The following is a 56224-nucleotide window of genomic DNA, read 5'->3' as shown; positions in this document are numbered from 1 at the left end:
CTGAGGACCGCTCATTGCCGCGCATCCGCGACGTTACCAATCCGACCGAAAGTAGGCGGACACGGTCCGCGGCCGACCTGCTCGTAGACACCCGTTTCCGCCGTGGCTGCCGTCGGATTGGTAACGAACGGCACAGCACAAGAACATTCTCCCGCAATAACGATGTGGTTGCCCTACCGGAGGTTTCGTGACGGCCGTACTTCCCACGCGGCTCCGCCTGCCCGCTTTGGGTATTTCGCTCACCGCGACCACATTGGCGACGATCGCGAACAACGTGGTGAACGTCCCGCTCCCGGAGATCACCGGCGATTTCGGGGTCCCGCTTCCGTCGGGCGTGCTCGCGGTCACCGCGTTCGTCCTCGTGCTCGCGGCGACGATCCCCCTGGCGGGCTGGGTGGGCGACCGGTTCGGGCGGCGGCGCGTGCTCACCGCCGCCTTGACGCTCATGACCGCGGGGCTCCTCGGCGCCGCGCTGGCGCCCACCTTCGCGGTGCTGGTGGCCTGCCGCGCGGTGCAGGGACTGGCCTGCGCGGCGGTCCCGGCCACGGTGATGGGCACGCTCGCCAACGGGCGGGCCGGCGCGATGGGCGCATGGGCCGCCGCGAACGGGATCGGTCAGGCCGCCGGCCCGCCGCTCGGCGGGCTGGTCAGCGAACTGCTGGGCTGGCGGGCGATCTTCTGGCTGCTCGCCGCGGTCACCGCGCTGGCCGCGGCCGGCACCGGGTTCCTCCTGCCCGCCGGGACCCCGAAACGGGATCCGCTGCACTGGCCCGGCGCGCTCTTGCTCACCACCGGCGCCGCGCTGGTCATGCTCGCGCCCCAGATCCCGGCCGGCTGGGCGGCGGCCGTGCTGGGCGCCGTGTTCCTGACCGTCTTCGTGCTGGTCTCGAACCGGTCCTCCCATCCGCTGGTGGCACCGAAAACCCTGGCCGAGCCGCGATTCCTGCGCAGCGCGTTCGCCGTGTTCGCGCAGATGTTCTGCCTCGGCGCGGTTCTCGTCGCCGTGCCGCTGTATGTGACCGGCTCGCTCGGCTACTCCACGGGCCTCACCGGGCTGATCGTGTTCGCCCTACCCGCTTCGCTGGCGGTTTCGGCGCCGCTCGTGGGCCTGCTCAGCGATCGCACGAGCCCACGCCGGCTGCTTCGCGCGGGCCTGCTCGCGCTCGCGTGTGTCATGGTCGGAGTCGGCGCCTACCTCCAGGCGAGCGGGCAAAGCCTGGTGGTGCTGGCGATGCTCGGCGTGCTGACCGGTGCGGGGATCGCGCTGGTGCAGACGACTTCGGCGACGGGCGCGACGAGGTCACCCGCCGGGCGAGCCGGGGCCGCGCTCGGGCTGTTCAACCTCGTGCGGTTCGCCGGTTCCGCGTTCGGCGCCGCCTGGGTCGCGGCGAGCTACCCGGACGGTGTGCTGCTGTTCGGCGGCTGCGCGGTGGTCGCGCTGTGCGGGCTCGGGCTGTCCTTCGCCGGCCCGGACCCGGCGCTCAGGTAGGCAGCACGTCCCGGTCGACGGTCGCGATCGTGTCCGCGAGCAGGTCGAGCTTCCCGGCGAGCCACAGCGCGCACTGGTGCTCGGCCTGCCGCAGGTCCAGCCGCAGCGCCCGCGACGCGCGGTCCAGTTTGTACAGCATCGTGTTGCGGTGGATGTGCAGTTCGCGCGCGGCCGCGTTGACGTTGCCGCCGCACGAGACGTAGGTGAACACGGCCTGTTCGAGATCGGCCCCGCCCGAACGCAGCGGCGCCAGCATCTCGCGCGCGAACGCCTTGCCCTGCTCCCCCGTCGCGAGATCGGCGAGCACGGCGAACACCCGCAGATCCTCGAAGCCACGAGCGGTGCCGTTGCCGAGCCGTTGCCGGAGCTTGAGCGTGATCCGGGCTTCGCGATAGCTGTCGATGATCCGGCGGGCCCCGGTGACGCTCCGTCCGAACGCGACGATCGCGGGCTTCGGCACCCGCCGCGCGAACTCGTGCTCCAGCACCGTCGCGTACTCGGCGAGATCGTCGTCGGAGACCTCGCGGATCACCGCGAGCACGTCCCCGACCACCGTGGCGAGCGTGTGCCGGTCCTGGCTGGACGGCAGGCGCGTGATCTCCCGCGCGAGCTGGAACAACGTGTTCGGCGAGTCGGCTTCGTCCGGGGCGCCGAGCCCGCCTACCACGACGACGCCGAAGGTGCCTTCCGTCGGGAAGCCGTAGTGCGCGGCGCGGGCTTCGAGATCGCGCAGGTTCGAGAACCGCGCGTGTAGTAAGGCATGCACGAAATCGCCGCGAGCGCGCTCCTCCGCCTGTTCGACACTGCGCATCCGGAGCATCTCGGTGCCGACGATCGTGACCGCCTGCTCGACCACGACGCGATGTTCGGCGAGGTCGTGCGGATGCGGCGGCTCGGCGGTCTCCAGCACCGCGACCCAGCCGTCATGCCGCCCGCCGAGCATGATCGGGCTGACCATGCACGTCGTCCCGTCGAGCGTCATCGTGCGCGGTTCGTGGCCGTGCCAGCCGTCGATTGTGGCGGGCAGCCCGTCGTGCAGGGTCGCGAGGACGGTTTCGCGGTCGAGTTCGCCCGGCTCGCACGCCAGCGGACGGCGCTGCCGGTCGAGGATCGCGACCGGGCAGCGCGAAAGGCGGCCGAGCTGATGGCACAGCGCAGCGAGCCCGGCGCCGCGGTAGAGCAGTTCGGCCAGCGAACGGTGCACGGTGAGCCCGTAGCGCAGCACATGGGTCTCCCTAGCCAGCGCCAGCTCCGCGACGAGCCTGCCCACCTCGCGGTAGGTGATCCGCTCGGGCACGATCGCCACCGGCACGTCGAGCTCGGGGACCTCGGTCGCGCCGGCGACGATCAGCGCGACCACCCCGCGCTTGCGCACGGCCGCCGGGTCCAGCTGACCGGCGTGCGCGTAGACGAGCACGTCCTCGAGCGGGCCGTCGATCTCGTCCCAGGCCAGGCACCAGGTGATCGGCCGGTCGGTGTCCCCGGCCACGACGGCGTCTCTGAAGAGCCGCTCCTGTAGCAGGCGCGCGAAGGTCAACGGCGAGTGCTCGGCCGGCAACATGATCGCTCCTTTGGACAGGCTGCACAGGGATCCCGGGGGTTCCTGGGACAAGGTGACCGTAGCCGCTCGCGGGCCCCGGAAGGCAGATTCGTTACCGAGACGCCGGTTTCTACGAAGGAGGCATACCGTGCATCAGGTCTACCGGATCACGCTCGACGACGCGCTGCCCATGCTCGCGGCCGCCCGCGCGAAGGCGGAGGAACTCGGCGTGAAGCAGACGATCTGCGTGTGTGATGACGGCGGCCACGTGCTCGCCCTGCACCGGCTGCCCGGCTCCCGCCTGACCGGGGTCGAGATCGCGATGGCCAAGGCGTTCACCGCGGCCGGGCACGAGCGGGCGACGCACAAGTTCAACGAACCACCCAACGGGCCCGCGCTGCCGGGCAACGAGGCGTTCGGGATCAGCCATATGCTGCCCGGCAAGTTCGCGATCTTCGTCGGGGGTTTCCCGATCGAGTTCGACGGCCAGATCGTCGGCGCGGTCGGGGTGAGCGGGGGCAACGGCGACCAGGACAAGGCCGTCGGTGCCGCCGCGCTCCAGGCGTTCGAGGAGCTCACTCTCGCACTGCGGCGGTGAGCTCCACCTCGACCGGGGCGCCCGAGGGCAGGGACCGCACGCCGATGGCGCTGCGGACCGCCTGCCCCCGGTCGCCCAGCCAAGCCCGCAGGGCGACCGAGGCGCCGTCGGCGACCCGCGAATGCGCCGTGAACCCGGGCACGCACGCCAGGTACACCGTCATCCGCAGGCACCGTTCGATCGCGTCGAGGCCCCCGGCGGCCTCAGCGATCGCACGCAGGGCGTTGGAGGCGGCCATCCCCGCGGCCCGGCGCGCCTCCTCTTCGCCGAGGTCCGCTCCGATCACACCGCGGACCGCGAGCCGCCCGCCGACCCGCGGTGTCATCCCGGCGCTGAACGCGAGTCCGTTGTGGATGATCGCCGGGACGTAGTCGCCTTGCGGCGGAACGGTCGCGGGCTCAGCGGGTTTCATGCTGCAACGGCTTCCTGCGCCGAGGGCCACCGGCCTTGACGTCCTCTCCGGTGATGCCGACGAAGATCTCGCCGTCCTCTTCACGGACCGGGTACGTGGCGATCGGCTCGGTGGCCGGCGGGGCCACCGGATCCCCCGTCTCCAGGTCGAACACGCTGCCGTGACACGAGCAGCCGATGCCCTCGTCGACGAGCTTTCCGGACGAGAGCAGGCAGTCCAGGTGCGTGCAGTAGTTCGACGTCGCGTAGACGGTGCCGCGCAACCGCGCGAGAGCTATTTCCAGCTCACCGGCGTAGAACCGGCGGACGTAGCCGTCGGGCACCTGGCCCGATCTGGCGACACGATGGTATTCCACGGGATTCTCCTATGGGGTGAGATAGACGGTCTTGTCGACGGTGTAGAAGCGCATCATCGTCTCCCCCGCCTGTTCCTTGAAGGTCTGCGTGCTGGAGCGCTTCACACCACCGAAGGGCGCGTTCCCGGCCATTCCCGACGTCGGCTGGTTGACCTTGATCAGTCCACTGTGGACCTGCCGGGAGAACGCCAGCGCCCTGGCGATGTCCCTCGTCACGATCCCGGCCGAGAGCCCGTAGTCGGTGTCGTTCGCGACCTCGACCGCCTCCTCGAAGGAGCCGGCGCGCAGGAAGCCCAGCACCGGGCCGAACACCTCCTCCCGCGCCAGCCGGGACTCGCGATCGACGCCGGTGAACACCGCGGGCCGGGCGAAGAAGCCGAACTCGCTGTCCGGCAAGGGTTCCTGGCCGGTGCGCAACTTCGCGCCGTCCGCCTCACCGATTTCGAGGTACTGGCGGGTTTTGCGCCACTGAGCCTCGGTCGCCAGCGGTCCCATCCGGACGCCGTCGGTGAGCCCGTTGCCGATGCGCCAGTCCTTGACCCGCGTGAGCACCCGGTCCAGCAGCGCGTCGTGCACCGCGTCGTGCACGATGACGCGACTGGTACCCGTGCACGCCTGGCCCGAGAGACTGAAGGCGCCCCGCACGATGATGTCGCAGGCGCGGTCCAGATCTGCGTCTTCGAGGACCACCACGGGATTCTTGCCGCCCATCTCCAGCTGGCAGCGGCGGCTCGCGCCGACCGAGGCGTGGATCTTCTCGCCGACGGCCGTGGATCCGGTGAACGTCACCGCCCCGACCCGTTCGTCGGCGACCAGCGCGGCGCCGACCGAGCCGTCACCGTGCACGAGCGCGATCGCTCCGGCCGGAAGTCCCGCTTCCAGCAGGGCTTCCACCATGCGCTGACCCATCAGCGGGGTGACCTCGCTCGGTTTGAACACGACGCCGTTTCCGGCCGCGAGCGCGGGGCCGAGCTTGCGGGACGGCAGGTTGAGCGGGAAGTTCCACGGTGTGATCGCCGCCACCACGCCGACAGGTTCGCGCGAGGTGTAGACGAGACTGCCGTCTCCGGTCGGGTAGGTTTCGCCGGCGAGCCGCAGTGCCTCGCCCGCGTAGAACCGCAGGTTCTGCGGGGTCCGGTTGACCTCGTTCCGCGCCTCGGCGAGGGTCTTGCCCTCTTCGCGGACCAGTTCCCTGGCCAGCCCGTCGGGATCGGATTCCAGGACCGCGGCCGCCTTTTCCAGCACTCGCGCCCGGAACTCGGGACCCTTGTCCGACCATTCCGGGTAACCGGCCGCGACGGCGCCGACGGCGGTCGCGACCTCGTCCGAAGTGGACTGTGGGGCGCGCGAAACGATCTCGCGCGGGTCGGCGGGGTTGACGCGTTCGAACCAGGCGCCGGAACCGCCCCATTCGCCGCCGATGAAGTTGCCTTTCATAGCTGCTCCTCGAGATCGACGTCCTCGTCCTTGAGCACATGCACCGGCACCCGCCGCCCGATCAACTGCCGCGCGGCGGTGATCTCGCCGCCACGGTCGATGCCGAACGCCGCACGCAGCACGCCGTCCCGCAGGAAGAAGGCGACGAAGTCGTGGTCGGCGGTACTGCCCCGCACGACCACCTCGTCCCAGCTGGCGGCGTGCCCGGTGTAGTGCAGCGTGTGGTCGTACTGGTCGGACCAGCACCAGTGCGGTTCGTCGTAGGCGCGGCCGCGCCCGAGCATGGCGTTCGCCGCCGCGGCGGCCTGTTTGGAGGCGTTGTCGAAATGTTCGACGCGGACGCGGTGCCCGTAGGCCGGGTGGAAGTGGTTGGCGACGTCCCCGGCGGCGAACACGTCCGGCATGCTCGTGCGGCAGTATTCGTCGACCAGGATCCCGTTGTCCACGGCGATTCCCGAGCGTTCGGCGACGCCGGTGTTCGCCACCATCCCGATACCGACGACGACCGCGTCGCCTTCGAACCGGTGCGTGGCGGTCGTGACGACGACACCGTCCGCTGCGTCATCGATGGATTCGACCTGTTCGCCGAGATGCACCTCGACCCCCTCGGATCGGTACAGTTCGGCGCAGACCGCGCCGATGTCCGCGCCGACGACCCGCGCCAGCGGAGCGTTGAGCGCTTCGATGAGCACGGCCTCGGCGCCCTTCGCGCGCGCGGCCGCGGCGACCTCGGAACCGAGGAATCCCCCGCCGATCACGAGAATCCGGGCGCCGGGGCGCAACAGCGGGCGGAGGCGTTCGCTGTCGTCGAGAGTGCGCAGGTAGTGGATGCGCTCGCCGGTCACGCCCGGCAGGCGGCGCGGGGCTCCGCCCGTCGCGATGAGCACACGGTCGGCGGCGACCTCCTCGCCGCCGGCCAGTTCGACGCGGCCGGGACGGACCGCGGCCACGGGGCTGCCCAGCCTGAGGTGGACGTCGTTGCGCTCGCACCAGTGTTCGGGGAGCAGGAACAGCCCGTCCTCGTCACCGCCGGTCAGGTACTCCTTGGTCAGCGGCGGGCGCTGGTAGGGCCGGTGCGGTTCGTCGCCGATGATGTCGATCCGGCCGTCGAACCCGCGCCGGCGCAGGGTACGCGCCGCGACGGCGGCGACCTGCCCGGCGCCGACCACGGCGATCGCGGTGATCATGTCGCCTCGCTCGTGACGCGCTGGACAGGATCGACGAAGACCTTCCCGTCGCGGACCTCGACGGCGTAGGTCGGCTGGCAGGCGTCCTGATCCTCGGCCCGGCCGGTCTCCGGGTCGAACGCCCACTGGTGCCCGGGGCAGATCACGCTGGCCCGCCACAGGGTGCCGCGGCTGAGTGACCGTCCCTTGTGGACGCAGACGTCGGCCAGCGCGTAGACCTCGCCGTCGACGAGGAAGAGCGCGACCGCGTCCTCGCCGATGGTGACCCGTTTCTTCTTGCGCCGCGCCAGTTCGGCCAGTTCGGCCGCATAGACCCACATCGCGTACTCCTATGAGAGGGGCGGGCCGCCCCGAAGCGACCCGCCCAGCGTGAGTGTGTGCTGCTTGTCGAGCGCCGGAGCCGCTTTCACCACGCTGTCAACTTGCGCCGCCGCGGGTTCTGAGGTGGTTCCTCGCGAGGACAGCTCGAACGTGGTGAATCGGCATTCATGAGTTCGAGATCCCGGAGTGAGGGGCCGCCTCAGGTTCCGCTACCGGCACCGCCACGCAAGCCGCCTCCAGCATCTTCTTTCAGGCCGCGACCAGGTCCTCGGCGACGTAGGTGTCGTAGAGCGCTTTCGTGTAGGAGAAGCGCATTTCCGCGCCCCAGCGGACGAACTGGAGGCTGCGCTGCTGCAACTCGACGGTGTTGGCGTGGTCGAGCACGATCTGGTAGCCGCGCTCGCCGTGCACCTCGTCGGAGGTGATGTGCAGGTCGAAGAACTCGATCTCGTCCTCGGTGAAACCGTAGCTCTCCCGCAGCGGCACGATCTGCTTCTTGTAGATGCTCGGCACCTGCGACTCCAGGCCCACCACGAGCGCCGCGGTCGCGACCGCGAAATGCTCGCGCATCGCCGTGGTGTAGCACCAGGCCTGCAGTCCGCGGGTGACCGCGTTCATGTTCGCCGGGTCCTCGATCCGCTCGCGCGTCGTGCCGCATGCCTCGGCGAAGCGGATCAGCAGATCCGTGTGGCGGATGTCGGCCAGTTCCTCCTCGTACATGTTCTGCAGCAGGAAGTCCTTGGCGTCGGTGCACGTGTCCGGCGTGTTGCCGTAGATGTAGCCGAGGTAGTCGGCGAACGGGCCGACGTAGTGGTAGTGGTTCTCGGCCCAGCGTGCGAAGTGGTTCCGCTGCAGCTTGCCTTCGGCCCAGGCCTTGCTGAACGAGGCGTTCTTGGCCTCGCGGCCCTTGATCGCTTCCTCCAGTTCGGCGCGGAAGTCCTCCCGGGAAAGAAGTTCCGTCATGTGCCCACCTTCCGGGTGCGTGAATCACGACTGACGGATCTCACGGTATTGAGCACCCGGGCCCCGACCCCACGGTCATGCTGCACAGGCTTGCCCGCTGATTCCTGTGCAGCATGGCCGAGCGCGGTGGCTATTGCGTGATCCAGTACCCGAAGGAGGTGTAGTCGGGGTACGGGCCGAGCGGCGGCTGTAGCTGCCGCAGTTCGATGTGGACCGCCGAATCGGTGATCACCGAACCGGGAATCGTGAACGTGGAGTAGTCCCAAGGGCCTTCGGTGTCTTCACGGGTCCAGGTGCCCACCAGGCTGCCGTTGACCAGCACGCGCATGCCGGCGTCGCCGTGCATCGCGGTCCGTGCGGTGAGGATGGCGTCGTGGCCGGGGGTCAGGCCGCTCATCGTGAACGCCTCACCGCCGATGATGGCGCGCCCGCTGTCGATCACGTCGTCTTCGCGGGCGAGGAGCGTCCATGGCTGGATAGCGGTCTGGGCAGGCAGGTACTGGTAGCCGTGCGCCTTCTCCGCGTCGAGGTAGGCGACGTTGAGGTAGTCCCGCACGTCACCGGACAGCTTGTCGGCGTTGTCGGCGAGGCTCCAGTCGGCGCGCGCGACGGTGAACTCCTTGAACGGAACGGAGACGATACCGCGCAGGTCGGGCGGGGTCACGACCTCGAACGTCGCGACCGCGGGCTGTTCGAGGACGCCGACGTCCCGCAGCGGCGCCATCGTCGGCCCGGGCCCGGTGTCGTAGGTCGCGAAGTAGCCGGGGCGGGCGGGCAGGTGCCGCACCGCCTCGTAGAGCGAACCGATCCCGTTGTTGACCGGTTCGGCGAGCCCGTTCGTGCCCAGGCCCAGCAGGTCCACGATCCGGTGCCCGCTGAAGTACGCGACCGCGCCGACGTCCTTGACCGCGACCGTGGCCCCGGCCGGGAGGTTGTCCTTCATCCACACCGCGTACGACACGTCGGTCTCGCGGATCCCGGCGGCCGCCCGCGCGTACCGCACCCCCCACATCGGCACCGCGATGAGCGAGAACGCCAGCGCGACGGCGAGACCACCGTGCAGCGCGAAACGGCGGGCACGCGGCTGCGACAGCATCCGGGCCAGCCCGTAGATCCCGGACACCACCAGCAGCAGGAACACCGGCACGAACGGCTGGTAGTACCGCAACTCGTGATACAGCGCGGTATCCAGCGTCGACAGCGACAGCACCGCCGCGCCCAGCCCGGCGAGCACCGCGATCACCAGCGGGCGACGGGACCGCTCCAGTAGCAGGTACGCCGCGCCGACACCGGCGATCAGCAACGCGCCCGGGAAGGCGAAGTCCTGGCTGGTGTACCCGAGGAACGTGCCCGCCAGCGACCGCAGGGTCGCGGTCAGCCGGTCGGCGAACTCGCCCAGATAGAACACGGGCGCGTCATACAACATCGACTTGGCCTGGACCCCGTTCGCCGACGTGGTACCGGTAGCCAAGCGGTAGAACAGCAGTTGCCCGGCCCCGACCGCCAGCGGCAACAGGCTCCACAGCGCCCAGCCGAGCATCGTGCGGCGGCGCCGCGTCCACAGTGTCCACAGCACGGCGCACGTGATCGCGGCCGCGAAGATCAGGCCCTCCGGGCGGACGAGCGCGAGCAACGCGGCCACGACCGGCGTGCCGCGAAACCGGGCGGCGACCTGCTCCCGGACGAACGTGTACAGCAGGCCGGTCACCAGCAGCATGACCAGCCCGACCTCCATCCCGCTGGCCGCTCCCCACAGCAGCGGACCGCTCAGCGCGACGAGCACCCCCGCCCACACCCCCACCGTCCGGTTGACCAGGCGAGCGCCCAACAAGCAGGTCAGCGCCGCGCTGACGGCGAAGCAGCCGACGTTGAACGCGACGGCGAAGGCGAGGAAAAACCCACCGTGCGCGCCCGCCGCATACGCGGCGCCGAGAATGAACGAGTACAGCATGCTGCTGGCCCCGGCACTGATTTCGTCACCGGTGTTGAACTGGAAGAAATACCCAGAACCGAGCTGACGGCCGTACTGCAGGTGGATATACACGTCGTCAAGCGGCGCGAACAGCTTCCCGCTGTTCCAGATCACCGATCCGATGACGAAGGCCAACCCGGCGACGAACGCGAGCGCGCCGACCCACCACGCCGCGTTCCACCGCGACCATCTTCGCCTTGCCACGGACGGTTCGGCCACACCCAACCCGTCCGGTGAAACATCCACAAGCTGCGCCACGCCACGATTCCTTCCTCCCAGAGAAACCGCACCAATCGATCACGTGGCACGGCGCGCTCACTTTAGCGATCGGCAGGGGAAGGCCTTTACCGGGATTTGAAGTGCGGGTGACTTCCGGGCGCTAGCTGCCGGATGTCTCACCGGCCGAGCCGGCGTGCGCCCGCTCCCCGTCCTGATCGAACATGGTGAGGATCTCGACCGGCCCGCCGAGTGCGCCGACGGAATGCGGGATCATGGTGGAGAATTCCGCGGCCTCGCCCGTGCCGACCGTCATCCGCCGCTCGCCGAGATGGAGCACCGCGGTGCCGTCGAGCACGGTGAACCATTCCCAGCCGGGGTGCACGGCCAGATGCCCGGGCCCGGTGCGCCGTTCGGGCGTGATCCGCATCTTGGCGACCAGGCGGCCGCCCTGCCGGGCCGCGTCGCGCGAAAGCACCCACGTGGTCAGGCCGGCCTCCTGATGCCGCACCGGCCGGATGATCACGTCGGCGTCGTCGACCGGTTCGACCAGGTGATCGATCGTGGTACCCAGCGCCTGGGCGAGCGCGACGAGCTGGTCGAGGTCGATACGCCGGTTACCCGTCTCCAGCCGGCTCAGCGTGGACGGGCTGAGGTGGCATCGAGCGGCCAGCGAGTCGAGGCTCCATCCGCGCGCCTGCCGCAGCCCGCGAATGCGCCGGCGAACGACTTCGGACAGATCGACCGGGGGCACAGTGGCCATGCTAAGCGCCTTCTTGCGGCAATCGCAAAGCCTCGTGCCAAATCCGGTGGGCGTTCACACCTTTGGTGACCAGTACTCCAGCCGTAGATCGTTATGTTTCCCGGTCTTCGGCTGTTTGCCGCTGGTAGTGGCAGGTCCGGGCGCGGTGCTGGTGGCGGCGTCGACAGCGTGACCAGCGCATCGGGTGCGAGGTGTCGTGCGCGGGCTGGATGGTCAGGCCGGCGAGGAGATGCGCGATCTCGTTGTGGGTCAGCGGGATCTGGTCTGCCGGGCAGGACCCGTGCGTGTGCTCGAGGGCGGCGGCGATGGTGAGAGGCGCAGCGGCGAGCATGGCGAGTGTGACCCACCGGTACCAGGAGGTCCACCGCTGCCAGGCCCGGCGGGGCAGCCGGGCAGCCAGCTGATCGGCGCGGGGGGTGCGCCCGGCCTGGCAGGTACCCGTTGGTCGCAGGCGACCGCGAGCACGTAGGCGATGCGCCGGGTCTCCAGCCAGGTGCGCAACGGCCCGTTACCGCCGTAGACCTCGTCGCCTGCTACCCAGGCGAACGGCTCCGTCGCGGCCACGGCTCGCTCGATCATCTGCCAGGCGAGCTGCGGCCTGGTCGCCAACTTCACGTCCGCGAGGATCCCGGCCGCCGCGCAGCGGCCGTCATCTGCGGTCCGCGACTTCGGCAGGCGCAGCTCCCGGTCTATCAGCGTGTGCCCGTGCACGGCGATCGTCCAGCAGTTCTTGCGCGGCAACTCCGCCAGCAGGCCCAGCACGAACGCCCGAGCCCGCCGCCGCGGCTCCACCCGGCGGAAACGCCCTCCGATCCGGGTCATCAGCTCGTCAAGTACGCCCAGCCAGCGGCCGGTGTCTACGCTGGGGCCAGCGGCCACCAGATGGTCTTCACGTGTCGTCACAAACCGGGATGAGCAGCCGGTGGCCGCCCCGTCTCCAGCACCGGCAAGCCCAAGATCATGCTCTACGGCCGCAGTACCAGGAGGACACATGCGACGAGGCGAGGTCTGGTGGGCCGACTTCGATGAGCGCCGGCCTGTCGTGCTGCTCTCCGAAGAAGATCCATCCGGGTTCCGGGCGATGCAGGTGGTCGCCCCAGCCCATACCGACATCTCCGGCCTGGGAATCGAAGTCGCAGTCGGCGCCCAGGAAGGACTGCCCTTTGACGGCGTGCTGCGGTTCGGGTTCCCATGGCCGGGCGTCACCCCGTGTACCTGGCTGACCACCTTGAGCCGGAAAGACCTGACCGAGCGGGCAGGCGCGGTGTCTGCCGCCAAGCTCAGCGAGATCGACCACGCTCTGCGCGCCAGTGAGCAACCGGCGGAGTGGACCCCGGCCGCAGCGGCCAGGCTCAGCGAGATCAAGGATTCCCTCCGCCGGCGGACTCAGCCAGACGGGAAAGGAACGGACACCCACACCGGCGAAGGCCGATCCCGTCCGCACCATCAGCGGTCCGTGGCACCTCAACAAGATCACAAACTGCGGCTGGAGTAACTTGGGCGCCCCGGGGAGCCGGGCGAACCGGTGGTCAGACGCTGCGCAGCACCGAAACGACGACGCCCAGGATCACCGCACGGTCGCCGTCGATGACCTCGTACGCCGGGTTGCGCGGTTCGAGACAGACGTGCCCGTTGCGGCGGCGGTACACCTTCACGGTCGCCTCGTCGTCGATCATCGCGGCCACGATCTGGCCGGAATGCGCCTCGGGTTGCCGCCGCACGACGACGATGTCCCCGTCGCAGATCGCGGCGTCGATCATCGAGTCCCCGCGCACGCGAAGGCCGAAAACGGTGCCGCGCCCGGTCAGTTCGCGGGGCAGCTTCAGCAGATCGTCCAGGTGCTCTTCCGCGGAGATCGGCGTCCCGGCGGCGATGTCCCCGACCACGGGCACGGCCACCGAATCATCCGATGATTCGCGCGGTTCGGACGAGCGGAGGAACATCCGGACGTCGATCGGGCGGGACATCGCGGCGCCACGGCGGAGGAAACCCTTCTCCTCCAGTGCGGCCAGGTGTTTCGACACCGAGGACGAGGACCGCAGGCCGACCGCGTCCCCGATCTGGCGGGTGTTCGGCGGATACCCGTGCCGGACCACCCAGTCCCGGATCGTCACCAGGATCCGCTGCTGCCGCGGTGGGAGGTTCGAGGTGTCCAGGTACTCGAAGTCGTCGTAGGCCGTCACCCCGAAACCGTAGCGTCCGCGAGCACGCCCTGCGCGCGCCCCACGAATCCTCCCACTAGCCGCGGGCCTGGATCTCTCGCCATCGTGCCGTGGCCGGCGCGCTCGGGCGGCCCTTGCGCGCGAAGTCGTACTCCAGCCATTTTCGATGTGGCGCTTCGACGATCATCTGGCCCTCCCGTGCATGCGCGGCGAGCGCGCGGACGGCCTCCTGGAACCGGCGGTCGCCCACGGCTGAGGGGTAATGCGAGAGCACGTACACGTAGTAGAAGAGGTTGTAGCGCAGGAACGGGTACTCGACACGCAGGAACCGCGAGCCGATCCCGAACGCGCATGGGCCGAGCGGTTCGCGGGTCTCCCAGTGGTGAAGGAGTGACTCCACCGCGTAGTCGAGCCGGTCACCGCCCGCATCGGGACGATGACGAAACGCGTCCAGGACATACAAGGTCGCCCCCGGATTGGCCGCGTCGGTCTCGGGCGACTTGCCGAGTTTGACCGTCGCGCAACGCCAGCCGCCGTCCTCACTCTGGTTGTCCAGCAGCCAGGAAAACGCAGCCGGGCAGCGACTGCCGTCCAGCGCCCCCAGCCGCCCGAGTCCCGCCAGGATCTGGCCGGTCATGCACGGGAACTTGCTGCTCGCGCTGGAGTACCGGAACGCACCGTCGGCCGCCTGGTAGCCGAACACAAACTCGATCGCCTCCGCGAGCCGGGGATGGCTCTCCACGGTGGCGCCCAATTCGCCGAGGACGTTCAGCACGTCGATGGTCGAGAATCCCGCCGGCGCGTGGATGTTCCCGTCCTCGCGTGACCAGAACGGGCCCCCGTTCTCGCCGGCCCTGGCGAGGACCTGCTGGATGTCCGGTTCACGGGAAACGTTCATCTAGTCCCATTCGCGATCCGCATTCCTGTTGTTACACCAGCAAAAGATCTGTGTTACGAACGCCGTCACGTGACCGCGAACGTCCTGCCGGCGGCTAGATTTTCGGCGGGACGACAGGAGGATTCGTGAACGCACCCGAGAACGCCCGTGACACTCTGGTCGACGGGCTGGGCCGCCGCAATTTCCTGCGCGCGGCCGCGGTCGTGGCCGGTGGTGGCGCCGCCGTCGCCGGCGGGACCGCGACAGCCGGGGCCGCGCCGCTGGTCACGGTGCCGCGGCAGATCCTGCAGCCGGGCACGGGCCCGGTCCACGGCCAGCACTACCTGCCCTCGCTGCCCGATCAGGTCCTCTGGGGTTACGTGCCGGCCACGGGCGCCGAACCGGTGCTGCGGATGCGTTCGGGGGAAACCGTCACCGTGGACTCCGTCTCCCACGAAGGGATCCTCGAGGACCAGGGCCGCGATCCCGTGGCATACTTCGGGAAACACGGCGTTCCGGCAGGCAACGTGCTCACCGATGCCATCGCGATCGCCGCGAACTACAGCCATACGCCCCGCGATTTCGACCGCGACGGCCCGCACGTGGTCACGGGACCGATCTATGTGGACGGTGCGGCGCCCGGCGACGTGCTGAAGATCGAGATGCTGTCGTTCCTGCCGCGCGTGCCCTACGGCGTGGTGTCCAGCCGGCACGGCAAGGGCGCGCTGGCCAGGATGCCGGACGGCTCGGCCCCGGCGGGGATCACGCTCGCGGAGGTCATGCCGCCTATCGCGACGGACGGGCGAGCCACCGGCGTGCCGACGGAGTACGGCAACGTCTCGGTGTTCACGCCGGTCGAATCGGGCGCGCACGGCGCGGTCGGGGCGATGCCACGCGGCGCCGGCAAGGACGTGCGGTTCCCGCTGCGCCCGTTCATGGGGATGACCGGGGTCGCGTTCGCGCCCGCGACGAGCCTGACCGATCCCGAGCTCAACTCCATCCCGCCGACGCTCGGCGGCGGGAACATCGACATCAACCTGCTCACCGTCGGTTCCACGTTCTACCTTCCGGTCTTCGCCGAGGGCGCGCTGTTCTACACCGGCGACCCGCATCTGGCGATGGGCAGCGGTGAGGTCTCGCTCACCGCGATGGAGGGATCGATGCGCGCGACCTTCCGCCTGACCGTGTGCAAAGCGGGCTCCGGCGACGCGCCCTCGGTCGCCTTCCACTACCCGTTCGGCGAAACGCGCGACGTGTGGATCCCCATCGGGCTGTCCGATCCGGACGCCGCGAGGGGCGGCCAGGGCAGTGATCTCAACATCGCGATGCGCCGCGCCGTCGTCAACGCGCTCGATTTCCTCCAGCACGACCTCGGCATGGACCGCGCCGTCGCCTACGCCTACCTGTCCGCGGCGGCGGACTTCGAGGTGTCCCAGGTGGTCGACCGGACCACGGGTGTGCACGGCATGATCCAGAAGTCGCATTTCGACTGAGCGCCAAGGAGAAGCGCGCCAGGCCGGGCGCTCATGTCGGTCGCGTTCGCGGTGCTCGTCGTAGCAGTGGTCGGCGCCGTCGCGTTGTCCGGCCTACTCCCTTCGAGTGGCGTCGCCGGATCTCGCTTGAGGTGAATTTCCACGAGCGGTACAACGGGAATCGATCGAGCGGAAATCGATCGGGTCGATGGGGGAGACACGTCAGGGCGTCGTATCGCCTGTTGACTTTTTGATCATCTTACTGGGGGGTTTGATGAGTTCACGTGCTTTGTTCTCGCGTGCCGGAATTGTCCTGACAACGATGGCCGCCGCGCTGGCCACGGTCTCGATGACCGAGTCGGCATCGGCGTCGCCGCTCGACGGTTCTCCGGCCGCGAATATCGCCGGAACAGCGACCAATTCCGTGGGACCGTTCGCCAGTTGCGGCGCCACGCTCAATCCGAGTACCGGCAGCGCGCACGCGCACTGGGATGTCACCTGCCGCAACGGTGAGGTGACGGTCTCCGGGTATGTGCAGCATGACGGTGGCAGCGGCTGTGCGTACGTGAAGGCGGTCTTCGAAGGGCAGATCACCGAGAAAAGCCGCCAGTCCTGCGGGTTCTGGGGTGGGTCCAAGGTGTCCTTCAAGTGGACGCACCCGGGTTCCATCGCCGACGCCTACCTGACCGAGACCTGAGCGGGGGTGCCCTCATGCGAACCGCTGCCCGGCTCATAGCCGGTATCGCGATCATGCTCGTGACCGGCGCCGGCGCGACTCAGGTCGCGACCGCGGCCGTGCCGGCGCCGACCGTGACGATCATGGCCGGCGCATCCTGTGTCGTTACCGGATACACGCTCCACGCCGAGGAGGAGATGGCGAACGACAGCATCACCTCCGATCACGTGGAAACGGTTGTGCACAACTATTGCAGTCGTGCGCGAAAGCAGAAGAACGGCAGGTACAAGTACACCGACGGCCGGATTACCGTCATCGCCGAGCGAAGCGGTTACGTGGTGACCGTCTGGCGCAACTAGTCCCGGAATATCTTCGGCAACTGGACGTCGGCCTCGAGCAGTTCGACCTCGACCAGTTCGCCCTCCGGGGAAAAGCGGAGGACGGCGACGACATTGCCGTCGCCGTCCTCCACCGGAAGCCCGCGCCTGGGGCCGCTGGATTCTCCGAGGTCAATGGACGCGGCATTGGCCGACCTGTCCCACCGTACCCTGGGGTAGTTCACGGGCCTTCACTCGCTTTCCGGATCGAATGGTCGTGCACAAATTGTGCCGCCTAGCGTTTCGTGATCTTGTTGTCTTTGCGCGCGGGTGTGTTTGTTTGCCAGGCTACCGAGTTGGCCCTTGGCGTCGCTGAGTTGGCTCGGGGCGTTATCGAGTTGGCCGGCGGCTGTCGCCGGGGGCAAAGTCAGCGACCGGACCAGCCAACTCGACACCGCAGCGGACAAACCCACCGACCCTACGGGCAAACACGGCAACGTAAACCGGACAGGATCACACGACACTAGCGGGTACCCTTGCGACCGCTGATGTCCTGGCCGCAGTTCGGCGCGCAGCAGCGCCGCGTTGCGCACGGTTCCGCCGGGCGGTGCGGTCGTGCCGCCGTCCGTCGTCACGTACAGCACGCGGCCGTGATCGCCAGGATCGCGACCCCACGCGGCGCTGGACGGTCCGATCAGAGCCTCGTCGAACGGGTCACCGGCGACGTGCCGAACCTCGCTGCCGTGCCGCGGCTCGAGCGGCACCCTGTCGAGGGTGCTGGCGCGATGCCGTGTGACGTAAGCGAATCCGGCGTCGGCGTCGACACAAAAGTCGTCGGCGTTGTCGACGGCGGCGACGAACTCGGCGCCACCGGCCGGGTCGAGCGTGTCCGGGTCGACGGGTACCCGCATGAAGACCTGCTGCGCGGTCGAGGTGTAGTAGAGATATCCGCGCCGCGCGCTGTACCGGACGCCGTTGACACCGGGCTGCGGCGGCGGCGCGACCTCGCTGTCCGGATCGTCGGCCATGGTGTCGTGCGCCAGCCAGACCCGCGCCGTCGCACTCCGCGCGCCCTCGCCCAAATCGACCCGCCAGATCAGCCCGGCGAAACAGTCGGCGACGGCCAGCACGCCGGGACCGAGCAGGCAGCTGCCGTTCAGTGCGCGGACCCGCTCGTCGTCGAACGAGAACACGGTTTCCGGGGATGCCGGGTCCCCCGGCCGCCATCCGTTGAGGTCGATCCGCACCAGATGCGATTCGTGGGTGGTGTATCCCTCGGTCACGCTGATCACGAACACATCGGGTCCGACTTCGGCAAGGCCGGTGACCGGATGGTCGAAACGGTGCACGAGAACGGGTTCCACGAGCGAGTCCGCCCTCGGCACGAGCCAGAGTTCCTGCTGCAGGACCGCGGTGACCAGCACCGAACCGTCGGCGCGGACGGCGAGGTTTTCCGGGAAGTACTCTTCGGGAAAATAGGCGACCGGGGTCAGGGTGACCTCCGGTACCGGGGCCATCGGCATGGCAACCTCCGTTTCGGTTATTGGTTGAGACCAACCGCGTTCGCGGGCACGTCGAAGGCGGAAAGGGTCAGCGACACGCTGGTGAACCACCCGATCAGCACGGTGACGTCGACGATGCCGGCCACACCGATCGTCTGCTCGGCCCGGCGGTACAAGCCCAGGGGAACCACACGCGGGCGCACCAGGGTCGACGCGAGTTCGTACACCAGTTCCTGCCGGGGATCGTCGAACGAGGTCGGGAGGCCGGCGATGAGGGCCTCGACCTGGTCCGGCGCCAGACCACCCAGCTCCACCCCGATCTTCTCGTGCTCATAGTTGGGATACGCGGCGAGCCAGCGTCCGTTGACGACATTGGTGACGATCTCGATCTCCGCCTTCGACAGCGACGAGTCCGTCTGGAAGTACGCGCCCGTCGGCACGATGGCGTTGGCCAGCTTGGGGTTCGCAAGCCAGATCTTGTGCGGACCGGGCACCAGACCTCGCAGCCGCACCGTGTACTCGTACGCGCCCCGCATTTCCGGCGTCATCTCGTCTACCGGCGTTTCCGCGTAACGACCGAACGTTCCGAAATCCGCGGGATCAGGGTTGCCATCGAACATGAAACTCTCCTTATTCCGGCGCATCGACGTCGTACGCATTGAGGACGGTGCCGAGCGCCAGGTAGTGGACGGTCACGAACACGATCGCGTCGAAGGCCTGCTGCCCCAGCTTCCCGACCGCGGCGTCGTACAACGGTCCCGGCAGCGGGCCCGGCGCGGTCAAGGTTGTCGCGACGTCGGCCGCGAGCGCCTCCTCCTCGGTGAGACCGGCCGGCCGCCCGCCCGCGCGCAGGGTCGCCACCTGATCCGGCCGCAATCCCGATCGCGCGGCCAGGCGGGCGTGCGCGTACATCTCGTAGGCCACGTTGAGGCGCGCGCCGATGGTCAGGATGACGACCTGCCTCGCACGCTCGGACAGGCCGGGCAGCCGCTGGGCGAGGTCGATGAAATGCCCGAGCGGCTGCGCCAGATCCGGGAAGTGCATCATCACGCCCCACGGTCCGATGAACGCGCCATCGGGGTCGCGCACCTCGAAGCCGCCGTACTCCTCGCCCTGCACCATCGCGTCGAAGCGGCGGTACAGGGCTCGCTGCTCGGCGGTCAGGTCCGCCGGGCCGAGCAGTGGCAATCGCATGAGCCTTCTCCTCCAAAAAAGGACGGACATCCGCTTTTCTTTTACGCTAAGCTCGTACGCGTCAGGTGTCAAGGCGAAGGAGCAGGCGAGATGCCGCGGGTGAGCGAGCAGTACAAGGACGATCAGCGCGCCGCGATCCTGGCGGCGGCCCGCCGCTGCTTCGTGCGCAACGGGTTCCATCGCACGTCCATGCAGGACGTCTTCGCCGAGGCCGGTAAGTCGGCCGGTGCCGTCTACCGTTATTTCCCCAAGAAGGAAGACATGATCGTCGGTGTCGCCACCCAGAACCTGGACGATGTCACCGAGGTGCTGCGCACGGCGCTGACCAACGGCGACGGCCAGCGCGGGGTCGGTGCGGTGATGGCGGATCTACTGGAAGCGGTCATCGAGCGACATCGCGACAAGCACCTGGCCAGCATGGCGGTGATGGTCTGGTCGGAAGCCCTGCGCGATCCGGCACTGGCCGAACGACTCGAAGCCGCGACGGTCAGCATGAGTCACGACATGGCGGGGCTCGTTCGCGAGCGGCAGCGGAGCGGCGCCTGGACCACGGCACCGGCGGAAGTCCTGGCCCGGGTGATCCTGTCGATCCTGCCCGGCTTCCTGTTCAACCTGGCCCTGCTCGGTCCGCGCGGGGTGACCGGATTCCCCGACGCCGTCCGAACGCTCTGGCCGAATTGAGCCCGCCGCGTCGAGAGGCCGGGTGACGGCGGCAAGCGACCAGCTGGGGTTGTAGATCCCGAACAGATCCACATCGGACAGTCCAGGGCGGGCAGTGCCCAGGTCGTTTGTCACCGGCCAAAATGGATGTTCGCCGAACTCGCCGCCGCCGACAGCGAACTACCCTCCGTCGCCATCCCGACACAAAAACGAGTGGGCCACTCCGGTTGGGAGTGGCCCACTCGTCCTTGATCCAGCGCGTACCCCCGATGGGATTCGAACCCACGCTACCGGCGTGAGAGGCCGGCGTCCTAGGCCGCTAGACGACGGGGGCTTACTCTTGGTTGCGGAAGGTAACCTACCAGAGCAGTTCTACTCTCCGCAGCTGGGGTACCAGGACTCGAACCTAGACTAACTGAACCAGAATCAGTCGTGCTGCCGATTACACCATACCCCAACGGTTTCGCCGTTCCGGTCGTGTTCCGGCTCAGCTCCGCCGAGAGAAAATACTAGACTATCGCCGCTCGCACCCCGCAACGGGGCCCGCGTCACCGCTGCGCCGGCACCCCGACCCGGGCGAATTCGCTGACCAGCAGCTGCGGGAGCTCGTCGAGCCCGCCGATCACATGTACGCCGTCCGGTACCTCGTCACCGGTCTCGTGCCGGTCGAGCCAGACGCCCTCCAGGCCGGCCTCGCGCGCCCCGACCGCGTCCGTCCGGAGCTTGTCGCCGACGTGCGCGGCTTCGCCGGGCTCGCAGCCGAGCTTGGCGCACACTGAGTGGAACATCACGGGATCCGGCTTCGCGACGCCCAGTTCGCCGGCGATGGCGATGTAGTCGAAGAAACGAATGAGCCCCAGGTCCGCCAGCTTCGTACGCTGGTGCTCACCTGAGGCGTTGGTCACGGCTGCCAGCAGCACGCCGGCGGCCCGGAGCCAGTCCAGGCACGGCAGCACGTCGCCGAACAGGCGCCACGACCGCCGCACCAGGTCCTTGCGTCTCGCCTCGAAGCGGAGCACGTCCTCGGCATCGACCTCCACGCCCAGCTCCCCCAGAAAACACTGGGTGCGTCTGAAATGCATCGACGCGTAGTCGACCTCGCCCGCCACGACCAGTGCCACGTGCCGATCCGTGATCCGCTCCCACGCCGGCCACATGTCCTGCCGCCCGATCAGCATCGCGAGCGCGCCGCGGCAGGCCGCGCTGAAATCGATCAGCGTGTCGTCGATGTCCAGGCACACCAGCCGCAGGCTCGGGGGGCTCCACGGGTCAGCCGGGATGCCGAGGGTGGTGACGGGGGCAGCGGAGCCAGGGCGCGCGAAATCCACCAGGTGAGGCTAGGGGACACAGCGCTTGCGCGATTCGACCGACAAGGTGATTACCTTCGTCGATTCGCGCGCCCCCCGTTCTACTCTCCGTTGTCCGGCAGCGCGCGCATGATCCGTACGAGTGAGGATTCGCGGCCGAGCAACTCCATCGACTCGTACAACGGCGGCGATACGGTGCGACCGGTGACAGCCACCCGGATCGGCGCGAAAGCCTTACGGGGCTTGAGACCCAGGCCTTCCACGAGCGCGTCCTTGAGCGCCTGTTCGATCGCCGGAGCCTCCCACGAAGGCAAACCCTCCAGTGCTTCGAGCGCGGCCCGCAGCACCGGCTCCGCATCCGGCCCGAGCGCCTTGGCCGCCGCGTCCTCCTCGGGCGCGAACTTCGCCTCGTCGATGAACAGGAAGCGCACCAGCCCGGCCGCGTCCCCGAGCACCGTCACGCGCTCCTGCACCAGCGGCGCGATCGCGCGCAGTTTGGCCAGTTGCCCGTCGCCCGGCCGCGCGGGCAGGACGCCGGCGGCGGTCAGGTACGGGATCACCCGCTCCACGAAGTCCTCGGCCGGCAGCGCCCGCACATGCGTGCCGTTGATCGCCTCGGCCTTCTTCGCGTCGAAGCGGGCCGGGTTCGCGCTGACCTTGCCGATCTCGAAGGCCTGGACCAGTTCGTCCACGCTGAACACGTCCCGGTCGTCGGCGATCGACCAGCCGAGCAGGGCCAGATAGTTCAGCAGGCCCTCGCGGATGAACCCGCGGTCGCGGTAGTTGAACAGGTTCGACTGAGGGTCGCGTTTGGACAGTTTCTTGTTGCCCTCCCCCATCACGTACGGCAGGTGGCCGAACTCAGGGGTGAAATCGGTGACACCGATCCGGCGGAGCGCGTCGTAGAGCGCCAGCTGCCGCGGGGTCGAGGGCAGCAGATCCTCGCCACGCAGCACGTGCGTGATGCGCATCAGCGCGTCGTCGACCGGGTTGGTCAGCGTGTACAGCGGATCCCCGTTCGCGCGCACCAGCACCGGGTCGGGCACGCTGCCGGCGGGGAAGCTGATCGGGCCGCGCACGAGGTCGTGCCAGCCGAGGTCCTTGTCCGGCATGCGCAACCGCAGCACCGGCGCGCGCCCCTCTTCGCGGAACGCGGCGCGCTGCTCCTCGGTGAGGCCGCGGTCGAAGTTGTCGTAGCCGAGCTTCGGGTCCTGCCCCGCGGCCTTGCGGCGCGCCTCGACCTCCTCGTTCGTCGAGAACGCCTCGTACAGCTCACCGGCCTCGAGCAGGCGGCGCGCGATGTCGGCGTAAATCTCGCGGCGCTCGCTCTGGCGGTACGGGCCGTACTCGCCGCCGGCGTCGGGACCCTCGTCCCAGTCGATGCCGAGCCACCGCAACGCTTCCAGCAGCTGCTGGTAGGACTCCTCGCTGTCACGGGCGGCGTCGGTGTCCTCGATGCGGAACACCAGCTTCCCGCCGTTGTGGCGGGCGAAGGCCCAGTTGAACAGCGCCGTGCGGATCAACCCGACGTGCGGGGTACCGGTCGGCGAAGGGCAGAAGCGTGCGCGTACCTCAGTCATAGCCCAACCAGCGTATCCGGCTTGACGAGCGGGTATCCGAGCGCCATCCTGGAGATATTCAACGAACGATGAATAAGGGGTGGAGAGCATGACCGAACGCACGACCTGCCTGGTCGCGGGCGGCGGCCCCGCGGGGATGGTGCTGGGGCTGCTCCTGGCGCGGGCCGGGGTCGACGTGACCGTGCTGGAGAAGCACGGGGACTTCTTGCGTGATTTTCGGGGCGACACCGTGCACCCGTCCACCCAGGTGCTGCTGGACGAACTGGGCCTCGGCGACAAGTTCGCGGCGCTGCCCCAGAGCCGGCTGGATCAGGTCGCGATCCCGACCGAGGGCGGTGCCACCCTGACGGTCGCCGACTTCCGGCTGCTGGACATCCCGCACCCGTACGTCGCCATGGTCCCCCAGTGGGACCTGCTCGACCTGCTCGCCGAGGCCGGGCGCGCCGAGCCGCATTTCCACCTGCTCATGGACACCGAGGTCGTCGGCCTGCGCTGGGACAAGGGCCGCGTCACCGGGGTGCGCTACCGGACCGCCGCCGGCGAGATCGGCGAGATCGCCGCGGAGCTGACCGTCGGCTGCGACGGGCGCTGGTCGGTCGTGCGCACCCTCGCCGGTCTGCGGCCGCGCGAGTTCCCGGTGCCGATGGACACCTGGTGGTTCCGGCTGCCCCGCGAAGGACAGGAGCGGGCGACCCTCGTGCCGGGCATGCGGCACGGCCATTTCGCGATCGTGATCCCGCGCGAAGGCTACTTCCAGATCGCGTACCTCGCCCGGAAGGGCCTCGACGCGCAACTGCGGGCCGAGGGCCTGGACGCGTTCCGCGCGCGGATCGCGGACGTGCTGCCGGAGTTCGCCGATCGCGCCGGCAAGCTCGAGTCGATGGACGACGTCCACCATCTCGACGTCCGGCTCAACCTGTTGCGCCGCTGGCACGCCGATGGCGTGCTGTGCATCGGCGACGCCGCGCACGCGATGTCCCCGATCGGCGGGGTCGGCATCAACCTCGCCGTCCAGGACGCCGTCGCGACCGCACGGTTGCTGGCCGGCCCGCTGCGCCGGGGCCGGGTCACCCGGTGCGACCTGGCTCGCGTGCACCGGCGCCGCCGGCTGCCGACGGTTCTGGTCCAGGCGATCCAGCGCGCCATGCACCGCGGCATCGTCCGGCCGGCGATCGAAGGCCGCCGCAGCGGCCCGCCGAAGCCGCTCGCCCGCCTGCTGCGCGTCATCCCCGGCGCGCAACGGATCCCGGCCTACCTCATCGGCGTGGGCCTGTTCCCGGAGCGGGCGCCGGAGTTCGCCCGGCGTCCTTAGGCGTTCTGGGCGGTGTTGGTGAGCGTGCCGATGCCCTCGACCGTGATCGACACGGTCTGCCCGTCGGACATCGGGCCGACACCCTCGGGGGTGCCGGTGAGGATGACGTCCCCGGGCAGCAGGGTCATCACGCCGGAGACGAACTCGACCAGCTCGGGGATCTTGTGGATCAGCTTGGAGGTCCGCGAGTCCTGCTTGACCTCGCCGTCCAGTTCGGTCCGGATCGCCAGGTCCGACGGGTCGATCGAGGTCTCGATCCAGGGGCCGAGCGGGCAGAACGTGTCGTACCCCTTCGCGCGGCCCCACTGCCCGTCGGCCTTCTGCAGGTCGCGCGCACTGACGTCGTTGGCGATCGTGTAGCCGAGGATCACGCTCGCGGCGCGCGCGGCCGGGACCTTCTTCACCGGCTGGCCGATCACGACCGCGAGCTCGCCCTCGAAATCGACCCGCTCGGACTCCGCCGGCAGCTTGATGGCCGCGTTCGGCCCGATCACGCTCGTCGAGGGCTTGAGGAAGGTCATCGGGGACGACGGCACCTCGTTGCCGAACTCGGCCGCGTGCGCCGCGTAGTTCCGCCCGACGGCGACCACCTTCGAGGGCAGGATCGGCGCGAGCAGCCGGACGTCGGCGAGCGGCCAGCGTTTGCCGGTGAAGTTGGGGTTGCCGAAAGGATGTTCGGCGATCTCGAGGACCTCGTCCCCCTCGATCGAAGCGAACGCGACACCACCGGCATGAGCAATCCGAGCTAACCGCACGCCGCCGAAGTCTACCGGCTGTGCCGTGAGGGGGTCCCTCATGCCCTGATATGCCGTGAGGGACCCCCTCACGGCACTCAGCCACGCAGGTTCTTGTGCACAAGCGCGTCGCACAGGGCGAGCCAGCTCGCCTCGACGATGTTCGGGTGCACGCCGACCGTCGTCCACTCGCGATCGCCGTCGCTGGAGGTGATGAGCACGCGGGTGGTGGCGTCCGTGCCCGGATGGCCGGCGAGGATGCGGACCTTGTAGTCAGCCAGCTCGACAGTGTCCAACCAGGACAGATACGGGCTCAGTGCCTTGCGCAGCGCGGCGTCCAGCGCGTGCACCGGGCCGTTGCCCTCGGCGGTCTCGATCACCCGCTCCCCCTTGACGTGCACCTTCACGGTGGCCTCCGAGATCACCTCACCGTCACCGCGGTGGTCGAGCACGACCCGGTAGGACTCCAAAGTGAACGGTACGTCGTCGAGGTGCTCCCCGGCTTCCCTGCGCAGCAACAACTCCAGCGAAGCGTCGGCGGCCTCGAACGACCAGCCCTCGGCCTCCAGCCGCTTCACCTTGTCGATGGCGCTGGTCAGCGCCTCCGGCCGGCCGGCAAGGTCCACCCCGAGCTCACGTCCCTTGAGCTCCAGGCTGGCCCTGCCGGCCATCTCGGTGACCAGGACCCGCATGTCGTTGCCGACAGAGAATGGATCGATGTGGTTGTACAGCAACGGATCCACCTTGATCGCGCTCGCGTGCAGCCCCGCCTTGTGGGCGAAGGCCGACGCCCCGACATAAGCCTGGTGGGTGTCGGGGGCGATGTTCGCGATTTCGGCAAGGGCATGGGAGACCCGGGTCAGCTCGGCCGCTCCCCCGGTCGGGAGGACGTCCATGCCGAGCTTGGCCACCAGGTTTCCCGTCACGGCGAACAGATCGGCGTTGCCGGCCCGTTCCCCGTAACCGTTCGCGGTGCACTGCACCTGAGTAGCGCCGGCCTGGACCGCCGCGACGCTGTTGGCCACCGCGCAGGACGTGTCGTCCTGGCAGTGGATGCCGAGCCGGAAACCGGTGCGCGCCTTGACTTCGCGCACCGTCTCAGCGAGCCCGAGCGGCAACTGGCCGCCGTTCGTGTCGCACAGCACGACCACGTCGGCCCCCGCGCTCGCGGCGGCGTCGAGTACGCGCAGCGCGGTGTCCGGGTCGTAGCCGTAACCGTCGAAGAAGTGTTCCGCGTCAAGGAAAACCCGGCGGCCTTCGCGGACGAGGAACGAGACGGTGTCGGAGACCATCGCACACGCCTCGGCCACGTCCACCCGCAGCGCGCGTTCGATGTGCCGGCGGTCGGACTTCGCGACCAGCGTGACCACCGGCGCCGCCGAGTCGAGCAGCGCCTTGACCTGCGCGTCCTTGTCCGCGGTGGTGCCCGCCTTCCGGGTGGACCCGAACGCGACGAGCGCCGCGTGCTTCAGTTCCAGTTCCCCGCGAGCCGCCCGCGCGAAGAACTCCGTGTCCTTCGGCAACGCGCCCGGCCAGCCGCCTTCGATGAACCCGACGCCCAGTTCGTCGAGCAGCCGCGCCACCGCGAGCTTGTCGGCCACGGAGTAGGAAATCCCCTCTCGCTGCGCGCCGTCGCGCAGGGTCGTGTCGTAGAGATGGAACTCATCGCCGAGCGGGGTTCCGGCGGGCTCCGTGCGGGTCACGATGGTCTCCTTAGACGGCTTGAGGGCAAAGAAAAAACCTCCCGCAAGGGTGCGAGAGGTTTGCGCGCCGGTGTCCGATGCGGACACTACCCGGCGCGCCTGCCGATAATGATCACGGCGTGAGAAGTCACGACTTCACTATGCCACATGGTCCGCCGCCGGCCAAACTCGTGGAGCGCGGCTCAGTCCCTGAGATCCCGGACTACGCGGGACAGCCGGGGACCCGGGCAAACCGAGGAGCGGGCCGCGAACGAAAGCTCAGGCCACGGGCCGCGCGTTCGACGAGACGAGCGCGGCGAGCCGGTCGCCGATCGCGTGCGTCGAACCCGGGTTGGCCTGGTCACGGGTCGCGAGGTCGAAGGCCACCGAGGCCTCGATCCGGCGCGCGGCCTCGCGGTGGCCGAGGTGGTCCAGCAACAGCGAGACCGACAGCACTGCGGCCGTCGGGTCGGCGAGACCCTGGCCGGCGATGTCCGGCGCGCTGCCGTGCACCGGCTCGAACATGCTCGGGTTGCGGCGCGTGATGTCGAGGTTCCCGCTCGCCGCCAGCCCGATACCGCCGGTCACCGCGGCGGCGAGATCGGTGATGATGTCGCCGAACAGGTTGTCGGTGACGATCACGTCGAACCGCGCCGGGTCGGTCACCAGGTGAATGGTCGCGGCGTCGACGTGCGAGTACGCGACCGTGACGTCGGGGTGCTCGAGCGAGACCTCCTCGACGATCCGCGACCACAGCGAGCCGGCGTGCAGCAGCACGTTGGTCTTGTGCACCAGCGTGAGGTGCTTGCGCGGGCGTTCCTCGGCGCGGTTGAACGCGTCGGCGACGACCCGGCGGATCCCGAACGCGGTGTTGACGCTGACCTCCGTCGCGATCTCGTGCTCGGTGTCCTTGCGCAGGAGGCCGCCGTTGCCCGCATACGGGCCCTCGGTCCCCTCGCGGACGACGAGCATGTCGATCTCTTGGGACGTGTCCGCGAGCGGGCCGCGAACCCCCGGGTACAGCCGCGCCGGCCGCAGGTTGACGTGGTGGTCGAGTTCGAACCGCAGGCGCAGCAGCAGGCCGCGCTCCAGGATGCCGCTCGGTACGCTCGGGTCGCCGACGGCGCCGAGCAGGATCGCGTCGTGCTGGCGCAGCTCACCGAGCACGGATTCGGGCAGCAGCTCCCCGGTCGAATGCCAGCGCGCGGCACCCAGGTCGTAGGTCGTGGTTTCGACGCCTGGCGTGACTTCGGCCAGTACCTTCAGCGCCTCGGTGATCACTTCGGGTCCGATCCCATCTCCTGGGATCACCGCGAGTCGCATCCAGACACCTCCGTCGACCGGTGCGGTGAGGCCTGCCGAGCCCCATTCGCACGAAAACTACTGCGACGGGGAGGTTACCGCCCGTCGTCATTCAGTCGAAGCCGCACCACCCTTATGCCGTAATTTCCCATGCCACGAGACACCCGTCAGGGTGGGTGACTGCGCGCCTGACGACACCTGGGCGCGCTGTCACCTCGCCTCAGCGGATGTTGATCACCTGAGCGCGGGACCCCGCGCCGTTGTGGTGCGCGAGGACCAGCAGGCCCTCACCGGTGTCCGCGTCCGCGGCGGCCGCATCGCGGGTGACCTCGAGCCGGGCGCCGGGCTTCGCCACGTACGCCAGCGCCGGACCGCCCGAGCCCCGAACGGAGTAGCCCGGCGCGAGCGGGTCGAACGAAAGCGGCGTGCTCACCGAGTCGATGATCGAGTTCGGGCTGCCCGGTGCCGGGTAGTACCCGGCCACGCCGACCGTGTAGGTGATCCGGTGGCTCGGGGCGGCCGGGTCGATGCCGAGCGCCGAGAGGCTGACCGGCAGCACCACGACGTTCGTGTCGAAGACGTTCGTGTCGACGTCCCCGAGTTGGCCGTTTGCCGCCGCCACGGCGACCGAAGGTTCACCGGCCGTGTTCAGGTCGACGGTGTTCACCAGCAGGACGTCCGTGCCGGTCGCCTTCGTCACGTAGCTTTCGAAGTCGGGCTTGCCGTCGCCGGTGGTGTCGATGTCCACGAACGGGATCGTGTTGCTGCCAAGGTTCGCCCAGTCGCCCCAGGTGGAGATGCCGAACGCGAGCAGCGCGTCCTGCGGGCGGCCCGCCTGCTCCGCGGCCGGGGCCGTCGAAGCCGCGCCGACGAACTGGATGTCGGCACCCTTGGCGGTGTCGTTGACCGTGCAGTCCTCGGCGAGCTTGCCGCGGCACGGCGGCAGTTTCGGCGACAACGCCTGCAGTTCGAACACGCTCACCAGCGACTGGTACCGCTGGCTGCCCTCACCCTGCTCCAGACCGGTGCCGGCCAGGGCGAACGTCGCCTGATCGCCGTCGCGGAAGTGCAGCGTGCGCGGCACGGTGATCGCGGAAACCGGCTTCGGAGCGGAGTACACCGGCACCCGCAGGGCCGCACCCGAGCCCGGGGTGAGCACGACGCGACCCGACGCGTCGGCGACGAACTGCCGCGCCAGGCCCGCCTGCGTGGTATCCATCGTCGGATCGATGATCTTGCGCAGCGCGGACGGATCGGTGATCCGGAGCGTGACCCGGACGAACGCGAGCCCCCGCGGCGGCAGCGACACCGAACTCGTGGACACCTCGTACCGCACGCCGGGCAACTGATCGACCGCCTCGTAGGCGACGCCGTACCGGGTCGGACGGGCGCCCTTGTTCACGATCTTGATCGTCTTCGTCAGCGACAGCGGGCGGCCCGCCTCGACGGTGCCGAACCCGGCGCTCACCGTCCCCGGATCGTCGGCCACGTACGCCAGCACGGACGTGTCCAGCGCGGCCTTCGCGTCGAGCCGGCCGGCGCCGACCCGCTGCGGCGCGTAGGTCTTGCCGCCGGCGACGACGTCGTGGCCCGCGGTGTTCATGATCGCGGCCTTGACCTCTTCCACCGTCCAGTCCGGATGCACCTGCCGCACCAGCGCGGTCACCCCGGCGGTATGCGGCGTGGCCATCGACGTGCCCGACAGCACCGTGCGGTCGTTGCCACTGCCGCGGAAGGCCGACGAGATGGTGTCACCCGGCGCGGCCACGTCCGGCTTGACGGCCGGGCCACGGGTACCGCGCGAGGTGAACGAGCTCGGGGTATCCACAATGGACTGATCGTAGGTCTGCAGGCTGGCCCGGCCGGCGCCGTAGAGGCGCACGTTCAGCGTGCCGGCGTCGAGCGCGGGCCGCACGGCCGTGGTGGCCGACGCGGTGAACTGGAACATCGGGATCGCCGCGTTGCCCGCGATCCCGGCCGCGAAGTGCTCCAGGCTGGACGAGAGCAGCACGCCCGTCGCCCCGGCCGCCTGCGCGTTGTTCGCCCGCACCGCCGAACCACACGCGCGCGTGGCGTCGTTGTCGTCCCATTCGAGCCACACGTACTTGCCCGACGCGGTGGCCTTGTCGGCCGCGCTGTAGGGCGCGCAGCCGTCGGCGTTGGCCGCGGACAGCTTCACCACGGCATCGGTGGCGTCGAACGTGTCGTAGCCGGTGAAGTTCTGGCTGTACTGGCCGCCCTTCTGCCCCGCGACGTCCGAGGGCGCGGTCACGTCCGCGGCGTCGCGCAGCACCGAAGCGTCGCGGCTGCTCGCGACCGTGAGCGCCTCGGGGGTGTTGCCCGGCGAACCGCCCACGTCGTAGAGGTCGCCGCCGTTGCCGGCCGCGATCACCGAGAGCACTCCGTTACGGGCGAGTTTGCGCACGAACAGCGAGTCCGGATCGTCGGGTGCACCGAAATCGCTGCCCAGCGAAAGGTTCACGATGTCGAGACGGTCGGAGAAGTCGCCGTCGCCATCGGGGTCCAGTGCCCAGTCGAGAGCCTGCGAGGTGACGTTCGTGGAGCCGGCACAGCCGAACACCTTGATCGCGTACAGCAGCGACCTCGGCGCCGTGCCCGGGCCGATCCGCATGGCGTTCAGCGTCCCGGGCGTCAACGTCGAGTAGTCACCGGTGAACGCCTTGCCGTCGGCGCCGACCCCGAACCCGCCGATCGTGCCTGCCACGTGGGTGCCGTGCTCGCCGCAGGCCAGCGGGTTGGGGTCGGGGGCGGGTTCGGGGGAACCGCTCGTGCCGCTGGCGTCGTAGTCGTCGCCGACGAAGTCGGTGCCGCCGACGACCTTCGCCGTGGGGAACAGCGAAGTCGGCTTCGCGCGGTCGATCGAGGCGTACGCCTCCCTGGTGCCGGGGCCGCCGAAATCAGCGTGTGTGTAGTCGATGCCGTCGTCGATGACGCCGACCTTCACGCCGTCCCCGTAGCGGCCGGTCTGCCGCCATGCGGTGAGGGTGTTCGTCAACTGCGCGGCGCCGGCGTTGTCCCGGGTCTTCGGCACGACGGTCCGGACGGACACGACATCCTGGCGCTGGGCGATTTCGCGGATCTTCGCCGCGTCGGCGGTGACGACCACGCCGGCGACCGCGTTGGCCGTCTGGAACAGCTTCTTGGCACTCGCGTCGAGCGACCGCAACTGGCCGAGCACCGCGTCCACCGCACCGGTGACGCCCGCCTTCGCCGCGTTCGCCGCCTGCTTCGCCTTCTCCGCACCGCTCCCCTTCGCCTGCTCGGCGTTGAAGGCGTCTACGGCCGGCTGCTGGACCAGTTCGATGAAGGCCGTGGCCTGCCCGCGCGCGTTCGCCAGCCGCGGCGAGAGCTTGCCCACGAGCCCTGCCGTGTCCACCTTCGCGGTGGGCACACCGGCCGCGAGCTCATCCGGGGAAGCCGCACTGGCCGTGCCGACCGAAGCCGTCAGCGCGATGGCGAAAACGGCCGCAGAAGACCGCCGGGCCCAGGTTCTCATGGAGTCCTCTCCTGATCTTGGCGAGGATAGAGAACTTAACCCGGAACCCGGCGGCCTTCTAGGGCGAAACGGAGGAATCCGACGTTCGTCGGGGAACGGTGTTATTCGAACGTAATCGCCCGAATCGTACGGGCCCCGACCGTCGCCGCGATCGGCTCCAGCAGGTGCGCGTCCACCTCGCGGTCCACGCGCAGCAGCATGATGGCGTCGGTGCCGTCGGTGGTCTGGCTGATCTGCGCGGCCTCGATGTTGATCGAGGCCTCCCCGAGCAGCGTGCCGACGCGGCCCATGACGCCAGGGCGGTCCGGGTACTCCAGCAGCAGCATGTGGCCCTCGGCGCGGATGTCGAAGTGCCGGCCGTTGACCTCGACCAGCTTCCCCACCTCGTCCTTGCCGGTGACCGAGCCCGCCACCGACACCGTGCTGCCGTCCTCGTGCACCGCGCGCACGGTGACCAGGCTGCGCCAGTTCGGGCTCTCGCTCTCGGTGACCAGTTCGACGCCCACGCCCAGCTCCTCGGCCAGCCGCGGCGCGTTCACGAACGTCACCTGGTCGTCGACGACGCGCGTGAACACGCCACGGAGCGCGGCGAGCTGCAGCACGTCGACGTCCTCACTGGACAGTTCACCGCTCACCGTCACGGTGACCGACGCGGGCGCCTTCTGGCTCAGCGCCGACACCACGGTGCCGACCTTCTGGGTCAGCGACAGGTACGGCCGCACCTCCTCGCCGACCGCGCCGCCGCCGGAGACGTTCACCGCGTCCGGGACGAAGTCACCGCGCAGCGCGAGGCGCACCGAATGCGCCACGTCGGTGCCCGCGCGGTCCTGCGCCTCGGCGGTGGAAGCGCCAAGGTGCGGGGTGACCACGACGTTGGGGAGCTCGAACAGCGGGCTGGACGTGGTGGGCTCGGCGGCGAACACGTCGATCCCGGCGCCGCCGACGTGACCGCTGCGGATCGCGTCCGCGAGCGCCTCCTCGTCGATGAGACCGCCGCGGGCCGCGTTCACGATGATCACGCCCTGCTTGGTGTTCTTGAGCGCTTCGGCGTCGATGAGCCCCTTGGTCTCGGGCGTCTTGGGCAGGTGGATGGAGATCGCGTCGGCGCGGGCGAGCAGCTCGTCGAGGGCCAGCAGCTCGATGCCCAGCTGCGCGGCGCGCGCGGCCGAGACGTACGGGTCGTAGGCGACGACCGACATGCCGAACGCGGCCAGCCGCTGCGAAACGAGCTGGCCGATCTTGCCGAGGCCGACCACGCCGAGCGTCTTGCCGTTGAGCTCGACACCGGTGAAGGAGCTGCGCTTCCACTCGCCGCCACGCAGGCTCTGGTCCGCGGCCGGCACCCGGCGGGCGACGGCGAGCAGCAGCGCGACGGCGTGTTCGGCGGCGGAAACGATGTTGGACGTGGGCGCGTTGACCACCAGCACGCCGCGTTCGGTCGCGGCCGGCACGTCGACGTTGTCCAGCCCGACCCCGGCCCGCGCGACGACCTTGAGGCGGTTGGTCGCGCCGAAGACCTCGGCGTCGACCCGGGTCGCGGACCGGACGAGCAGCGCGTCGGCGCCCTTCACCGCTTCCAGGAGTGCCGGGCGGTCGGTGCCGTCCACATGCTGGACGTCCACATCGTCGCCGAACACGCTGAGCACGGACGGCGCGAGCTTTTCGGCGAGGAGGACGACGGGCTTGCTGGGGTTGGTCACGATGAGACTCCCAAAGAAGACGCAGCTCGGCGGATGTCCTGGAGTCTAGTCGCGCTGTTCACACGACTGTTACCGGGCACGTCACCAGGCGAACCCACGGCTGCCGATCGAGGGCACACTCGGCCACCGGACCGGCCAACTCACCACCGCAACGGGCAAACACGCCGACCGCACGGGCAAACACGGCAACGTGAACCGGACAGGATCACGCGGCACTAGCTTTCCGGGAGGTTGAATTCGCCGTCGCGGGCGCCGGCGACGAACGCGTCCCATTCGGACTCGGTGAAGACGAGCACCGTGCCCTGGGGCTCGGTCGAGGAACGCAGCGCGGTGTACGTCCTGCCGTCCGTATGCGGGATGAACGCGAACTCGACCGCGTCGGGAATGGACTCTCCCGCGGGCTCCGCCCGCTGCCACCGCGCGCTTTCGAGATCGAGCGCGTCTCGCACGTCGGCCTTGTCGTCGACGCGAACGTGATCGTTCATGGCCACACGGTAGCTCGCGCTCCGGCGGCGCCGCCTCCACGGGTGAGCCCGCGGAGGCGGCGGACGATCAGGCGGTTTCCGTGATCGGACGGTCCACCCAGGACATCAGGCCACGCAGCTTGCGCCCGGTCTCCTCGATCGGGTGCTGCTCACCGGCCGCCTGGAGCTTGGTGAAGTTCGGCCGGCCGGCCTCGTCCTCACCGACCCACTCGCGGGCGAACGTGCCGTCCTGGATCTCGCCCAGGATCCTGCGCATGCTCTCCTTGACCTCGGGCGTGATCACGCGCGGGCCGCGGGTGAGATCGCCGTACTCGGCGGTGTCCGAGATCGAGTACCGCATGCGTGCGATCCCGCCCTCGTACATGAGGTCGACGATCAGCTTGAGCTCGTGCAGCACCTCGAAGTACGCGATCTCCGGGGCGTACCCGGCCTCGGTCAGCACCTCGAAGCCGGTCTGCACGAGCGCGGTCGTCCCACCACAGAGCACCGACTGCTCACCGAACAGGTCGGTCTCGGTCTCCTCCTTGAAGGTGGTCTTGATCACGCCCGCCCGCGCGCCGCCGATCGCCGCGGCGTACGCCAGCGCCAGCGCCTGCGCGTTGCCCGACGGGTCCTGCTCGACCGCGATCAGGCAGGGCACACCCTTGCCGTCCACGAACTGCCGCCGCACGAGGTGGCCGGGGCCTTTCGGGGCGACCATGGCGACGTCCACGTTGGCCGGCGGCTTGATCAGCTCGTAGCGGATGTTGAAGCCGTGGCCGAAGAAGATCGCGTCGCCGTCCTTCAGGTTCGGCTCGATGTCCTCGGCGTAGATGAAGCGCTGCTTGGTGTCGGGCGCGAGGATCATGATCAGGTCGGCCTCGGCCGAGGCCTCTCCCGGGCTGAGCACCCGCAGGCCCTCTTCCTCGGCCTTCGCGCGCGACTTCGACCCCTCCGGCAGACCGATGCGCACATCGACCCCGGAGTCGCGCAGGCTCAGCGCGTGCGCGTGACCCTGGCTGCCGTACCCGATCACGGCGACCTTGCGACCCTGGATGATGCTCAGATCGGCGTCGTCGTCGTAGAAGATTTCGACTGACATGAGGGGAACTTGTTCCTTCCGGTTCTTTCGTTAACGGGGCGAGGTGGCGGTGATCGAACGTGCGCCACGCCCGACGGCGACCATGCCCGACTGCACGATCTCACGCACGCCATAGGGTTCGAGCATGCGCAAGAGGGCACCGAGCTTGTCACCGGTGCCGGTGGCCTCGACGGTGAGCGCCTCGGGCGAGACGTCGACCACCTTGGCGCGGAAGAGCTGCACGGTCTCCAGCACCTGACTGCGCACCGTGGCGTCGGCGCGGACCTTGACCAGCAGCAGTTCGCGCTGCACGGACACGGCCGGCTCGAGCTCCACGATCTTGATGACGTTCACGAGCTTGTTGAGCTGCTTGGTCACCTGTTCGAGCGGTAAGTCCTCAACGGCGACCACGATCGTCATGCGGGACACCTCGGGGTTCTCCGTGGGCCCGACGGCGAGAGACTCGATGTTGAAACCACGGCGGGAGAACAGCCCGGCCACCCTGGCGAGCACCCCGGGCACATTCTCCACCAGCACGCTGAGGGTATGGGTACTCACTTCGGGGTCACCTCGTCGTCGTCGAACAGCGGCCGGATGCCCCGCGCCGCCATGATTTCGTCGTTGCCGGTGCCGGCCGCGACCATGGGCCACACCTGGGCGTCCTTGCCGACCACGAAGTCGATCACGACGGGCCGGTCGTTGATCGCCATCGCCCGTTGGATGACCTCGTCGACCTCTTCCTTCGTCTCGCACCGAAGTCCAGCACACCCGAGTGCCTCGGCCAAGAGGGTGAAATCCGGTATCCGGTGCTTGTGCGTGCCCAGATCACTGTGCGAGTACCGCTCGGCATAGAACAGGTTCTGCCACTGCCGGATCATGCCCAGGTTGCCGTTGTTGATCACCGCGACCTTGATCGGCGCGCCCTCGATCGCGCAGGTGGCCAGTTCCTGGTTGGTCATCTGGAAACAGCCGTCCCCGTCGATCGCCCAGACCTGCTTGTCCGGCATCCCGAACTTCGCGCCCATCGCGGCCGGCACGGCGAAACCCATGGTGCCCAGCCCACCGGAGTTGATCCACGTCCGCGGGTTCTCGTACTTGACGAACTGCGCCGCCCACATCTGATGCTGCCCGACACCCGCCGCGTAGACCGCGTCCGGCCCGACGATCTGCCCGATCCGCTCGATCACGTACTGCGGCGACAGCGTCCCGTCCGCGGGCCACTCGTAGCCGACCGGGAACGTGTCACGCCAGGAATCGACCTGCGTCCACCACGCCTTCAGATCCGGCTCGCCCGACCGCTCGGTCTCGGCCCCCACGGCCTCGATCAGCTCGGTGATGATCTCCGCGCAGTCCCCCACGATCGGCACGTCCGCCTTGCGGTTCTTCGAGATCTCCGCCGGATCGATATCGGCGTGCACGACCTTCGCCTCCGGCGCGAACGAACCCAGCTGCCCCGTCACCCGGTCATCGAACCGGGCGCCCAGCGCGACCAGCAGGTCCGCGCGCTGCATCGCCGCCACCGCCGCGACACTGCCATGCATCCCCGGCATCCCCAGATGCTGCCGGTGCGAGTCCGGGAACGCACCCCGCGCCATCAACGTGGTCACCACCGGAATCCCGGTCAGCTCCGCCAGCCGCATCAGCTCCTGCGAAGCCTGCGCCTTGATCACCCCGCCACCGACATACAGCACCGGACGGCGCGCCTGCCCGATCAACCGCGCCGCCTCACGCACCTGCTTACCGTGCGGGCGCAACGTCGGCCGGTAACCCGGCAACCGCATCTCCGGCGGCCACGCGAACGACGTCTGCTCCTGCAGCACGTCCTTCGGGATATCGACCAGCACCGGACCAGGACGCCCGGTCGAAGCCAGATGAAACGCCTCCGCGATCACCCGCGGGATCTCCCCCGGATCCTTCACCAGGAAGTTGTGCTTCGTGATCGGCATCGTGATCCCGCAGATATCCGCTTCCTGGAACGCGTCCGTACCGATCAACGCCCGCGTCTGCTGCCCCGTGATCGCCACCACCGGCACCGAATCCATATGCGCGTCCGCCAGCGGCGTCACCAGGTTCGTCGCACCCGGACCCGAGGTCGCCATACACACCCCCACCCGCCCAGTGGCCTGCGCATACCCCGTCGCCGCATGCCCCGCCCCCTGCTCATGACGAACCAGCACATGCCGCACCCTCGTCGAATCCAGCAACGGGTCATACGCCGGCAAGATCGTGCCACCCGGAATCCCGAACACCACCTCCACACCGACCGCCTCGAGCGCGCGCACGAGCGACTGCGCGCCCGTGACCCGTACCGGGGTGCCGGCGGGCGGGGCCGGCTTCGGGCGGTTGAGCGACGCCGGGCTGGGCGTCGGTCCGGTCTTCGCTTCCGAACGCGAGGTGGCGCTTGTCATCAGTTCTGCCTCGTGGTTTTCGTCGGTGTCACTCGTTCGGGTGGGGGTGGACAACAAAAAACCCCCGCCGACCATGGAAGGCCGCACGAGGGTCGCGCGTCGACGCAGCGGTGTTTCCCTAAGCGTCGACGCGCTTGGAAAGTACGATGCTGGTCAGGAATTTCACGTGGCCGACGTTAACGGTTCGTTGCGAGGAGTGTCAACTCTGCGGGATCGTGATCCCGGATACTGGGCGTTCCTATGGTCGGAGGCCCTGGGTTCCACGGCCCCGCGGACCGGGTGCACCATTTGACCGTGCCCGAAGTGACAGACCCACCGCAGCCGGCCAAGCGCAGGAAGGCGACGTTCCGCGTCCCGCTGATCGCCCTGCTCGCCATCTTCGGCCTGATGGTGTGCCTCGCGCCGACGGCGTTCGCCGAGGTGCCCGGGCTGTGGGCGCTGTACGCGATCCCGCTGGCGCTGATCGTCTTCGTGGTGCGGACCAAGACCGTCGCGACCCCGCAGGGCCTCGACGTGCGCACGGTGTTCGGGCACCGCGAGCTGCCGTGGGACGCGCTGAAGGGGCTGTCTATCACCAAGCGCGCCAAGGTGCGCGCGGTGCTGGCCGACGACAGCACGATCCCGCTGCCGTCGGTCCGCACGCGCCACCTTCCGGTGCTGGCGCTGGTGTCGGGCGGGCGGGTCAAGGATCCGACCGGGCTGACCGACGACCTCACGCCCGAGGCGAGCCAGCAGGAAGAGCCGCGCTGACTGGCTCGTGCAGCCGTGGCGTCGTCGAAGCGCACGCGTCTTCGAGCAGCGTCACCGCGAAGTCGCGCATGATCGCGGACCGCACGGTCGATTCGACGCAGAAGTTCGTCGCCACCCCGCACACCACGAGTTCGGTCGCGCCGAGCCCGCGCACCAGCGGCTCCAGCGAGGTCCGCTGGAACGCGTCGAACCGGCACTTGTCGACCACCAGATCGCCGGGCCGCGAGCCGAGTCCCGCCGTGAGCTCGCCGTGCCAACTGCCCGCGAGCAGCCCGCCGACGCCTCGATCGCCACCCCGCGAGAGCCGCGTTGGCGACCGCGGGACCGCCAATCAGCCGCTACTCAGGAAAGGGCCCGCCTTCTTCCCGGCACAAGCGGGATTTCGCCGTCCGGAACATCAGCTCGCCCAGTCCTTGATCCGGGCGCCGGCGCGGAAGCGCAGCGCCGGGTCCACATAGCGGGCGGCCGGGACCTCGTAGAGGGCGTCGACGGACGCGCGCTGCGTCTCGTAGGCCTTCGTGTAGGCGCTGATCTCCTTGTCGGAAGCCGGCAGCTTGGCGGCGGACAGCAGGGTCTTGAGGATGCCGGTCATGCCACTCCTTCGACGGCGGGTTCGGGGACCCGCAGGTGCCAGTCGGTGCTCTGCTGCAGGGCGTCACCGGCGCGCAGGATCGCGGCCTCGCCGAACGCCGGTCCGGCCAGGGAAAGCGAAAGCGGCAGGCCGTCGGCGGTGAAGCCCATCGGGACGGCTAGGACCGGATTGCCGACCGTGTCCCAGTACTGCGTGTGGACCGTCGAGAACAGCGCGCCGACATCCGGCTGCCCGTCCGGCCCGGCGAGGTCGTCGACCTTCGGCGCACCCGTCGAAGCGGTGGGACACGCGATCACGTCGACGGTCTCGAACAGCTCCGCGAGCGCGTCCTGCGCGACCCGCCGGACCCGTTGCGCCTGCACGTAATCCGCGCCGGTGACCATCGCGCCGGTCGCCATCATCGCCCGGGTCGCGACGAAGTAGTCGGTCCACCGGTCGGTCAGATCGGTGCGGTGGTAGGCCAGCGCCTCGCAGCCCATCGTGATCATGTCCGCGGTGATCATCTCGTGCCAGTACGGCAGTTCCGCCTCCACGAGCGTCGCGCCCTGTTCGGCGAGCACGGCGAGCGCGGCGTCGAAACTCGGGGCCAGCGCGGGGTCGCCGGCGTCCGGGAAGTGATGCTCCCGAACGACGCCGATCCGCATCCCGCTCAGATCGCCGGTGAACTCCGGCGCGGTGAACGGCGCGTCCACGCAGTCGGGATCGCTTTCGTGAAGCCCGGCGAGTACTTCGAGCACCGCGGCGCAGTCTCGCGCGCTGCGGGCGAGTGGGCCGATGTGGTCGAGGCTGTAGCCCAGCGGTACGCAGCCGGACTTCGGCACCCGCCCGAAGGTCGGCATCAGGCCGCTGACCCCGCAGAACGCCGCGGGGATGCGGATGCTGCCCCCGGTGTCCGTGCCGAGACCGGCGAGGAACAGGCCGGCCGCGACCCCGCTGCCGGTGCCGGAACTCGAACCGCCCGGCCAGGTTCGCGGGTCCCACGGGTTGCGCGGGACGGGGAACGGTTTCGTCGCGTCCGGCATCCCGCAGGCGAACTCCATGGTCGTGGTCTTGCCGGTGATGACCGCGCCCGCCGCCTTGACGCGGGACACCACCGGCGCGTCCTTCCCGGCGCCCCAGGCGCGGTCGAGGATGAGGCTCTGCGCGGTCGTCGGCCCCTCGGCCATCGCGAGGATGTCCTTGACGCCGAAGGGAATCCCGTGCAGCGGGCCGCGATCCTCGCCACGTGCGAACTCGGTGTCGGCCTGCGCCGCCCGCTCGAGCGCATACTCATCGAAACGGGCCAGGTAGGTGCCGATCGTCGCGTCGCGCGCGTCGGCCGCCGCGATCGCGGCCTCGGTCAACGCGACGGAGGTGGTGGTGCCTTCGCGCAGCGCCTTGGCCGCGTCGGTGAGTGTCCGGGGTGTCATCGCAACTCCTCGTGCCCCCGCGAGACGAACCGGAAGCGCTCGCCGCAGGTGTGGATGAAGGCCAGGTCGAACGGGCGACCGGCGAGGTCGTAGATGATCTGTTCCATCGAGATGAGCGGCGAGCCCTCGCGGACGCCGAGGACCGAAGCGAGTGGCGCGTCGGCGAGTTCGCAGTCGAAGACGAACTCCGAATCCGACAGCGGGACCCCGGCATCGTCGAGCAGCCGGTACCAGTCGGAGACGAAAGGTGTGTCGCGAAGCTTCCCGGCCTCGGGGAACAGCACGTAGTTCGTGGCCACCGCGACCGGTTCCTCGTTGTGCAGGGCCACGTACTCCAGCCGCAGGCAGGGCGTGCCGGGCGCGACGCCGAGCCGCTCGGCGACGGTCGTCGGCGCGGGCACCACGGACCGGTCGAGCTCACGCGGCCGCATCCGCTGGTTGAACATGCTGTCCCGGGCGGGCTTGATGATCCCGTGCGCTTCGGGCAGCGAAGTCTTCACCGGATTGGCGACGACGTGCGTGCCGATGCCCTGCGTCCGTTCGATCAGCCCCTCCGCGCGCAGCAGCGCCAGCGCCTCCCGCACGGTGGCGCGCGATGCCTGGTGCGAAGCCATCAGCTCCGCCTCGCTCGGTAGCTGGCCGTCCGGGTAGTGCCCGCCTTGCACGGCCCCGCGCAGCATGTCCCGCAGGCGGCGCACCTCATGCACCCGCTTCCTCATGGTTCGGGACGCTAAGTACCTGCCGTTGCCCTGGGGTCTCCGGTAGATGACCTCGCCGTTACTTGCCAGCCCGATCATGCGGCCACCGCGACCCCGGCGAATTCGGCGACCGTGGTGACGGTGGCGAACCCGCAGTCGCGCATCACCTCGACGCCGATCTCGTGCAGCCGCGGGGTCTGCGCCGCGCAACAGTCTTCGAGCAGCGTGACCTCGAAGTCGCGCATGATCGCCGAGCGCACGGTGCTCTCGACGCAGAAGTTCGTGACCACTCCGCACACCACGAGTTCCGTCGCGCCCAGCCCGCGCAGCAACGGTTCGAGCGAGGTCCACTGGAACGCGTCGAGACGGCACTTGTCGACAATCAGATCGTCTGCATTCCTGTTCAGATTGTCGACAACGTCTCCGTCCCAACTGCCGGCGAGCAGTCCGCCCACGGACGCGAGATCCTGGCTGCGCCCGGCCAGCCAAGGGCCTTCGTCGTGGTAGCCGGGGCGGTAGACGTGCCGTGTGAAGATCACCGGCAGGCCCGTTTCGCGGGCGTGCTCGACGGCGATCGCGGCATTGGCCACGGCCTCCCCGGCGCCGGACAGGGCCATCCCGAGCTTCGGCAGCGAGCCGTCCGGATGGCAGAAGCCGTTCTGCATATCGACGACGATCAGGGCCTTCATCACGCGACCTCCAGTTCCTTCTCACGGCGGAAACTCGGCATGCCCAGCGGTGTCGCGCCCTTCGGCGGCCGCCAGGCGTTCGGTTTGCAGGCGTCGTGGCACGCGCCCTCGGTCGAGCAGCACAGGGAGCAGATCGTGCCGCCGTGGTGCGGGCAGGTCGCCATGTCGACCACGTCGTAGCTGCCCTCGCACACCGAGCACGGCAGTTCGCCGTCGTTCGCCGGCAGTTCCGACAGGCGCGCGAGGTACCAGCGGCCACGGGTCGCGAGCGCGACGATCGGAGGTAGGACGACCGCGACGGCGAGCGCGATGAACGGGGACAGCGCGGCCGCGGTCACCCCGAAGGCGCCGTAGTACGCGATCATCGAGACCACCCCGGCGACGATCATCGAGCCGAAGCCGACCGGGTTGACGTGGTAGAGGTGCGCCCGGTGGAACACCAGGTCCGGCGGCGCGAGCTTGAGCCAGCGCTTGTTGATCACCAGGTCCGCGACCATCGCCCCGATCCAGGCGACGCCGACGTTCGAGTACCACGCGAGCACTTCGACGATGTGGTTGAAGATGTCGATCTCCATCAGCGCCAGGGACAGCCCGACCTGGAGGAAGACCCAGGCCGCGCGCCCGGGGTGGCGGTGCAGCAGCCGCGAGAAGAAGTTCGACCAGGACAGCGAACCCGAGTAGGTGTTCATGATGTTGATCTTGATCTGGGACAGCAGGACCAGGACCCCGGCCAGAATCAGCGCGACCGTGTGGTTGCCGGTCAGCCGTTCGTAGACGGCGGTGAACAGGTCCACCGGCACGCCGACGTGCGCCGCGTCGAGTTTCGTCGAGGCGTAGCCGACCAGCAGGGTCGAGGCGAAGAAGATGCCGACGGCGAACAGCGAGAAACCCGGCCCGCCCATGATCACCGCGAGCCGCCACCGGCTCCGGTTCTTCGCCTCCGGGTCGGGCATCAGGCGCAGGTAGTCGCCCTGCTCCCCCACCTGGGTCGCGAGCGAAAGGTTCGCGGCGGCGATGGTGAACACCGCGATCACCGTCAGTCCGGCGAGCCCGGCGGGCGAGACAGTCGCCGGATGGACCATGTTGTGCCCGGCGTCCGGCGCGGTCGCGGCGGTGGCGAGCGCGATACCGATCAGTGCGATCCAGATCGGCCACGTCCACGCCTGGAACTTCGAACTGAACGACATCCCGTACAGCGTCAGCGGGATCATCACCGCCGAGACGACGACGTAGGACAGGTGGATGTCCAAACGCGTCAGTGCGGTGACCGCCTGCGCCATGATCGCGCCCTCGTAGGCGAGGAAGATCAGCGTGTACGTCGCGTAGACCAGCGACGTGAGCGTGGAACCGAGGTAGCCGAACCCGGAACCTCGGGTGAGCAGGTCGATGTCGACGTGCTTGCGCGCGATGGCGAACGCGATCACCAGCGTCAGCGGCAACGTCACCGCGGCGGCGACGAGGAAACCGGCCAGTGCGTTCGTGAACCCGAACGCGTCCACGAACGCCGCGTCCAGCGCGTAGCCCGCCATCGCGGAAATGCCCACCAGGCAGGACAGGAAGACCATCCAGGGCGACCACTTGCGGAACGCCGCGGGTGTGTAGCGCAGCGAGTAGTCCTCCATCTGCGGATTGTCAGCGAGGCCCATTCTCGATCCCTTCGCTCGGATTCGCCGAAAGCTCTCAGCGCCGTATTGCCACCGCGTATCCGCTTTCGCTGCGCCCGGTTACGCCTCTTTCCCGTTCTCGGGTATGCGGTTCGACCTGCGCTTTCCCACATTCCGGTCGCGATTCCGCCGGGACCGGCCGCCACTCGGCCGCCTCGTGTGTGCGCTGATCAGCGCGGGCGTAACCTCGAAGCCATGCCTGCTTTGCGCTCCCGAACCACCACGCACGGCCGTAACGCCGCGGGCGCCCGTTCCCTGTGGCGGGCCACCGGCATGACCGACAGCGACTTCGGCAAGCCGATCGTGGCGATCGCCAACTCCTACACCCAGTTCGTGCCGGGCCACGTCCACCTCAAGGACCTCGGCGAGATCGTGGCCGAGGCGGTGGCCGAGGCCGGGGGTGTGGCGCGGGAGTTCCACACGATCGCGGTGGACGACGGGATCGCCATGGGCCACGGCGGCATGCTCTATTCGCTGCCCTCGCGCGAGATCATCGCCGACTCCGTCGAGTACATGGTCAACGCGCACCAGGCCGACGCGCTCGTGTGCATCTCGAACTGCGACAAGATCACCCCGGGCATGCTCAACGCCACGATGCGGCTCAACATCCCGACGGTGTTCGTCTCCGGCGGGCCGATGGAGGCCGGCAAGGCGGTCGTGCTCGACGGGGTCGCGCACCCCTCCAGCGACCTGATCACGGCGATCTCGGCTTCGGCCAGCAGTTCCGTCGACGAGGACGGTCTGTCCGCTGTGGAGCGTTCGGCCTGCCCGACCTGCGGCTCGTGCTCGGGCATGTTCACCGCGAACTCGATGAACTGCCTCACCGAGGCACTCGGGCTTTCCTTGCCGGGCAACGGTTCCACGCTCGCCACGCACGCCGCCCGGCGCGCGCTGTTCTCCGGCGCCGGCCGCACGGTCGTCGAGCTGGCGAAGCGGTGGTACGAGAAGGACGACGAAAGCGTGCTCCCCCGGTCGATCGCGACCAGGGAGGCGTTCGAGAACGCGATGGCGCTCGACATGGCGATGGGCGGCTCCACGAACACCGTGCTGCACATCCTCGCCGCCGCGCAGGAGGGCGAGGTCGACTTCACGATCGCGGACATCGACGCGATCGGCCGCCGCGTGCCGTGTGTGTCCAAGGTCGCGCCGAACTCCGACTACCATATGGAGGACGTGCACCGCGCCGGCGGCATCCCGGCGATCCTCGGCGAGCTGTACCGCGGCGGACTGCTCAACACCTCGGTGCGCTCGGTGCACTCGCCCTCGCTCGAGCAGTGGCTGTCCACCTGGGACATTCGTGCCAAGGAGCCATCGGCCGAAGCGCTCGAACTGTTCCACGCCGCGCCCGGCGGGGTCCGCACCACGGAGGCGTTCTCGACCGAGAACAGGTGGTCTTCCTTGGACGTGGATGCCGCGGCCGGATGTGTTCGAGACCTCGAGCACGCGTACACCAAGGACGGCGGGCTGGCGATCCTGCGCGGGAACCTCGCGGAGAACGGCGCGGTGATCAAGGCGGCCGGGATCGACGAGGAGCTGTGGCGTTTCGAGGGTCCGGCGCATGTGCTGGAGAGCCAGGAGGATGCCGTCTCGGCGATCCTGGGCAAGAAGATCCAGCCAGGCGAGGTCCTGGTGATCCGCTACGAAGGCCCCGCCGGCGGGCCGGGGATGCAGGAGATGCTGCACCCGACGGCGTTCCTCAAGGGCTCGGGGCTGGGCAAGAAGTGCGCGCTGATCACCGATGGCCGGTTCTCCGGTGGTTCCTCGGGGATCTCGGTCGGCCACATCTCACCGGAGGCGGCCGCGGGCGGCGTGATCGGCCTGGTCGAGAACGGTGACCGGGTCCTGATCGACGTGCACGAGCGGAAGCTCGAACTGCTGGTCGAGGACGAGGTGCTCGCCGAGCGCCGCGCGAAGATGGACGCGAGCGAGCGCCCGTGGCAGCCGGAAGCGCGGCAACGCCCGGTCACCGCCGCGCTACGCGCCTACGCCCGGATGGCCACCTCCGCCGACACCGGCGCCGTCCGCGACTACACCCGCTGACCCCTCTCGCCCCCTGTGAGCCCGGCTCACAGGGTTACCGGCGGAAGAGGAAGGTGACCGCCACGACGGCACCCGCGGCGAGTATGAGGCCGACGATGCCGAAGGGCACGGGACGGTGGCGCCACGGGGTGTTCGTGTCGATCGAAATCCCGCCGGGACCGGTGAACAGCAGGGCCAGTGCGATACCGCCGAGCACCAGGTGGTACTCGAACCCGCCGCCGCTGCCGAGGAAGAAACCCGCCTGATACTTGAGATAGACCGCGTTGGCGGTGACCGAGAGCAGCGCCGCCGCGGCGGCCGGGGTGAACAGGCCGAAGATCAGCAGCGCTCCACCGGCGATCTCGGTGACCCCGCCGACCCACGACAACACCGTGAGCTGGCTCGTGTAGCCCTGATCGCCGAGGATGCGCGAGAATTCGCTGATCCCCGGGCCACCCCACAGCCCGAACACCTTCTGCAGCCCGTGCGCACCGAGCGTGCCGCCCAGCACGAGGCGCATGATCAGCAGCCCGAAGCTCAGCCCGCCGTGCCACTGGGGCGTTCGGCCCTCGTCGTAGCCGAGGCGATCTTCGGGCTCGGACAGCGCGGTGCCCCCGTCGACCGCGTCGTGATAGCCGGAGTCCTCGAAAAGGTTGTGCCGGCCATAGTCATCGCTTTGGGTTGTCACGCCGCGCAGAGTAGAGCACTACCCCCGTTCGAGTGAACAGCTACCGCGCTCAATATTCGCCGTGCACCAGATTGTTCGGCAGTTCACCGCCCGCGTACCGGGCGATTTCCGCGGCGGCGACCGCGTACGAACGGCGCGCCGCGTCACGCACCGTGCCCGCCACATGCGGGGTCAGCAGCAGGTTGGGCGCCGTCCACAATGGATGCTCCGGGGGCAGCGGCTCGGGGTCGGTCACGTCGAGTGCCGCGCTCAGGCGGCCGGAGTTCAGTTCCGCTACCAGTGCGCCGGTATCCACGATCGGCCCGCGCGCGGCGTTCACGAGCACCGCGCCGTCGGCCATCCGAGCCAGGAACGCGGCGTCGACCATCCCGGGGGTGCGGGAGGTCAGCGGCACCACCAGCACCACGACGTCCTGGTCACGGAGCAGTCCGGGCAGCTCGTCGACCGACCGGATGTCGTCACGGGCCCGCATGCCGACCATCGTGACCACCGTGTCGAACGGCTCGAGCCGGCGGCGCAACTGGTTGCCGAGGTCGCCGGCGCCGACGATCAGCACTCGCTTGTCCTGCAACGTGTCGGTACCCCGGCGATGCCACCGTCCGGCGGCGTGATCGGCCGCGAACGAGCCCAGCTCACGATGCATCGAAAGCAGGACCGCGACCACCCATTCGGCCGTACTGCCGCCATGCGCGCCCCGGCAGGTCGACAGCAGCACGCCCTCGGGGACGAGACCGACCCACTGCTCGGCACCCGCGGACAGCAACTGGATGAGCTTGAGGTTCGGCAACTGCTCCAGCAGGCCGGCACGGGTTCCGGCCGGGTGCGCGCCCGGGATGAGGACCTCGGCCTTCGCGGCTTCCGGCGGCAGCGGTTCACCGGGGGTGTAGACGACGGGTTCGACTTCGATGAGCTCGGAGAGCGCCCGCACGCCGTCCTCGCCGGGGACCAGGACAGTGATCGTCATGCCCCGAACTTAGCCGGGCCACTCAGTCGAGACAGAACTCGTTGCCCTCGACGTCCTGCATCACGAGGCACGACTCGTTGTAGGCATCGGCGCGCAGCAGTCGCACGCGTACCGCGCCGAGCGCGACCAGTCGTGCGCACTCCGCCTCGAATGCGGCGACGCGCTCTTCACCCACGAGCCCGGTGCCGACCCGCACGTCGAGATGTACCCGATTCTTCACGACCTTGCCTTCGGGAACGCGCTGGAAGAACAGCCGCGGGCCCACGCCCGTCGGATCAACGCAGGCGAACGCCGCGCCCTGGCGGTCGGGCGGCAGCGAGCGGTCGAAATCGCCCCAGGTGGCGAACCCGTCCGGTGGCGGCGGTACGACATACCCCAGCACCTCGCACCAGAACCGGGCGACGCGCTCAGGTTCCGCGCAATCGAAGGTGACCTGGATCTGCTTGACCGCCATCGGTCCACTGTAGAGGTGGGCCGTCATCCCGAGATACGGGCGTCGATGCCGTCGAGGAGGAAATCGAGGCCGATGCGGAAGGTTTGGTCGGCGTCCAGGTGGGCCGCGTCGCGGACGACCGTGGCCAGCGCGGGGAATCGGCCGGTCGCGAAGGTCCGCTCCAGATAGGGCCCGAGCGTTTCCTGCCACTGCCGCTTGCCCATGCCGGAGGCCCGCTCGGCGCGCCGTTCGGCGATCTCCCGGCGCACCGCGCCGATGACGTAGGCGTCGACAGCTTCGACCACCGGCATGACGAGGTCCACGTCCACGCCCCCCATCGAGGCCAGCACGGCCTCTCCCCTCGCCATCGAGTGCGGCCCGAGCCGGGGCCGCCCGCCGATCAGGTCGGCGAGCCATTCGTGCTGGTGGACGGCCTGCCGGGTGGTTTCGGCAAGGGAGCGCAGTACCTCTCGCCACCCGTCTCCGGTGGGCCGGATCTCGGCGTGGACCGCATCGACCATGAGGTCGAGCAACTCGTCCTTGGTGGCGATGTAGCCGTACAGCCGCATCGGCCCGACGTCGAGCGCGGCCGCGACCTTACGCAGCGACACCGCCTCCAGGCCATCCGCGTCGGCCAGCCGGATCGCCGCCCGGACGATCCGCTCCCGGCTCAACGGGGCCGGCACCGGTCGATCCGGTGGCTCCGGCCGTTCCCACACCAACATGCCGCCGACAATACATCGTAGGGTCAGATACAGTGTATTATACCAATACAGTGTATCGAGAGGGGAAGTCATGACGATCGCCGTCGTCGGAGCCGGGCTGGGTGGCCTGGCCCTCGCCCGGGTGCTGCACGTGAACGGGATCGACGCCGTCGTGTACGAACGTGAATCGTCACGCGACGCTCGTGGTCAGGGCGGCATGCTCGACATCCACTCCGGCCAGCAGGCCCTGCGCGAGGCCGGTCTGATCGACCAGTTCTCCGCGATTGCCCGTGGCGAAGGCCAGGACATGCGTCTTCTCGAGCCGGACGGCACCCTGCTGCTCCACGAGGACACACCCGAAGACGCCCCGCTCGATCGACCCGAGGTCGACCGCGCCGATCTGCGCAACCTGCTGCTGGATTCCCTCCCGGAAGACGTGGTGCGCTGGGGGCACGCATTCGCCTCCGCCGGAGGCGGCCTGCTGCACTTCGCCAGCGGCAGCAGTGCGGCGTACGACCTGCTGGTCGGCGCGGACGGCGCGCAGTCCCGGGTCCGCGCACTGCTCACCGACGCCCGCCCGGCGCATATCGGCCAGAACGTCGTCGAGATCGGCATTCCCGACATCGACCGCACGCACCCCGACCTCGCGGCGATGGTCGGGCGCGGCAACTACTGGGTGCTCGGCGACGGGCTTTCCCTGGCGGCGCAGCGCAACGGCGACGGGCGCGTTCGTATCGGCATCAGCTTCTACAACACCGCCGAGGACTGGTTCGCTACCAGCGGGATCCCGTTCGACGACCCGCCCGCCGCCCGGGCGCGGCTGATCGACCTGCTCCCCGGCTGGGACTCACGGTTCACCACGTTGATCGCGGCCTGCGACGACACGGTCGTGCCGCGGTCGATCACCACTCTCCCGGCCGGCCTGACGTGGCCGTCCAAGCCAGACGTCACGCTGCTCGGCGATGCCGCGCACCTGATGCCGCCGGTGGGAGAGGGCGCCAACATGGCGCTGCTCGACGGCGCCGTGCTCGGTCTCGCGCTGGCCGCGCACCCGGACGACTTCCCCGCCGCCGTCAGGGAATACGAAGGCGAGATGTTCGAACGCACCGGCGCCGCCGCCCGGATGTCCGCACGGATCCAGGAAATGCTGACCTCGCCGGACGCCAGCCGGAGGGTGCTCGAGTTCTTCCGACCGGGGACTCACCGTCGATGACATGTCGCTCTGAAGTGACCGGCGCTGATGCCTACTTCCGGACCAGCAGGATCCAACGACCCCGGAATTCGGTTTCACGGCTGCGCCTGCCGGCGGGTGTTGTGGAAGGCCGTGATCTGCCCGCGGTCGCCGTTCTTGACCAGCACGAAGGTCTGCACAGAGTCGTGATCTGGGCCTGGTGCCCCCTCATTGGCAAGCGTCACCGCACCCGAGGTGACCATGATCGCCACATCCGGGCGGACGAGCCGCAGCGATTCGGGCCGCTGGGAGTCCGCGTGATCGACCACAACCAGCCGGGAGCCGGCAAGTGGCCCCTCGAGGAGCGGTCGATGAGCATCCCCGATGGCCTGGCGACCGTACCCGTGCAGTCCGTTCCACGCGACGAAGCTGGCATCGTCGGTGAACAGCGACGCATAGCCCGCGGCGTCGCCGCGGTTCCAGGCGTCTTGCAGGGCCTGGCCGACCTCAAGGATGGCCCGGCGCTCGGCGGGTTCGTCGAACATGACTTCTCCAGGCGAGACCGGTGTGGAGGACGCGCAGCAGCGGATCGTGGCGGCCCAGCTCGCGTCCGTTCACCGGGTGCTGTTCGCCGAAAGCGCCAGGCGCATCCTTGCCGACCAGCCGCGCGATGACATCCGACAGGTCCTCGCGGAGTCGGCGAGCCGCGCATTTGACCTGCTCGAGCCGGCCGTGGGCCACTACGGCCGCAAGGCCTGACCTGGCAGGTTGCGTTCTCGACCAGCACCGGGCGGTGGCCGATCGCGTTCGACGCGGATGGCATAGCTCGGGGACTCACCAGTGACTCACGGGCGCCCGCCTAGGCTGGAAGCCTATGCGCATTCGGTGGGGACGGGCTCCGTGGCTGGTCGCGGCCTGCGGTGTCCTGCTGGCAGGCTGCGCGAGCTTCGACGACCGCGCGGCGGGCCAGACGTTCGAGCCGGCGCCGCAGTTGAGCGCACCCGCCGGCCCGCAGCCCCAACTGCCCGAGATCGACGGCAGTTCGGGGTCCGCTACGCCGCGGCCCAGCGCACCGCAGACATCCATCCCCCCGCCCCAGGGCTGCACGGACTTCGACAAGGCGGTCATCGCGACCTGCCTCGACACCGTGTCGACGGTGGCCGCCCTGCCGGGCACCGAGTCGGGCCCGGCCGCGCTCGCGGGCGAGCGTAAGAGCGGCCGGGTCCTGCAGGTCATGACGGGCGCGCAGCCCACGGAGCTGATCAAACTCGACGTCGACGCGACCGGCGACGGAGGCCTCACCGGCCTGGCCTTGTCGCCGACGTACTCCGAGGATCAACTGGTCTTCGCGTACATCACCACGGCGACGGACAACCGTGTCGTGCGCTTCACGAAAGGCCAGCAGGCGAAGCCGATCCTGACGGGAATTCCCAAGGGCCCGACGGGCAACCGTGGCGCGCTGGCCACCGACGGCAAAGGTGCCCTGCTCGTCGCGACGGGTGACGCAGGCAATCCGTCGGCCGGGGCCGACCCGAACTCGCTGGCCGGCAAGATCTTGCGGATCGACACGGCGGGCAACCCGGCGGCGGGCAACCCGACCCCCGGCTCGCGGGTGTACGCCACCGGGCTGCGTTCGCCGGGCGGGCTGTGCAAGTCCGCCGACGCGAGCCGGATCTGGGTGACCGACCACGGTGACACGGCGGATCTGCTGTTCCGGGTGCAGGCGGGCGCCCCACTGTCGACGCCGGTGTGGACCTGGCCGGACAAACCGGGTCTCACCGGCTGCGCGGACACCGGTCAGTCGCTGATGATCGCGACCTCGACGGCCGGGAACCTGCAGCAGGTCCCGATCACCCTCGACGGTTCGGTCGGCGGGCAGCCCAAGGCGGTCATGGACGGGAAGACCGGGATCGGTTACGGCCGGTACGGCGGGATGGACCCGCTGAACGCGCAGTACGCCGTCGTGGGCACCGTCAACAAGGACGGCGGCAAGCCCGTGTCGAGCGACGACCGGGTGGTCGTCATCCAGCTACAGCCGAACTCCGGCGGCGGCAACGGCAAGGACTGACGATCAGCGCCGCCGCAGGGCGCGCACGTCGAGCACCGCCGCCGCCACCGAAACTGCCCCGCACAGCATCGCCACGTACCGGCCGAAGCCGCCGTAGAACGCGACGCCGCCCTCCTGCTGCAGGAAGTCGCGTACGTCGGCGCTGAACTGCCAGCCCATCCCGAGCCACGCCAGCACCATCAGCATCAGCGCCACGGCGGCCGCGATCAGCCACAGATGCGGCAGCCCGCTGCGCCGGACCACCGGGCGCTGACCGAGCAGCACGACCGCCACCCCCGCCAGCGCCAGCAGCATCGGGCCGGACCAGGCCAGGAAACCCGTCGTGAACGCGTCGCGCGCGACCTCGTTCTGGGGCAGCGAGTTCAGCGCGTCCTCGATGTCCTGCCTGGTCGCGGACAGATTCGTCCACGGCAGGAACAGGGACCCCGCGGCGACGAGACCCGCGCCGAGGGCCACCCATTCCCGCCAGGAAACCCGCGCCGGCGAGTACGCCGGCGCCGGGTCCGCACGCCTCAACTCAGGCGCCGACCCGCTCGATGATCAGTTCCCGCACGCGCTTCGCGTCCGCCTGTCCCTTGGTCGCCTTCATGACCGCGCCGACGATCGCGCCCGCGGCCTGGACCTTGCCGCCGCGGATCTTGTCCGCGACGTCCGGCTGCGCGGCCAGCGCCTCGTCGACCGCGGCGAGCAGCGCCGAGTCGTCCGAGACGACCTTGAGGCCCCGCGTCTCCACCACGTCGTCGGGCTCGCCTTCACCGGCCAGCACACCCTTGACGACTTCGCGTGCGAGCTTGTTCGTCAGCTCACCGGAGGCCACCAGTTCGGTCACCCGCGCGACCTGCGCCGGGGTGATCGGCAGCGTGGTCAGCTCGACGTCGCGCGAGTTCGCTTCCTGGGCAAGGAAGTTGACCCACCAGCCGCGTGCCTCGCCGGGCTTCGCGCCCGCCGCGACGGTCGCCTCGACCAGGTCGACCGCGCCCGAGTTGAACAGGTCGCGCAGCTCCTCCGGCGTCAGGTTCCACTCCGTCTGGATGCGCTTGCGCCGGTCCGCCGGCTTCTCCGGCATCGTCTTCCGCAGCTCGTCGACCCACTCGCGCGAAGGCGCGATCGGCACCAGGTCGGGCTCCGGGAAGTACCGGTAGTCCTCCGCGGTCTCCTTCGTGCGCCCCGCGGACGTGGTGCCGTCGGACTCCTGGAAATGCCGCGTCTCCTGCGTGACAGTGCCACCGCCGGCGAGCACCGCGCCCTGCCGCGTCATCTCGTACCGGACGGCCCGCTCGACGCTGCGCAGCGAGTTGACGTTCTTCGTCTCCGTGCGGGTGCCGAACTCCGTCGCACCGCGAGCCATCAGCGAAACGTTCGCGTCGCACCGCAGGGAGCCCTGATCCATCCGGACGTCCGAGACATCCAGCGCGCGCAACAGATCCCGTAGCGTGTTCACGTACGCGCGCGCCACCTCCGGGGCGCGCTCGCCGGTGCCCACGATCGGCTTCGTGACGATCTCGATCAGCGGCACGCCCGCGCGGTTGTAGTCCAGCAGCGAGTAGTCCGCGCCGTGAATCCGCCCAGTGGCGCCGCCGACGTGCAAGGACTTGCCGGTGTCCTCTTCCATGTGCGCGCGCTCGATCTCGACCCGCACGACCTCACCGTCATCGAGCGTCACGTCGAGGTACCCGTCGAACGCGATCGGCTCGTCGTACTGCGAGGTCTGGAAGTTCTTCGGCATATCCGGGTAGAAGTAGTTCTTCCGCGCGAACCGGCACCACCGCGCGATCTCGCAGTTCAGCGCGAGCCCGATCCGGATCGCCGACTCGACCCCCTTGCCGTTGAGCACCGGCAGCGCGCCGGGCAGGCCGAGGCAGGTCGGGCAGACGTGCGTGTTCGGCTCGCCGCCGAACACGTTCGGGCAGCCGCAGAACATCTTCGTGTTCGTGTTGAGCTCGACGTGCACCTCGAGCCCCAGCACCGGGTCGTAACGCTCGATGACCTCGGCGTAGTCCATCAGGTCGGCGACCGCGGTCACGCGAGCGCTCCTTTCAGCTCGGGAAGACGGCCCAGGATGTCACCGCGCGCCAGTTCGTAGGCCGCGCCGACCCGGTAGAGCCGGTCGTCCGCGAGCGCGGGCGCCATGATCTGCAGCCCGACCGGTAGACCGTCCTCATCGGACAGTCCGCTGGGGACGCTCATGGCGGCGTTGCCGGCCAGGTTGGCCGGGATCGAGCAGATGTCCGACAGGTACATGGCCATCGGATCGTCGACCCGCTCGCCGATCTTGAACGCCGTGGTCGGCGTCGTCGGCGAAACCAGCACGTCGACCTTCTCGAACGCGGTGTCGAAGTCACGCGTGATGAGCGTGCGCACCTTTTGCGCCGAGCCGTAGTAGGCGTCGTAGTAACCGGAGGACAGCGCGTACGTGCCGAGCATGATGCGGCGCTTGACCTCCGGACCGAACCCCGCCTCGCGCGTGAGCGACATGACCTCTTCGGCGCTGTGCTCGCCGTCGTCGGCGACGCGCAGCCCGTAGCGCATCGCGTCGAACCGGGCGAGGTTCGACGAGCACTCGCTCGGCGCGATCAGGTAGTAGGCCGGCAGCGCGTAGACGAAGCTGGGGCAGGACACCTCGACGACCTCGGCGCCCAGCTCCCGCAGCTGCGCGACCGCGCCCTCGAAGGACCGCAGCACGCCACCCTGGTAGCCCTCGCCGGAAAACTCCGTGACCACGCCGACCTTGACGCCCGCGAGGTCGCCGCGCAGGCCCTCGCGGGCGGCCGCGACGACCGGCGGCACCGGCGCGTCGATCGAGGTCGAGTCCATCGGGTCGTGCCCGGCGACGACCTCGTGCAGCAGGGCGGCGTCGAGCACGGTGCGGGCGCACGGGCCCGCCTGGTCGAGCGAGGACGAGAAGGCCACCAGCCCGTACCGCGAAACCCCGCCGTAGGTGGGCTTCACGCCGACCGTGCCGGTCACGGCGCCGGGCTGGCGGATCGAGCCACCCGTGTCGGTGCCGATCGCCAGGGGCGCCTCGAACGCCGCGACCGACGCCGACGAACCACCGCCCGAACCGCCGGGGATGCGCGCGTGGTCCCACGGGTTGTGCGTCGGGCCGAAGGCCGAGTTCTCCGTGGACGAGCCCATCGCGAACTCGTCCATGTTCGTCTTGCCGAGGATCGGCACCCCGGCCTCGCGCAGCTTGCGCGTCACCGTCGCGTCGTAGGGCGGGATCCAGCCTTCGAGGGTCCTGGACCCGCAGGTGGTCGGGATGCCCTTGGTCGTCAGCACGTCCTTGAGCGCGAGCGGCACGCCGGCCAGCGGCGACACCGGCTCGGGTGCCTCGTCGACCGCCTTCGCCGCGGCGAGCGCGCCCTCGGCGTCGACGTGCAGGAAGGCGTGCACCAAGTCGTCGACCTGCGCGATGCGGTCGAGGTGCGCCTGGGTGACCTCGACCGAGGACACCTCGCGGCGATGGATCTTTTCGGCCAGTTCGGCGGCGGTGAGCCGTGTTAACTCGGTCACTGTTCCTCCCCCAGGATCCGCGGGACCCGGAAACGCCCCTCTTCGGCGGACGGTGCGCCGGCCAGCGCCTGCTGCTGGGTCAGCCCGGGACGCTCGACGTCCTCGCGGAAGACGTTGGTCAGCGGCACGGCGTGCGAGGTGGGCGGAACGTCCTCGCTCGCGACCTCGCCGACCTTGGCCACCGAGTCCAGGATCTGGTCCAGCTGACCTGCGAAGACGTCCAGCTCTTCGTCGGTGACCGCCAGGCGGGCGAGTTTGGCGAGATGCGCGACCTCGGCACGGGAAATGTTGGGCACGCGGGCTTCTCCCGGGTTTACTGGTCATTGGGGTTTCGGCACCCGCAAGTCTATGGCCGCGGGACCGACCGGCTCGACCGGGTTATGCCAGGTTGCCACCGGAACGGTCTCGGAACGCGGACGGTGACTCCCCCTGGGACGCCGGGTCTGTCACAATCAGCGGCCGGCACGCGCTTCCCGGCAAGGCGGGAGCGCCCAGTCCCGAAAGGGGATCGCGTTGTCCTTCCTGATCCGGGTGCAGCTCCCGGACTCGCCGGGGACCCTCGGGGCGGTCGCGACGGCGCTGGGCACGATCGGGGCGGACATCCTCAGCGTGGACGTCGTCGAACGCGGCGGGGGCGTCGCGATCGACGACCTGGTGATCGAACTGCCGTCCGGCCGGCTGCCCGACGCGCTGATCACCGCGGCGGAGAGCATCCCCGGCGTCGAGGTCGACGCGGTCCGCCCGTACGCGGGCGTCCTCGACACCCACCGTGAGCTGGAACTCGTGGAGGAGATCGCGGGGCAGCCGGCCACCGGGCTGGAGGTCCTGGTCGAGGGCGTGCCGCGGATCATCCGCGCGGGCTGGTCGATCGTGGTGTCCACCACCGACGACCGGATCCAGCGCCTGGCCTCCTCCAGCGCCGCACCCGAAGCCCCGATCGAGCACCTGCCGTGGCTACCGCTGGAACGCGCCACGATCCTCGACGCCGAGGACGACTGGGTGCCGGAGACCTGGCAGGAGCTCGGCACGGAACTCGCCGCGACACCGCTCGGGAAGCCGGGGAAGGCACTCCTGATCGGCCGCCCCGGCGGCCCGATGTTCCGGGCCGCCGAAGTGGCGCGACTGGCTCATTTCGCCGGAATCGTCGCCGTCGTCCTCGACGGCTGAGGAGCGGCCAAATCAACACGGGGCAGGTCGGGATCGTGCTCTACACCGGCCGGCAGACCCTCCCGTTCGGTCCCCGCTTCCGCGCCATTCCCATCGGCGCGCTCTGGGGGACCCCCGCGCTTTGATCATCGCGCGGGGGCCCTTCGCACCTCACTCGTCGAGGAGGTCCTCGATCGTGATCGGGATGTGGCGGACCCGGACGCCGGTGGCGTTGTAGACGGCGTTCGCGACGGCGGCCGCCATGCCGACCGTGCCGATCTCGCCCAGCCCCTTCGCGCCGACGGCGTTGTGCAGGGTGTCCGGGTACTCGACGAAATGGACGCCGACCTCGGGGACGTCCGCGTTCACCGGAAGCAGGTAACCCGCGAAGTCGCCGTTGGCCTGCCGCCCGTTCGCCTCGATCTCCAGGCCCTCGTGCAGCGCGGCCGACACGCCCCAGATCATGCCGCCCATGATCTGGCTGCGGGCCGCCTTCTCGTTGATGATCCGGCCGGC

At 69.4% G+C, this 56224-nt stretch carries 56 protein-coding genes, 2 tRNA genes and 1 pseudogene (1 of these 59 cut by a window edge); 14 read left to right on the top strand and 45 right to left on the bottom strand.

Annotated features, from left to right (window positions below; all coding sequences use genetic code 11):
* The first annotated feature begins 187 nt into the window (after window positions 1–187).
* The gene (locus FG385_RS22125; protein ID WP_139098679.1) at window positions 188–1489 is read left to right on the top strand and encodes an MFS transporter; all 1302 of its coding nucleotides are present in this window, start codon (window positions 188–190) and stop codon (window positions 1487–1489) included.
* Here the strand turns inward: FG385_RS22125 and FG385_RS22120 are convergent.
* The gene (locus FG385_RS22120) at window positions 1482–3050 is read right to left on the bottom strand and encodes a PucR family transcriptional regulator (RefSeq protein ID WP_139098678.1); all 1569 of its coding nucleotides are present in this window, start codon (window positions 3048–3050) and stop codon (window positions 1482–1484) included. The genes FG385_RS22125 and FG385_RS22120 overlap by 8 nt on opposite strands.
* 127 nt (window positions 3051–3177) lie before the next feature.
* On the opposite strand from FG385_RS22120, the gene FG385_RS22115 reads away from it, so the two are divergent.
* On the top strand, window positions 3178–3627 hold the full coding sequence (locus FG385_RS22115) for a GlcG/HbpS family heme-binding protein (RefSeq protein WP_139098677.1): 450 nt from the start codon (window positions 3178–3180) through the stop codon (window positions 3625–3627).
* Here FG385_RS22115 and FG385_RS22110 read toward each other — a convergent pair.
* From FG385_RS22110 to FG385_RS22070, 9 genes and pseudogenes are all read right to left on the bottom strand, one after another.
* Window positions 3605–4039 carry a RidA family protein gene (locus FG385_RS22110; RefSeq protein ID WP_139098676.1) on the bottom strand — a complete coding sequence of 145 codons (435 nt, stop codon included), beginning with the start codon at window positions 4037–4039 and terminating at the stop codon, window positions 3605–3607. The two genes, FG385_RS22115 and FG385_RS22110, sit on opposite strands and share 23 nt — an antisense overlap.
* Window positions 4026–4394, bottom strand: a complete 369-nt coding sequence (locus FG385_RS22105; protein ID WP_139098675.1) for a Rieske (2Fe-2S) protein — start codon at window positions 4392–4394, stop codon at window positions 4026–4028. The genes FG385_RS22110 and FG385_RS22105 overlap by 14 nt, the downstream gene beginning before the upstream one ends.
* Before the next feature lie 9 nt (window positions 4395–4403).
* Window positions 4404–5831, bottom strand: coding sequence for an aldehyde dehydrogenase family protein (locus FG385_RS22100; RefSeq protein ID WP_139098674.1), 1428 nt, complete (start codon window positions 5829–5831; stop codon window positions 4404–4406).
* On the bottom strand, window positions 5828–7018 hold the full coding sequence (locus tag FG385_RS22095) for an NAD(P)/FAD-dependent oxidoreductase (protein ID WP_139098673.1): 1191 nt from the start codon (window positions 7016–7018) through the stop codon (window positions 5828–5830). Before FG385_RS22095 ends, FG385_RS22100 begins: the two co-directional genes overlap by 4 nt.
* On the bottom strand, window positions 7015–7338 hold the full coding sequence (locus tag FG385_RS22090; RefSeq protein WP_139098672.1) for a Rieske (2Fe-2S) protein: 324 nt from the start codon (window positions 7336–7338) through the stop codon (window positions 7015–7017). The genes FG385_RS22095 and FG385_RS22090 overlap by 4 nt, the downstream gene beginning before the upstream one ends.
* 250 nt (window positions 7339–7588) lie before the next feature.
* Window positions 7589–8302 (bottom strand): TenA family transcriptional regulator, encoded by a 714-nt coding sequence (locus FG385_RS22085; RefSeq protein WP_139098671.1) that lies wholly within the window; start codon window positions 8300–8302, stop codon window positions 7589–7591.
* A gap of 130 nt (window positions 8303–8432) precedes the next feature.
* A complete protein-coding gene (locus FG385_RS22080; RefSeq protein ID WP_139098670.1) occupies window positions 8433–10532 on the bottom strand; it encodes a glycosyltransferase family protein in 2100 nt (699 codons plus the stop codon).
* 121 nt (window positions 10533–10653) lie between these two features.
* The gene (locus FG385_RS22075) at window positions 10654–11253 is read right to left on the bottom strand and encodes a helix-turn-helix domain-containing protein (protein ID WP_139098669.1); all 600 of its coding nucleotides are present in this window, start codon (window positions 11251–11253) and stop codon (window positions 10654–10656) included.
* 91 nt (window positions 11254–11344) lie between these two features.
* A pseudogene (locus FG385_RS22070) lies at window positions 11345–12075 on the bottom strand (transposase).
* Between the two features lie 169 nt (window positions 12076–12244).
* Here FG385_RS22070 and FG385_RS22065 point away from each other — a divergent pair.
* On the top strand, window positions 12245–12748 hold the full coding sequence (locus FG385_RS22065) for a type II toxin-antitoxin system PemK/MazF family toxin (RefSeq protein WP_139098668.1): 504 nt from the start codon (window positions 12245–12247) through the stop codon (window positions 12746–12748).
* 34 nt (window positions 12749–12782) lie between these two features.
* Here FG385_RS22065 and lexA read toward each other — a convergent pair whose 3' ends face one another.
* Complete coding sequence (gene lexA, locus FG385_RS22060) at window positions 12783–13436, bottom strand: transcriptional repressor LexA (protein WP_139098667.1); 654 nt, start codon at window positions 13434–13436, stop codon at window positions 12783–12785.
* 55 nt (window positions 13437–13491) lie between these two features.
* Window positions 13492–14313 carry a prenyltransferase/squalene oxidase repeat-containing protein gene (locus tag FG385_RS22055; RefSeq protein WP_139098666.1) on the bottom strand — a complete coding sequence of 274 codons (822 nt, stop codon included), beginning with the start codon at window positions 14311–14313 and terminating at the stop codon, window positions 13492–13494.
* Window positions 14314–14438: 125 nt separating this feature from the next.
* Between FG385_RS22055 and FG385_RS22050 the strand changes: the two genes are divergently transcribed.
* From FG385_RS22050 to FG385_RS22040, 3 genes are all read left to right on the top strand, one after another.
* Window positions 14439–15785, top strand: a complete 1347-nt coding sequence (locus FG385_RS22050; protein ID WP_139098665.1) for an acetamidase/formamidase family protein — start codon at window positions 14439–14441, stop codon at window positions 15783–15785.
* Window positions 15786–16086: 301 nt separating this feature from the next.
* Complete coding sequence (locus FG385_RS22045) at window positions 16087–16461, top strand: hypothetical protein (protein WP_139098664.1); 375 nt, start codon at window positions 16087–16089, stop codon at window positions 16459–16461.
* Between the two features lie 14 nt (window positions 16462–16475).
* Complete coding sequence (locus FG385_RS22040; protein ID WP_139098663.1) at window positions 16476–16799, top strand: hypothetical protein; 324 nt, start codon at window positions 16476–16478, stop codon at window positions 16797–16799.
* Here the strand turns inward: FG385_RS22040 and FG385_RS22035 are convergent.
* From FG385_RS22035 to FG385_RS22020, 4 genes are read right to left on the bottom strand one after another with little or no spacing between them, the layout of a single operon-like run.
* The gene (locus tag FG385_RS22035) at window positions 16796–17002 is read right to left on the bottom strand and encodes a DUF2283 domain-containing protein (protein ID WP_139098662.1); all 207 of its coding nucleotides are present in this window, start codon (window positions 17000–17002) and stop codon (window positions 16796–16798) included. The two genes, FG385_RS22040 and FG385_RS22035, sit on opposite strands and share 4 nt — an antisense overlap.
* Before the next feature lie 6 nt (window positions 17003–17008).
* The gene (locus FG385_RS22030) at window positions 17009–18280 is read right to left on the bottom strand and encodes an SMP-30/gluconolactonase/LRE family protein (protein WP_200834592.1); all 1272 of its coding nucleotides are present in this window, start codon (window positions 18278–18280) and stop codon (window positions 17009–17011) included.
* Window positions 18281–18297: 17 nt separating this feature from the next.
* Complete coding sequence (locus FG385_RS22025; RefSeq protein ID WP_139098661.1) at window positions 18298–18879, bottom strand: carboxymuconolactone decarboxylase family protein; 582 nt, start codon at window positions 18877–18879, stop codon at window positions 18298–18300.
* Window positions 18880–18889: 10 nt separating this feature from the next.
* Window positions 18890–19453, bottom strand: a complete 564-nt coding sequence (locus FG385_RS22020; RefSeq protein WP_160148864.1) for a carboxymuconolactone decarboxylase family protein — start codon at window positions 19451–19453, stop codon at window positions 18890–18892.
* A 90-nt stretch (window positions 19454–19543) separates the two neighbouring features.
* On the opposite strand from FG385_RS22020, the gene FG385_RS22015 reads away from it, so the two are divergent.
* Window positions 19544–20134 (top strand): TetR/AcrR family transcriptional regulator, encoded by a 591-nt coding sequence (locus FG385_RS22015; protein ID WP_139098659.1) that lies wholly within the window; start codon window positions 19544–19546, stop codon window positions 20132–20134.
* Between the two features lie 240 nt (window positions 20135–20374).
* Here FG385_RS22015 and FG385_RS22010 read toward each other — a convergent pair.
* From FG385_RS22010 to gltX, 4 genes are all read right to left on the bottom strand, one after another.
* A tRNA-Glu gene (locus tag FG385_RS22010) sits at window positions 20375–20447 on the bottom strand.
* Between the two features lie 51 nt (window positions 20448–20498).
* Window positions 20499–20570: transfer RNA gene (locus FG385_RS22005), tRNA-Gln, on the bottom strand.
* Between the two features lie 91 nt (window positions 20571–20661).
* Window positions 20662–21354 carry an HAD family hydrolase gene (locus FG385_RS22000; protein WP_139098702.1) on the bottom strand — a complete coding sequence of 231 codons (693 nt, stop codon included), beginning with the start codon at window positions 21352–21354 and terminating at the stop codon, window positions 20662–20664.
* Window positions 21355–21521: 167 nt separating this feature from the next.
* Window positions 21522–23000, bottom strand: coding sequence for a glutamate--tRNA ligase (gene gltX, locus FG385_RS21995; protein ID WP_139098658.1), 1479 nt, complete (start codon window positions 22998–23000; stop codon window positions 21522–21524).
* Between the two features lie 88 nt (window positions 23001–23088).
* On the opposite strand from gltX, the gene FG385_RS21990 reads away from it, so the two are divergent.
* Window positions 23089–24312 carry an FAD-dependent oxidoreductase gene (locus FG385_RS21990; protein WP_139098657.1) on the top strand — a complete coding sequence of 408 codons (1224 nt, stop codon included), beginning with the start codon at window positions 23089–23091 and terminating at the stop codon, window positions 24310–24312.
* On the opposite strand, the gene FG385_RS21985 is transcribed toward FG385_RS21990, so the two are convergent.
* The 9 genes from FG385_RS21985 to FG385_RS21945 all read right to left on the bottom strand — a co-directional run bounded on the left by FG385_RS21985 (window position 24309) and on the right by FG385_RS21945 (window position 37200).
* Window positions 24309–25067, bottom strand: a complete 759-nt coding sequence (locus FG385_RS21985; RefSeq protein ID WP_139098656.1) for a fumarylacetoacetate hydrolase family protein — start codon at window positions 25065–25067, stop codon at window positions 24309–24311. The genes FG385_RS21990 and FG385_RS21985 overlap by 4 nt on opposite strands.
* Before the next feature lie 77 nt (window positions 25068–25144).
* Window positions 25145–26749 (bottom strand): citramalate synthase, encoded by a 1605-nt coding sequence (cimA, locus tag FG385_RS21980; RefSeq protein WP_139098655.1) that lies wholly within the window; start codon window positions 26747–26749, stop codon window positions 25145–25147.
* Window positions 26750–27007: 258 nt separating this feature from the next.
* Window positions 27008–28051 carry a 3-isopropylmalate dehydrogenase gene (locus FG385_RS21975; RefSeq protein ID WP_139098654.1) on the bottom strand — a complete coding sequence of 348 codons (1044 nt, stop codon included), beginning with the start codon at window positions 28049–28051 and terminating at the stop codon, window positions 27008–27010.
* Window positions 28052–28250: 199 nt separating this feature from the next.
* Window positions 28251–31547 carry a S8 family serine peptidase gene (locus tag FG385_RS21970; protein WP_139098653.1) on the bottom strand — a complete coding sequence of 1099 codons (3297 nt, stop codon included), beginning with the start codon at window positions 31545–31547 and terminating at the stop codon, window positions 28251–28253.
* Between the two features lie 101 nt (window positions 31548–31648).
* Window positions 31649–33247, bottom strand: coding sequence for a phosphoglycerate dehydrogenase (gene serA, locus FG385_RS21965; protein ID WP_139098652.1), 1599 nt, complete (start codon window positions 33245–33247; stop codon window positions 31649–31651).
* A 215-nt stretch (window positions 33248–33462) separates the two neighbouring features.
* The gene (locus FG385_RS21960) at window positions 33463–33732 is read right to left on the bottom strand and encodes a DUF397 domain-containing protein (protein ID WP_139098651.1); all 270 of its coding nucleotides are present in this window, start codon (window positions 33730–33732) and stop codon (window positions 33463–33465) included.
* A 67-nt stretch (window positions 33733–33799) separates the two neighbouring features.
* Window positions 33800–34813, bottom strand: a complete 1014-nt coding sequence (ilvC, locus tag FG385_RS21955) for a ketol-acid reductoisomerase (protein WP_139098650.1) — start codon at window positions 34811–34813, stop codon at window positions 33800–33802.
* Between the two features lie 30 nt (window positions 34814–34843).
* Window positions 34844–35350 (bottom strand): acetolactate synthase small subunit, encoded by a 507-nt coding sequence (gene ilvN, locus FG385_RS21950; protein ID WP_139098649.1) that lies wholly within the window; start codon window positions 35348–35350, stop codon window positions 34844–34846.
* Window positions 35347–37200 carry an acetolactate synthase large subunit gene (locus tag FG385_RS21945; RefSeq protein ID WP_139098648.1) on the bottom strand — a complete coding sequence of 618 codons (1854 nt, stop codon included), beginning with the start codon at window positions 37198–37200 and terminating at the stop codon, window positions 35347–35349. The genes ilvN and FG385_RS21945 overlap by 4 nt, the downstream gene beginning before the upstream one ends.
* 294 nt (window positions 37201–37494) lie before the next feature.
* Between FG385_RS21945 and FG385_RS21940 the strand changes: the two genes are divergently transcribed.
* Window positions 37495–37950: a PH domain-containing protein gene (locus FG385_RS21940; protein WP_235022719.1), complete on the top strand. Its 456-nt coding sequence runs from the start codon at window positions 37495–37497 to the stop codon at window positions 37948–37950.
* On the opposite strand, the gene FG385_RS21935 is transcribed toward FG385_RS21940, so the two are convergent.
* The 6 genes from FG385_RS21935 to FG385_RS21910 form a co-directional block, all read right to left on the bottom strand.
* Window positions 37913–38281 (bottom strand): cysteine hydrolase family protein, encoded by a 369-nt coding sequence (locus FG385_RS21935; protein WP_139098646.1) that lies wholly within the window; start codon window positions 38279–38281, stop codon window positions 37913–37915. The genes FG385_RS21940 and FG385_RS21935 overlap by 38 nt on opposite strands.
* Window positions 38282–38347: 66 nt before the next feature.
* The gene (locus FG385_RS21930; protein ID WP_139098645.1) at window positions 38348–38542 is read right to left on the bottom strand and encodes a hypothetical protein; all 195 of its coding nucleotides are present in this window, start codon (window positions 38540–38542) and stop codon (window positions 38348–38350) included.
* Window positions 38539–39951, bottom strand: coding sequence for an amidase (locus tag FG385_RS21925; RefSeq protein WP_139098644.1), 1413 nt, complete (start codon window positions 39949–39951; stop codon window positions 38539–38541). The genes FG385_RS21930 and FG385_RS21925 overlap by 4 nt, the downstream gene beginning before the upstream one ends.
* On the bottom strand, window positions 39948–40670 hold the full coding sequence (locus FG385_RS21920) for a GntR family transcriptional regulator (protein WP_200834591.1): 723 nt from the start codon (window positions 40668–40670) through the stop codon (window positions 39948–39950). Before FG385_RS21920 ends, FG385_RS21925 begins: the two co-directional genes overlap by 4 nt.
* Window positions 40671–40744: 74 nt before the next feature.
* Window positions 40745–41338, bottom strand: coding sequence for a cysteine hydrolase family protein (locus tag FG385_RS21915; RefSeq protein ID WP_139098643.1), 594 nt, complete (start codon window positions 41336–41338; stop codon window positions 40745–40747).
* A complete protein-coding gene (locus FG385_RS21910) occupies window positions 41338–42984 on the bottom strand; it encodes a purine-cytosine permease family protein (protein WP_139098642.1) in 1647 nt (548 codons plus the stop codon). Before FG385_RS21910 ends, FG385_RS21915 begins: the two co-directional genes overlap by 1 nt.
* A gap of 213 nt (window positions 42985–43197) precedes the next feature.
* Between FG385_RS21910 and ilvD the strand changes: the two genes are divergently transcribed.
* Window positions 43198–45042, top strand: coding sequence for a dihydroxy-acid dehydratase (ilvD, locus tag FG385_RS21905; RefSeq protein WP_139098641.1), 1845 nt, complete (start codon window positions 43198–43200; stop codon window positions 45040–45042).
* 34 nt (window positions 45043–45076) lie between these two features.
* On the opposite strand, the gene FG385_RS21900 is transcribed toward ilvD, so the two are convergent.
* The 4 genes from FG385_RS21900 to FG385_RS21885 are packed head-to-tail and all read right to left on the bottom strand — an operon-like array spanning window position 45077 to window position 47831.
* Complete coding sequence (locus FG385_RS21900; RefSeq protein ID WP_327436857.1) at window positions 45077–45709, bottom strand: DoxX family protein; 633 nt, start codon at window positions 45707–45709, stop codon at window positions 45077–45079.
* 49 nt (window positions 45710–45758) lie between these two features.
* Window positions 45759–46673 carry a 2-hydroxyacid dehydrogenase gene (locus tag FG385_RS21895; RefSeq protein ID WP_139098639.1) on the bottom strand — a complete coding sequence of 305 codons (915 nt, stop codon included), beginning with the start codon at window positions 46671–46673 and terminating at the stop codon, window positions 45759–45761.
* A 22-nt stretch (window positions 46674–46695) separates the two neighbouring features.
* Window positions 46696–47127, bottom strand: coding sequence for a VOC family protein (locus FG385_RS21890; RefSeq protein ID WP_139098638.1), 432 nt, complete (start codon window positions 47125–47127; stop codon window positions 46696–46698).
* A gap of 23 nt (window positions 47128–47150) precedes the next feature.
* Window positions 47151–47831 carry a TetR/AcrR family transcriptional regulator gene (locus tag FG385_RS21885; protein WP_139098637.1) on the bottom strand — a complete coding sequence of 227 codons (681 nt, stop codon included), beginning with the start codon at window positions 47829–47831 and terminating at the stop codon, window positions 47151–47153.
* A 70-nt stretch (window positions 47832–47901) separates the two neighbouring features.
* Between FG385_RS21885 and FG385_RS21880 the strand changes: the two genes are divergently transcribed.
* Window positions 47902–49023: an FAD-dependent oxidoreductase gene (locus FG385_RS21880; RefSeq protein ID WP_139098636.1), complete on the top strand. Its 1122-nt coding sequence runs from the start codon at window positions 47902–47904 to the stop codon at window positions 49021–49023.
* A 74-nt stretch (window positions 49024–49097) separates the two neighbouring features.
* Here FG385_RS21880 and FG385_RS21875 read toward each other — a convergent pair whose 3' ends face one another.
* The gene (locus tag FG385_RS21875; RefSeq protein WP_139098635.1) at window positions 49098–49526 is read right to left on the bottom strand and encodes an SgcJ/EcaC family oxidoreductase; all 429 of its coding nucleotides are present in this window, start codon (window positions 49524–49526) and stop codon (window positions 49098–49100) included.
* On the opposite strand from FG385_RS21875, the gene FG385_RS21870 reads away from it, so the two are divergent.
* Together FG385_RS21870 and FG385_RS21865 are read left to right on the top strand one after the other, a co-directional pair.
* Window positions 49525–49740: a hypothetical protein gene (locus tag FG385_RS21870; protein WP_139098634.1), complete on the top strand. Its 216-nt coding sequence runs from the start codon at window positions 49525–49527 to the stop codon at window positions 49738–49740. The genes FG385_RS21875 and FG385_RS21870 overlap by 2 nt on opposite strands.
* Before the next feature lie 115 nt (window positions 49741–49855).
* Window positions 49856–51049: a PQQ-dependent sugar dehydrogenase gene (locus FG385_RS21865; protein ID WP_139098633.1), complete on the top strand. Its 1194-nt coding sequence runs from the start codon at window positions 49856–49858 to the stop codon at window positions 51047–51049.
* A 3-nt stretch (window positions 51050–51052) separates the two neighbouring features.
* Here FG385_RS21865 and FG385_RS21860 read toward each other — a convergent pair whose 3' ends face one another.
* From FG385_RS21860 to gatC, 4 genes are read right to left on the bottom strand one after another with little or no spacing between them, the layout of a single operon-like run.
* A complete protein-coding gene (locus FG385_RS21860) occupies window positions 51053–51565 on the bottom strand; it encodes a hypothetical protein (RefSeq protein WP_139098632.1) in 513 nt (170 codons plus the stop codon).
* A gap of 1 nt (window position 51566) precedes the next feature.
* On the bottom strand, window positions 51567–53072 hold the full coding sequence (gatB, locus tag FG385_RS21855; RefSeq protein WP_139098631.1) for an Asp-tRNA(Asn)/Glu-tRNA(Gln) amidotransferase subunit GatB: 1506 nt from the start codon (window positions 53070–53072) through the stop codon (window positions 51567–51569).
* Window positions 53069–54562: an Asp-tRNA(Asn)/Glu-tRNA(Gln) amidotransferase subunit GatA gene (gene gatA, locus FG385_RS21850; RefSeq protein WP_139098630.1), complete on the bottom strand. Its 1494-nt coding sequence runs from the start codon at window positions 54560–54562 to the stop codon at window positions 53069–53071. Before gatA ends, gatB begins: the two co-directional genes overlap by 4 nt.
* The gene (gatC, locus tag FG385_RS21845) at window positions 54559–54858 is read right to left on the bottom strand and encodes an Asp-tRNA(Asn)/Glu-tRNA(Gln) amidotransferase subunit GatC (protein ID WP_139098629.1); all 300 of its coding nucleotides are present in this window, start codon (window positions 54856–54858) and stop codon (window positions 54559–54561) included. Before gatC ends, gatA begins: the two co-directional genes overlap by 4 nt.
* A gap of 217 nt (window positions 54859–55075) precedes the next feature.
* On the opposite strand from gatC, the gene FG385_RS21840 reads away from it, so the two are divergent.
* Window positions 55076–55729, top strand: coding sequence for an ACT domain-containing protein (locus tag FG385_RS21840; RefSeq protein WP_139098628.1), 654 nt, complete (start codon window positions 55076–55078; stop codon window positions 55727–55729).
* Window positions 55730–55879: 150 nt separating this feature from the next.
* Here the strand turns inward: FG385_RS21840 and FG385_RS21835 are convergent, their stop codons facing one another.
* A protein-coding gene (locus tag FG385_RS21835; RefSeq protein ID WP_139098627.1) for a xanthine dehydrogenase family protein molybdopterin-binding subunit crosses the window boundary here: on the bottom strand, window positions 55880–56224 show its 3' end. The gene runs 1830 nt beyond the window's last position; 345 of the gene's 2175 nt are visible here — the last part of the coding sequence; the start codon falls outside the window, past its right edge; it ends in the stop codon at window positions 55880–55882.

Source organism: Amycolatopsis alkalitolerans, from assembly GCF_006152065.1.
In the GTDB taxonomy this organism is placed as follows: domain Bacteria; phylum Actinomycetota; class Actinomycetes; order Mycobacteriales; family Pseudonocardiaceae; genus Amycolatopsis_E; species Amycolatopsis_E alkalitolerans.
Note: the sequence above shows the minus strand (reverse complement) of the source record. Positions and strands in the feature narration are given on the sequence as shown.

Coding starts and splice junctions, on each gene's coding strand:
- FG385_RS22120 (WP_139098678.1), bottom strand. CDS start 3,050: ATGTTGCCGGCCGAGCACTCGCCGTTGACCTTCGCGCGCCTGCTACAG.
- FG385_RS22110 (WP_139098676.1), bottom strand. CDS start 4,039: ATGAAACCCGCTGAGCCCGCGACCGTTCCGCCGCAAGGCGACTACGTC.
- FG385_RS22100 (WP_139098674.1), bottom strand. CDS start 5,831: ATGAAAGGCAACTTCATCGGCGGCGAATGGGGCGGTTCCGGCGCCTGG.
- FG385_RS22095 (WP_139098673.1), bottom strand. CDS start 7,018: ATGATCACCGCGATCGCCGTGGTCGGCGCCGGGCAGGTCGCCGCCGTC.
- FG385_RS22090 (WP_139098672.1), bottom strand. CDS start 7,338: ATGTGGGTCTATGCGGCCGAACTGGCCGAACTGGCGCGGCGCAAGAAG.
- FG385_RS22085 (WP_139098671.1), bottom strand. CDS start 8,302: ATGACGGAACTTCTTTCCCGGGAGGACTTCCGCGCCGAACTGGAGGAA.
- FG385_RS22075 (WP_139098669.1), bottom strand. CDS start 11,253: ATGGCCACTGTGCCCCCGGTCGATCTGTCCGAAGTCGTTCGCCGGCGC.
- FG385_RS22065 (WP_139098668.1), top strand. CDS start 12,245: ATGCGACGAGGCGAGGTCTGGTGGGCCGACTTCGATGAGCGCCGGCCT.
- FG385_RS22055 (WP_139098666.1), bottom strand. CDS start 14,313: ATGAACGTTTCCCGTGAACCGGACATCCAGCAGGTCCTCGCCAGGGCC.
- FG385_RS22045 (WP_139098664.1), top strand. CDS start 16,087: ATGGCCGCCGCGCTGGCCACGGTCTCGATGACCGAGTCGGCATCGGCG.
- FG385_RS22040 (WP_139098663.1), top strand. CDS start 16,476: ATGCGAACCGCTGCCCGGCTCATAGCCGGTATCGCGATCATGCTCGTG.
- FG385_RS22030 (WP_200834592.1), bottom strand. CDS start 18,280: ATGCCGATGGCCCCGGTACCGGAGGTCACCCTGACCCCGGTCGCCTAT.
- FG385_RS22025 (WP_139098661.1), bottom strand. CDS start 18,879: ATGTTCGATGGCAACCCTGATCCCGCGGATTTCGGAACGTTCGGTCGT.
- FG385_RS22020 (WP_160148864.1), bottom strand. CDS start 19,453: ATGCGATTGCCACTGCTCGGCCCGGCGGACCTGACCGCCGAGCAGCGA.
- FG385_RS22015 (WP_139098659.1), top strand. CDS start 19,544: ATGCCGCGGGTGAGCGAGCAGTACAAGGACGATCAGCGCGCCGCGATC.
- gltX (WP_139098658.1), bottom strand. CDS start 23,000: ATGACTGAGGTACGCGCACGCTTCTGCCCTTCGCCGACCGGTACCCCG.
- FG385_RS21990 (WP_139098657.1), top strand. CDS start 23,089: ATGACCGAACGCACGACCTGCCTGGTCGCGGGCGGCGGCCCCGCGGGG.
- FG385_RS21975 (WP_139098654.1), bottom strand. CDS start 28,051: ATGCGACTCGCGGTGATCCCAGGAGATGGGATCGGACCCGAAGTGATC.
- FG385_RS21970 (WP_139098653.1), bottom strand. CDS start 31,547: ATGAGAACCTGGGCCCGGCGGTCTTCTGCGGCCGTTTTCGCCATCGCG.
- FG385_RS21960 (WP_139098651.1), bottom strand. CDS start 33,732: ATGAACGATCACGTTCGCGTCGACGACAAGGCCGACGTGCGAGACGCG.
- ilvC (WP_139098650.1), bottom strand. CDS start 34,813: ATGTCAGTCGAAATCTTCTACGACGACGACGCCGATCTGAGCATCATC.
- FG385_RS21945 (WP_139098648.1), bottom strand. CDS start 37,200: ATGACAAGCGCCACCTCGCGTTCGGAAGCGAAGACCGGACCGACGCCC.
- FG385_RS21930 (WP_139098645.1), bottom strand. CDS start 38,542: ATGACCGGCATCCTCAAGACCCTGCTGTCCGCCGCCAAGCTGCCGGCT.
- FG385_RS21925 (WP_139098644.1), bottom strand. CDS start 39,951: ATGACACCCCGGACACTCACCGACGCGGCCAAGGCGCTGCGCGAAGGC.
- FG385_RS21920 (WP_200834591.1), bottom strand. CDS start 40,670: ATGAGGAAGCGGGTGCATGAGGTGCGCCGCCTGCGGGACATGCTGCGC.
- FG385_RS21915 (WP_139098643.1), bottom strand. CDS start 41,338: ATGAAGGCCCTGATCGTCGTCGATATGCAGAACGGCTTCTGCCATCCG.
- FG385_RS21910 (WP_139098642.1), bottom strand. CDS start 42,984: ATGGGCCTCGCTGACAATCCGCAGATGGAGGACTACTCGCTGCGCTAC.
- ilvD (WP_139098641.1), top strand. CDS start 43,198: ATGCCTGCTTTGCGCTCCCGAACCACCACGCACGGCCGTAACGCCGCG.
- FG385_RS21895 (WP_139098639.1), bottom strand. CDS start 46,673: ATGACGATCACTGTCCTGGTCCCCGGCGAGGACGGCGTGCGGGCGCTC.
- FG385_RS21890 (WP_139098638.1), bottom strand. CDS start 47,127: ATGGCGGTCAAGCAGATCCAGGTCACCTTCGATTGCGCGGAACCTGAG.
- FG385_RS21885 (WP_139098637.1), bottom strand. CDS start 47,831: ATGTTGGTGTGGGAACGGCCGGAGCCACCGGATCGACCGGTGCCGGCC.
- FG385_RS21880 (WP_139098636.1), top strand. CDS start 47,902: ATGACGATCGCCGTCGTCGGAGCCGGGCTGGGTGGCCTGGCCCTCGCC.
- FG385_RS21870 (WP_139098634.1), top strand. CDS start 49,525: ATGACTTCTCCAGGCGAGACCGGTGTGGAGGACGCGCAGCAGCGGATC.
- FG385_RS21875 (WP_139098635.1), bottom strand. CDS start 49,526: ATGTTCGACGAACCCGCCGAGCGCCGGGCCATCCTTGAGGTCGGCCAG.
- FG385_RS21865 (WP_139098633.1), top strand. CDS start 49,856: ATGCGCATTCGGTGGGGACGGGCTCCGTGGCTGGTCGCGGCCTGCGGT.